The organism is Flavobacterium erciyesense (genome assembly GCF_018069925.1).
GTDB lineage: Bacteria > Bacteroidota > Bacteroidia > Flavobacteriales > Flavobacteriaceae > Flavobacterium > Flavobacterium erciyesense.
Genome location: NZ_JAGPXB010000001.1, coordinates 515,791 through 573,461, shown reverse-complemented (window position 1 = coordinate 573,461; position 57,671 = coordinate 515,791). Strand labels below are relative to the sequence as shown.

Here is a 57,671-nt window from a genome sequence, read left to right as displayed (position 1 = left end):
CAGTAATTACTTCAATTTTTAATTCTTCCAAATTAGCTTTCTTAACGTTGTGTTAACTTAATAAACTAAAAATGTTATAATTTTGCCAAATATTAATAAACTAATCAATATGAAAAAATTATTAAAGTTGTTTTTAGTGCTGGCGGTACTTTTTTGTGCTACTCCTAGCATTTATGCACAAGGAAACACTAATTCTTCTATTAGTGGTAGTGTTTATGATAAGGATAAGCAATCCTTGCCAGGCGCTTCTATTTTAGCGGTACACACTCCTTCAGGTACACGTTACTCTGCTTCTACTGACGGAACAGGTAATTTTAGTATCTCAAACATGAGAGTTGGTGGGCCATACACAATTACGGTAACCTTTGTTGGTTTCTCTGATTTTGTAAACAGCGATGTGTTTTTGCAATTAGGTGAAAACAAAGCTTTAAGAGTGGTTTTGGCGGAAGAGTCTAACGAGTTGAAAGAAGTAGTTGTAAAAGCAACAAGAGATAATACTTTTAACACGCAAAGAACTGGTGCTCAAACAGTAATCAACTCTGACAAAATTAAATCATTACCATCATTATCACGTAACATTGCTGATTTTGCTAGGTTGACACCTCAAGCACAATTAAGAGGAGATGATGTTTTGTCAATTGGTGGTCAAAACAACAGATTTAATGCCATTTATATTGATGGTGCGGTAAGTAATGACGTTTTTGGTTTAGCTGCAAATGGAACTAACGGAGGTCAAACAGGAGTAAGTCCTATCTCTGTTGATGCAATTGAGCAATTTCAAGTAAGTGTTGCGCCTTATGACGTTAAACTTTCTGGTTTTGCTGGTGGTGCAATTAGTGCAATTACTCGTTCAGGAACAAATAATTTTGAAGGATCGGCTTATTTCTTGAATAGAGATCAAAATCTAGCAGGAAAAACTCCGCCTTCTTTGGCAGGTACAAATGGAAGACAAAAGTTAGCTGATTTCTCAGCACAAACTTATGGTGTACGCGCTGGTGGAGCAATCGTTAAAGATAAAGTTTTCTTTTTCTTGAATTACGAAAGACAAGATAATGAAACTCCTCAGCCGTTCGATTTGTCAACTTACACAGGTTTATCAAGAAATAGATTAGATGAGTTACGTACAAAGCTTGCTACTTATGGTTATGATCCAGGGACTTTTGATAATAATGTACGTACATTGAAGAGTGATAAGTTGATTGGTAAGTTTGACTGGAATATAAATGATAACCATAAATTGTCTTTAAAACACAGTTATGTAAAGGCTGATCAGTTTTCTCCAAGCCGTTCATCAGCTACTGCAATTAGTTTTCAAAACGGTAGTCAATTGTTTAATTCTGTAACGAATTCAACATCGTTAGAGTTGAACTCTAGATTTGGAAATAAATTTTCAAATAATTTAGTTGTAGCTTATACAAACGTTGCTGACGATAGAGATGCGTCAGGAGATCCTTTTCCAACTGTTCAAATTTTTGACGGTGCAAATCAAAGTATCTTTTTTGGTGCTGAAGGTTTCTCAACAGCAAACTTGCTAGACCAAAAAGTATTGACTATTACGGATAACTTCGAAATTAATACTGGTAGAAATAAAATTACAATTGGAACTCACAATGAGTTTTCTCAATCTAAAAACGTTTTCTTCGGAAATAACTTTGGTTCTTACCGTTACTCAAATCTTGATGATTTCTTGTTAGATAGAAAACCAAACAGATATATCTTGAACTACTCTTTAATAGGAGGAAGTGGTGATGACTCACAAGGTGCTGCTGAGTTTGGTACTAAACAATTTGGTTTCTACGTTCAGAATGACATGAGAGTAACAGATAACTTTAAACTTTCATACGGAGTTAGAGTTGATGTTCCAGTTTGGGAAGACGGATTAGGAAATGCTGATTTCAACAATAGAACCGTAGGTTTGTTAGAAGCAGCAGGTAAAAATTTACAAGGTGCTAGAGTTGGAGAAGCAATCAACACCACTGCGCATTTTGCACCACGTTTAGGATTTAATTACGATGTAAACGGTAAGAAATCTACTCAGATTAGAGGTGGTGTGGGTGTATTCACATCTAGATTACCATTAGTTTGGCCAGGTGGTACATACAATAATAATGGTGTAACTCAAGGAGCAATTCAAATTACATCTGCTTCTCAAATGCCGGTATTTGACCCAAATCCTAGCGTTGATAGTCAAATTATGAATGGAACTACTGCTCTTGGTCCATTGCCAGGTTCAGGTGGAAGAGGTGGTAACATCGATTTGTTTGCTAAAGATTTCAAATTGCCTCAAGTTTTCAAAGCTAGTTTCGCTGTAGACCAAAAGTTACCTTTAGGTTTTGTGTTTACATCTGAGGTTACTTATAATGATAACATGAGCGCTGTAACTTATGAAAACTTAAATATCAGACCTGCTTCAAGTTTCTTAACAGGAGCAGATAACAGACCACGTTACAATGGTAACAACAGAGTTGATAATACATACTTAGGTGTTTATTTAGGTTCAAACACTAGCGAAGGTAAAGCTTACAACGTAGCTTTTACATTAGCTAAAAACTTTAGATCTGATTTCATTGATGCAAACATTTCAGGAACTCTATCTTATGGAGAATCTACAGTCTTGTTAGATGCAACTTCTTCTCAAAACAGTTCACAATGGAACAATACAGAAACTGTTAACGGAGCAAATGCTCTTCGTTTGTCAAGATCTGATTTTGATCCAGGAAGAAGAGTAGTTTCTAACGGTAATGCTACATTAAAATGGAGTGACTTTACTAAAACTAGAATTGGTTTCTTCTACGAAGGTGCTCAAGGTACTCCAATTAGTTATGTATACAATGATGCAGGACGTTTATTACAAGATACTTTCTCAAACTCTGCTTTGATTTATGTACCGGCTGCACAAAGTGAAATTAGATTGGTTTCTACTTCTTCTAATACTTTAACTCCGCAACAACAATGGGAAGCTTTAAGCGCTTTCATTGAAGGAAATGAGTACTTAAGAACTAGAAAAGGTACTTACGCAGAACGTAACGGTGATCGTTTGAAAACTACTCACGTAGTTGATTTAAAATTTGCTCAAGAATTTACTTTTACTATCGGTAAAAAGAAACATACATTTGAACTTACTGCTGATGTATTTAACTTTACTAATTTGTTGAATAAAAACTGGGGTAAAAGATATTTTACAAACAATGACCAAGTACAATTGTTAACTCAAGTTGGTTTTGTAACAGGAACAAATACTCCTACATTCAGTTACAACCCGACTGTTGGAAATAACATTAACCAAGTTGATGATGTTGGTTTAAACTCATCAAGATGGCAAATGCAAACTGGTGTTCGTTACACGTTCAACTAGTTTGATATTAAATAAAAAAAACCCTCATTTCATTAGGAATGAGGGTTTTTTTATGCCTTTTTTTATTATATTTGTTTTAAACAAAATCAATATTTATGTATCAATTCATTCAAAAATTTCATTCTGGTTGGGCTTATTTAGCACTTTTAATTTTAGTAGTGGCAGTGGTAAATGCTTTAATCGGTAAATTTTCAGGTAAAGAGTTCACGTCTAAAGATAGAAAAATTGCTTTATTTGCTTTAATTGCTATCCATATTCAACTTTTAGTAGGACTCGTTCTGTATTTTGTTTCACCTCTAGGTTTAGATTCTTTAGGGCAAATGTCAGATAAAGCATTACGCCTAACATCATTGGAGCATCCATTAATCAACATTATCGCAATCGCTCTTATTACAGTTGGTTGGTCTAAACATAAAAATTTGGCATCATCTGAAAGTAAATTCAAAACATTTTCAATATTTTACGGTATTGGTTTACTTCTTATTTTAAGCAGAATTCCTTGGAATTTATGGTTGTAATTAACCTATAGAAAGCTCTAGAAATAGAGCTTTTTTTTTCTAGGTACGGTTTTTGTAAAATAGAGTTGAACTAATAAAATACATATGAAAATAGCATTTACTTTATTATTTAGTATCGCAGTTTTGTTTCAGGTAAGTGGTCAAACTAACACCGCAGATAGACAGAGTAAAATAAGTCCGAAGACTAATTTAGAAAAGAATGTTACTTCAAAATTGGTTGCAGAAAAAGACACAATCAAAAAAAACAAAGTAGGCACAGTAATATCAGATAAAAGTGCTGATAGCACTCTTGTATACACGGGTGTTTTTAAACCATACAAAAAGCAAGTGCACGCTTCCTACTATGCCGACAAATTCAATGGCAGACGAACCACTAGCGGTAAAAAATTTGATAATAATAAGTACACGGCTGCGCACAAAAAACTTCCTTTTGGTACCAAAGTGCGTATTACTAATGAAAAAAACGGAAAGTCGGTAGTTGTTGAAATATTAGATCGTGGTCCATTTGTGCGTTCAAGAGAAATTGATCTTACCAAAAGAGCTTTTATGGAAATTGCTTCTAACAAAGCAAGTGGCGGTATGTTAGTGACCATTGAGGTGCTCAATGATTAATTACCAAGTACTAAAAGGTAGCTGACTCAAATAGGAATTGTAGTAGCGCTTATCTCCCGTAACTTCAATACCTAACCAATCTGGTATTTCAAATGTTTCGGTCTCTGTTTTTAGCTCGATTTCGGCAATAATCAATCCGTCGTTTAGGCCATGAAAAACATCTACTTCAAACGTATGTTTTTCTAAATAGATTTCATAGCGTGTTTTTTCTATAATTCCACTTTCGCAAAGTGACAGTAAGGCTTTAGCCTCATCAACTGCTATTTCTTTTTCCCATTCAAAACGCGACATTCCGCTAGCGCTACTTTGTCCCTTTATGGTCAAAAAAGCTTGATCGCCTTTGGTTCGCACACGCACAGTTCGCAGCGGATCTGAGTTCAAATATCCTTGTGCTATGTATTTTTTGGTAGTTGCTTGGTCAATAAAAGTATCGTTCTTCACCAAAAATTTTCTTTCAATTTCAATCATTTTTTTAGGAGCTTTTTCCAGCTATTCGTTTCAATTTACGACCGCTCAAATTCTTTTTCTATTACAAAAAAGGAGCTTCTTGCGTCGCTCTTTTTTGCTAGAAAAATGCAATTTGCGCCTTCGTAAATTTTCACTGCTATCTGGGCTAGGTTGAACTGCAAATATAGGAGTTTTGTTTTTGCAGTTGCAATCTTCATTTCCTGTCATTTACAAAGATGTTGTAATAAACATTGAAATAGTTGCTTTCAATAATCGAATAATAGTACCTTAAATTGGCCTTCGATTTGTATTTTTACAGAAACTGATTTGCACCATGAAATTATTTTCCAAAACAAATGCGCATCCAACCGTAGCAGGTATTTTGACCGAGTTCTTTGGTGTTGCACAATCATGGCGGGAAACAAATGATCCCTTACAACCTTTAGTAGAGCTCATAGGTTTAATTAGACCAAAATCCACCAAGAATATTCAAACGGTAGATATCACAGACGTCATTGTTTTTTTGCAAAACAATTTTGCTTGTCGGAAGCAGTTTTCCATCTATTTAGCCGAAATATTTGCAAATAAAAAATTCAATAAAATTTTAGCTGATGCTGCAATTTTGCAAGATGCCGATTTCTTTTTTGAAGTTAAAAAACGCATTTTTGCTAAGTTTTTGCCTTATCAACCTCAAAAGGATACACTTGAATATATTTTTAATCAAGTTTTTTATCTCGCTAACGATGGAATTTGGATTTCAAAAATCCCGATGCAACAATTGCAAGAATTGAGTGATTTGCTTAAATTTAAATCTATCTATGACGATGTTGAGTCCAATTCAGTTTTAAGTGAATTGCTAGTAGCCATGCATTTGCTGACCCAACGTATCAGTGGGCGAGCAATGGAAACCGATGTGATTAAAATGGTACCTGAATTCGAAAATTTAGAGAGTCCTTTTTCTGCTTTCGAAAAGGAGTTGTTCCTTATTGAAGATCGGATTAAAGAGTCGAAAAATCATTACATAACTACTGACGATTTATCATACGCGCAATTACTTGTTTTGTATAAGCAGTGCGAAGACTTTGTAGAAACCGCTTTTAACAATAGTTCCAAATATGGAATTTCGCTTCGTGTCAATCAAAATTTATTAAAAATCAGACAACAATTAGTTCGACTTAAATTTTTGATTTCCCTTTTGGTAGTTGACGATGAGAAACACAAAAAAGCCAACGGAATTAGTCTCGTACTTCAACTCATAAAGTACAATTGTTATAAAAACAACGTTCGAAAATTTATTGCCGAAAGTACGCAACTACTGTCCTATGAAATAACGCAGCATACTGCTAAAACAGGAGAACATTACATTACCGAAAGCCGAAAAGAATACTACAAAATGTTCCGAACTGCTGTTGGTGGTGGCTTTATTGTTGGTATATTATGTATTATAAAAGTGTTGTTGTCAAAAGTAGAAACTAGTTATTTTGGTCATGCGTTTTTATATAGCATGAACTATGCTTTTGGTTTTGTCACTATTTATTTATTAGGTTTTACCTTGGCCACGAAACAGCCCGCCATGACAGCGGCGGCACTTATCAAAGCGCTCGAAGACGGAGCCCTTAAAAAAGGTAAGGATACTGAAAAATACAAAGCGTTTGCGATATTGTTTGCTCGAGTATTTCGTTCCCAATTTATTGCCTTTGTTGGCAACGTGATTATGGCTTTTCCGGTTTCACTTTTAGGGATTTGGCTTATTGATTATTATTTAGATTACAATATTGCAGCAACTAAATGGAAAACTTTGGTTATCGATTTGAGTCCGATACATTCATTAGCAATTGTTCATGCTGCAATTGCAGGTGTGTTTCTGTTTTTATCAGGTATTATTTCAGGGAGTGTTGCCAATAGAGACAAACACAATCAAGTGTATTTTAGAATAAGTGAGCATCCCGTTTTAAAAAGGTATTTCGGGAAGAATAAAACCACTCGATTCGCGCACTTGTATGAAAAAAAATGGGCAGGAATTATATCTAATTTTTGGTTTGGCGTATTCATGGGTAGTACGGCCTCGATTGGTTTATTTTTGGGGCTTAATCTCGATATTAGACACATTACTTTTGGTAGCGGTAATTTGGCGCTAGCCATGTATGGAGCGAATTATAAAGTCCCAACCGATATGTTAATTTGGGGGATTTTTGGTATCGGTATTATTGGTTTGGTTAATTTTTTGGTTAGTTTTAGTTTGTCCCTCGGACTAGCATTTCGATCAAGAGCAATTTCAGTATTCGAATTGCGTTTTGTAACCATTTCCATTTGGAGACATTTTAAATCCAGTCCCTTTAGTTTTTTCTTTCCTACCGAAATTAAAGCTAAATCTGCCGTAATTGAAAATTACTTGGACACTGATGAATCTAAAAAACACTAATCTTTTCCTAGAACGCTAACGGGCAACACGTCAACAAATAGCCACTATGAGTGAAATTGTTTCATACCGAAAAATTATACATGTAGATATGGATGCTTTTTATGCCTCTGTAGAGCAAATGGATAATCCGGAGTTACAAGGAAAGCCTATTGCTGTTGGTGGTTCAGAAAATCGTGGAGTGGTTGCAGCTGCAAGTTATGAAGCAAGAAAGTTTGGTGTTCGAAGTGCTATTAGTGGCGTTTTGGCCAAAAAAAAGTGTCCTGATTTAGTGTTTGTACGCCCGCGATTTGATCGTTATCGAGAGATTTCGGGTAAGATTCAGAAAATATTTTATGAGTATACAGATTTGGTAGAGCCCTTGTCATTAGACGAAGCTTATCTTGATGTGACTCATAATAAAAAAGGCAATCCTAGTGCTAGTTTGCTAGCGCAGGAAATTCGAGAGCGAATTTTTAAAGAAGTTGGTCTTACAGCATCTGCGGGTATATCAATTAATAAATTTGTTGCGAAAATTGCCAGTGATTACAATAAGCCAAACGGCCAAAAAACGGTTAATCCTGACGAAGTAATTTTGTTTCTAGAAGAGCTTCCTATTCGTAAATTTTATGGGGTGGGCAAGGTAACCACTGAAAAGATGTATCAATTAGGGATCTTTACAGGACGGGAATTAAAAAGTAAATCATTAGAATTTTTAGAAAAACATTTCGGTAAAGCCGGTCACTTTTATTATGACGTAGTACGTGGTATTCACAATAGTGAGGTAAAATCACATCGCATTACAAAATCGGTTGCTGCAGAGCATACTTTCGATGTCAATCTTTCCTCGGAGGTTTTTATGATGGAGCAATTGGAAATCATCGCAAACTCTTTAGAAAAGAGACTCAGAAAACACAGTTTAGCAGGTAAAACAATTACTTTGAAAATAAAATACAGTGATTTTACACAGCAAACTCGCAGTAAAACTTTGCCTTACTTTATAGCAGACAAAGCATTGTTAATTGAAAATGTAAAAGAACTGCTGTATCAGGAACGACTCAAAGATTCGGTACGCTTGTTAGGTATTTCGTTGAGTAATTTAAATAACGAAGAGAAAAAATTTGTTGTAGTGCAATTAAAATTCAATTTTTGAGTGCCACATTGATCGTTCAACAATGGTTAAAGTTGAATTAATCCTATTGTATGTTTTTAAATAAATATACATTTGATCTTTCTAATGAAAATGATCATGAGCACTTTACATCAGTACGATTCAGCTATTGCCAACTATTACAATGCAATGCGCGTTAAAACGCTACCACTTTATTCCTTTGATTTTCACCATGAATACCGCAAAGATTTGCAAAATATCTTTGTGGATAGTGTAAAGTTGAGGGCCATTGCTCAAGATAATAAGTGGGTTTCAAATGAATGGGATTTACAAGAAAAGTTACAAGAAGAGGTTGTTATTGTTACTGATGCGCAGTTAAGAATCGTTTTTGCTTCGCAGAATATGGTTAAAATGAATGGCTATGAAGTGAGTGAAGTGCTAGGAAAAAGCCCTAAAATATTTCAAGGAGAGGCTACCAACCATATTATCTCAAAAGAAATTCGTTTGGCTATTCAATCCCAACAATCATTCGAAAAAGTAGTTATGAATTATAAAAAGGACGGCAGTATTTACGCTTGTACAATCAAAGGTTTTCCAGTTTTTAATATCAAAGGAGAATTGAGTCACTACATTGCATTTGAAAAAGCGGCATAAAAAAACCTCTCTAGGTAGAAAGGTTTAAATAAAATCCATCTTTAGGTTTAAAGATGGATTTTTTTATTGGTATTGTATTATTCAATTTCAGATACACGTAAGGTGTTTACCATACCTTTATCTTTAATTGGCATTGCTGCAAGATTAATCAAAAAGTCTCCTTTTTCAACAAAACCTTTTTCTCTTGCTATTTCATTCACATCAGTAACGGTGTCATCAGTGCTAACATCTTTTTCGTACATGAAAGATTTAACTCCCCACAGTAAATTAAGCTGCGTTAAGATGCGTCTGTTAGATGTAAAAACCAAAATATGTGCATTAGGTCTCCATGCCGAAATTTGAAAAGCAGTGTAACCACTATTTGTTAAGGTACAAATTGCTTTTGCTTTGATTACGTTAGCCATAGTCGCAGCGTGATGGCAAATAGTTTTTGTGATAAAACGCTTAGTCTTAATTTGTGGTGTATTTTGTGGTACTTGAATTAGCGGAGAATCTTCTACTGCTTCAATAATTTGCGTCATTTTTTGAATAACCTGCACTGGGTAATTTCCTGCAGCAGTTTCTCCAGAAAGCATCACAGCATCAGCACCATCCATTACAGAGTTGGCTACGTCATTCACTTCTGCACGTGTTGGCGTTAAGCTAGTGATCATAGTCTCCATCATTTGAGTAGCAACAATAACCGGAATACGTGCTGTTTTGGCTCTACGAATCAATTCTTTTTGAACTAACGGCACTTCATGCGCAGGTAATTCAACACCTAAATCACCACGTGCTACCATTAACGCATCACAAAAAGCAACAATTTTATCAATGTTTTCTAGCGCCTCAGGCATTTCGATTTTTGCAACAATCGGAATTTTATACTCAGAATGTTCTGCAATAAGTTCCTGTAAATCTTGTAAATCTCGTGGTGTTTTTACAAATGATAAAGCAATCCAGTCAACATTTTGACCAATTGCAAAAATAGCATCTGCAATATCTTTCTCTGTCATCGCAGGCAATGAAATCTTTGTATTAGGAAGGTTCACTCCTTTTTTAGATTTTAATTCACCACCTTGAATAACTTTTGCTAAAACTTCTGATTTTTTATCAGTCTCAACAATTTCAAAAATCAGTTTTCCATCATCTAATAATATACGCTCTCCAGGATTTACATCGTTTGGAAAGTTTTGGTATTTCATGAATACTTTTTTCGCAGTTCCTAAAATATCCTCTGCAGTAGTAAAAGTTATTAAATCACCATCATTTACCACAACGCCTTCTTCCATAACTCCTACGCGCAACTTAGGACCTTGTAAATCGGCTAAAATAGCAGTAGTGTACCCAAATTCTTCATTCAATCCACGAATAAGTTGTATTCTCTCTTTAACATCTTCGTAGTCTGCATGAGAAAAATTAATTCGAAACACGTTAACACCAGCGTCAATCATGTCTTTGATGATTTCTCTTGTACTACATGCAGGCCCTAGTGTGGCTACAATTTTCGTTTTTTTGTTTGTAAGCATTTTTATTAAAAAATTAAATTGTTTTTAGCTTTTATTTGATTCGTATCAATACTGTATACTGTTGATACGTTTTCAATTGTATTTAATGTGCTTTGTATATCGGCAATATTAACGCATTCATTATTTTCTATTTTTAAAAAATAATCGACTTTTTTAAATTCAGGGAGTAGGAATACTTTAGTTGATATTTCCATTGCCACGTTTGAAAATAAGTTTTGCGTCGTGATTTCTGCAATTTTTTTTACCTCATTTTTGTTTTGAACCAGCTCCCAATTGACTTCATTTTCAGTATCAAAATAAGAAAATCGTGAAAAATAAGTCTCTCCTTCCTTATTATTTACCGGGATATCAGTACTGCTTTTTTCTAAAATAATTGGCAGTTTTTGATTTATGAAGTAGGCCAAACGATAATCTTCAATTAGGGTGTGAATTGCAATTAGATAGTAATCTATTTCGTCAAATTCGCCGAGATTCAGTTTATGAATAGCCATTCCGTTAAAAAATAAGATGTAAATATACCATTTCTATTGAAGTGTATACGCCTCAATATAAGATGTTTTTGTTAATTTATGAACGAAAACGATATAGTTTTGTAGAAATTACTATTATTTTCTATCCATTTTTTCTTGAAATGCAAAATATGCACGTTGGGATGCTTTTTCTTCTGCTTTCTTTTTAGAGGTAGCTCTTGCTTTGGCAATTACTTTATCATCAATACTTAGTTTCACACCAAACAATCTTTGTCCATCCATCGCATTGTCTTCATAGATGTCATAGTGAAAGGTTTTCTTTTCTTTTTGGCACCATTCAATAATCAAACTTTTGTAACTTATTACTTTGCCTTCTAAGCGAGAAATATTAACGTAGGGTTCGATTACTCTTTTTTGAATGAATTTTTCGCATGCATCATACCCTTTATCTAAATAGATTGCTCCAATAAGCGACTCAAAGATATTACCGTGTATGTTTTCGCCAAAATGTTGAACGGGTACTTTACTTTCGATAAATTGTATCAAGTTCAAATCTTTGCCTAGTTCATTTAGATGTTCGCGACTAACAATTTTAGAACGCATTTTGGTGAGATAACCCTCGTCACCTGTTGGTACTTCGTTGAATAAATGAGCGGCAATAACCGCGCTAAGCATGGCATCGCCAAGGAATTCCAGTCTTTCATAACTTACAGGGTTTCCTGCGGTATCAATACGGTTGCTGGAACGATGTGTAAATGCTTTGGAATAATAATCCAGATTTATGGGGTCAAAGCCAAGTATTTTGGCAATTGAATTAAAAAAAATCCCGTTTTCTTTCGAACGGGATTTTGAAAATATTTTTCTGAGTATGCGCATACAATTAGATCTCTAATTTTTTAACCAAAACGCAAGCATTATGACCTCCAAAACCAAAGGTGTTGCTCATAAGTACTTTTACGTCTCTTTTTTGAGCAGTATTGAATGTGAAATTCAATCTTGGATCAATGTTTTCGTCACTTGTTGTATGGTTGATCGTTGGAGGGATTATTCCGTATTTTAATGATAAAATAGATGAAATTGTCTCAATTGCTCCAGCTGCTCCAAGTAAATGGCCTGTCATTGATTTGGTTGAATTCAGATTCATGGTATAAGCATGTTCTCCAAAAACGTGTAAAATTGCTTTTGATTCAGCAATATCTCCCAATGGAGTTGATGTTCCGTGCATGTTAACACCATCTACATCTGTTGGTTGCAAACCGGCATCTCTTAAACAATTCAACATTACATTTTTAGCACCTAAACCTTCTGGATGTGGCGCAGTAATATGATGTGCATCTGCTGACATTCCGCCTCCGCCAATTTCACAATAAATAGTGGCGCCACGAGCAATTGCATGTTCGTACTCTTCTAAAACTAACGCTCCAGCACCTTCACCAAGTACAAACCCATCACGGTCTTTGTCCATTGGTCTTGAAGCTGATTTTGGATCATCGTTTCTAGTCGATAAAGCGTGCATCGCATTAAATCCGCCCATTCCTGCAATTGTGACTGCGGCTTCAGATCCACCAGTAATCATCGCATCAGCATGACCTAAACGAATGTAGTTGAAAGCGTCAATGATAGCATTTGTTGATGAAGCACAGGCAGAAACCGTTGTAAAATTCGGGCCTCTGAATCCGTATTTAATAGAAATGTGTCCACCAGCAATATCAGCAATCATTTTTGGGATAAAAAACGGGTTGAATTTTGGTGTCCCATCTCCAGCTGAATAATTAAGAACTTCTATTTGAAATGTTTCTAAACCTCCAATTCCAGAGCCCCAAATCACGCCTACGCGGTCTTTGTCTAGGGTTTCCATATCAAAATTAGCATCTTTAACAGCTTCATCAGAGGCTACCATGGCATACTGAGCGTAACGGTCCATTTTTCTAGCTTCTTTGCGATCGATAAAGTCTTCAACATTAAAGTTCTTAACTTCACAGGCAAACTGTGTTTTAAATTTGGAAGCGTCAAAATAGGTTATAGGTGCAGCACCACTTACTCCATTTATCAAGCCATTCCAATATTCTTCAATAGTATTTCCAATAGGAGTTAGAGCGCCTAAACCTGTTACAACCACTCGTCTTAATTCCATAAACTCTTTATTTCGTTATCTTTAAACAAATAAAACCCATGCTGATACTGTATAAATACTACAAAATAGCTATGGGTATTACAATAAATATCTTTCGATTGAATGTCAATCTTGAATTTAATTTCTTAAAAAAAATAATAACACCCGTATACCAATAGTGTACGGGTGCATGTTTTATTATTTTTTAGCTTCCTCAATGTAAGAGATTGCTTGACCTACAGTAGCGATGTTTTCTGCTTGATCGTCTGGAATTTGAATGTCAAATTCTTTTTCGAACTCCATAATAAGCTCAACAGTGTCTAATGAGTCAGCTCCTAAATCATTAGTGAAGCTTGCTTCTGTTACAACTTCGTTTTCGTCAACGCCTAATTTGTCTACGATAATCGCTTTTACTCTTGATGCAATGTCTGACATAATCTTTAATTTTAGAATTTAATTTGTTGGCAAAAATAAAAAACTTTATTTTAAAACAACTATTTAGTTAATAAATGTGACATCTAATTTATGAAATATATTTAAACAAAGCCGAAGCATTGCTATTTAATTTCATTTATTATGCTTTTTTTTGTGCTCTTAAAACTGATGATTTTATGAAAAAGATAGTTGTTTTTGCTTCTGGATCGGGGACTAATGCCGAAAATATTATTCAATATTTCGAAAAATCAACGTCGGGCAGAGTAGTAGCTGTTTTTTGCAATAATGCGCAAGCTCTTGTGCTAGAAAAGGTAAAAAAGTATGCTATTTCGTCTGAAATTTTTTCTAAAAATGATTTAAATGAAGGTTTAGTTTTGCAAAAAATAAAAAATTTCGCTCCAGATTGGATTGTTTTAGCAGGTTTTCTTTTAAAATTTCCTTCCAATTTAATTGATGCTTATCCTGATAAAATAATTAATATTCATCCTGCATTATTACCAAAGTATGGAGGAAAAGGAATGTATGGCATGCACATTCATGAGGCGGTTGTAGCTAATAAAGAAGTTGAAACTGGTATCACTATTCATTATGTTAATGAAAATTATGATGAAGGAAATATCATTTTTCAGCAAAGCGTAATTCTCACACCAACAGACAATGCTCATGATGTTGCCGTTAAAATTCATAAACTAGAGCAAGAGTATTTTCCGAAAGTGATAGAAGATTTGCTTTTAACTACTGCTAGTGCAGAGAATAAAGAAGGTTAAAGATGACTACGCACGATGTACATATTTACACAGATGGCGCTGCCAAGGGAAATCCGGGCAATGGTGGTTATGGTGTTGTGATGGAATGGGTGGGTAAGCCTTATAAAAAAGAATTTTATGAAGGTTTTCGCAGGACGACCAATAATAGAATGGAACTTTTGGCAGTAATTGTAGGCTTAGAAAAACTTAAAAATCCTGGTACAAAGGTATTGGTTGTATCTGATTCTAAATATGTTGTCGACTCTGTTGAAAAAAAATGGGTGTTGGGTTGGGAAAAAAAAGGCTTTGCTGCTAGGAAAAATGCCGATTTGTGGAAACGTTTTTTAATAGTTTACCGCAAACATCAAGTCAATTTCAAATGGATAAAAGGTCACAACAATCATCCTCAAAACGAAAGGTGCGATGAGTTGGCAGTGATGGCATCCATGCAAAAACAACTTTCAATTGATGCTTTTTATGAGCAAGAAGATTCAAAATTGATCTGATTTTTTTTTCAAAAAGAACCACAATATTACAGTTTCAACACATTGCAACTTTACAACTTATAAACTATCTTTGCCCCTTAATTCGAAACGTATATAATGAATAAATTATTGATTGTTGGAACTGTAGCTTTCGACGCGATTGAAACTCCTTTTGGAAAAACAGATAAAATACTAGGTGGAGCAGGAACTTACATTGGTTTATCAGCTTCGTTTTTTAATGTGCAATCAGCCATTGTTTCTGTAGTTGGAGACGATTTTCCGCAAGAATATTTAGATTTATTAACTGCTAGAAACATTGATATTTCTGGTCTTGAAGTGGTGCCTGGTGGTAAAACTTTCTTTTGGAGCGGTCGTTACCATAATGATTTAAATTCAAGAGATACCCTTGATACACAGTTGAATGTCTTAGCTGATTTTCAGCCAAAAGTGCCTCAAGATTTTAAGAATGCTGAGATTGTGATGTTAGGAAACTTACATCCATTGGTACAAAGCAGTGTTTTAGATCAAATGGAAACGCAACCAAAATTAGTAGTTTTAGATACTATGAACTTTTGGATGGATTGTGCTCTTCCAGAATTACTTGACGTAATCAAACGCGTTGATGTTATCACTATTAATGATGAAGAGGCTAGACAACTTTCTGGAGAATATTCATTAGTAAAAGCTGCTGCAAAAATCCACACCATGGGTCCTAAATATGTGGTGATTAAAAAAGGAGAACACGGAGCGCTAATTTTTCACGATAAAGAAATTTTCTTTGCACCAGCATTACCACTTGAAGAAGTATTTGATCCAACAGGAGCAGGAGATACATTTGCAGGAGGATTTGCAGGTTATTTGACACAAAGCGAAAACATCTCTTTCGAGAACATGAAAAACGCAATCATTCACGGTTCAAACCTAGCTTCTTTCTGTGTAGAAAAATTTGGTACTGAAAGAATGCTTGCTTTGAATAAAGAAGAAGTGGTGTCTCGACTTCAACAGTTCAAATCATTGACACAATTTGATATCACACTATAATACAAGAAACCTCGGAAACGGGGTTTTTTTGTTCCGTAAATTCAGTGTAAATTTTATTTATTAAACTGAATTTATGCTGGTTAACTTATTATTACAACAACACAACAATACAAATTACTTACAATGAGCGATGCTTTAAAACACGAATGTGGAATAGCCTTAGTCAGATTACTTAAACCGCTTGAATATTACAAAGAAAAGTATGGTACTGCATTTTACGGTATCCAGAAAATGTATCTTTTAATGGAAAAGCAGCATAACCGCGGACAAGACGGTGCAGGGTTTGCCAGTATAAAACTAGATGTCGATCCGGGAGAAAGATACATTAGTAGAGTTCGCTCCAATCATGCGCAACCTATTCAAGATGTTTTTAAACAAATCAACGATCGTATTAACGAAGAAATGGAAGCCCATCCAGAGTACGCTGATGATGTGGCCTTGCAAAAACAAAAAATCCCATACATAGGAGAATTGTTTTTAGGACATGTTCGATACGGAACTTTTGGTAAAAACAGTATCGAGAGTGTACACCCATTTTTACGTCAGAACAATTGGATGCATCGCAACTTAATTCTTGCTGGAAATTTCAACATGACTAATGTGAAAGAGTTGTTTCAGAATCTTATTGATTTGGGGCAACATCCAAAAGAAATGGCTGATACGGTGACGGTGATGGAAAAAATTGGTCATTTTCTAGACGATGCTGTAACTGATTTATACCAAGATTGTAAAAACGAAGGATTAACTAAAAGAGAAGCTTCGCCAGTAATTGCAGAACGATTAGATGTAGCTAAAATTTTGGCACGTGCAGCTAAAAATTTAGATGGAGGCTATGCCATGGCTGGACTTCTAGGTCACGGTGATTCTTTTGTTTTTAGAGATCCTGCCGGAATTAGACCTGCTTACTTTTATCAAGATGACGAAATTGTGGTGGTAGCATCTGAGCGACCAGTGATTCAAACGGTATTCAATGTTCCTTTCGAGTCGGTTCACGAAATTGATCCTGGAAATGCATTGATTATCAAAAAGAATGGTACGATTTCTATGAAAGAAATTTTACCTCCAACGGTGAAAAAAGCGTGTTCTTTTGAGCGCATTTATTTCTCAAGAGGAAGTGACGCCGAAATTTATCAGGAAAGAAAAAATCTAGGGCGTTTAATTTTGCCTGCCGTTTTAGAGTCTATCGATGAAGATACGGACAATACTGTTTTTTCATACATACCCAACACAGCCGAAACTTCTTTTTACGGTTTGGTAGAAGCGGCACAGGATTTCTTGAACCAGCGAAAAAATAATTTTATCCTAGAAAACAGAAATACCTTGACCAAAGAGTCTTTGCAAGAGTTATTGTCTGTAAAAATTAGAACTGAAAAAGTAGCAATTAAAGATGCTAAGCTGCGAACCTTTATTACTGAGGACAGTAGCAGAGACGACTTGGTTGCGCACGTATATGATGTTACTTATGGCGTAATCAAACCAACTGACAATTTGGTTATTATTGATGACAGTATTGTACGTGGAACTACTCTTAAAATGAGTATTATCAAAATGATGGATCGTTTAAATCCAAAACGAATTGTAATTGTTTCATCAGCGCCACAAATACGTTATCCGGATTGTTATGGTATTGATATGGCCAAACTAGAAGGTTTGGTTGCTTTTAGAGCTGCGCTTGAACTATTGAAAGAACGTAATTTGTATCATATAGTTGATGAAGTATATGCTAAATGCAAAGCGCAGGAAAATTTCAAAGATAGCGAGGTAGTCAATTATGTTACTGCTATTTACGAACCATTTCATCCGCAGGAGATATCAGACAAGATTTCCGAGATGTTAAGTTCGCCTGAAATTAAGGCTGAAGTGAAAATCATTTTTCAAACAGTAGAGAATTTGCACATAGCTTGTCCTAAAAATTTAGGCGATTGGTATTTTACCGGAGACTATCCTACTCCAGGTGGTAATCGTGTGGTAAATAGAGCCTTTATGAATTTTTATGAAGGTAAAGACGCAAGAGCATATTAACAATTCGAGTCTAAATAGTTTTTAATCGGTTTTATGAGTTGTTAGTCTAAAATATTTGCAGTGATTGAAGTACTGTTCTACATTTGAATAACCATAATATTAGTAGGTTAAATTTATGGTAGATTTGGGGCAAAAAAGGTGGAAGAGATTCCACCTTTTTTATTGGAATAAAGTCAAGGAAGAAATAAGAATATAGAGGAGAGAATTAAGATAATAGAATAAAGTAGTAGAATAAAGATAGTAAAATTAAGAAAATAGAATAAAGAGAAGAGAGTAAAGAGAATAGAATAAAGAGAACAGAAAAAACAAAAAAGACGAATAAGCCAAGTGTTTATTCGTCTTTTTCAATTATGATTAGGAATACTTTCTAAGATAAAAAAATAGACAAACAACTTTTAAGTCATTTGTCTATTCTTTATGTTTTTTATTCTATTCTCTTAAAAAAATTATTTCTCTAAAGCATATCTTCTGGAAACTTCAGTCCAATTGATTACGTTGAAAAATGCTTCAATATAATCAGGTCTTCTGTTTTGGTAGTTTAAGTAATAAGCATGCTCCCAAACGTCCATAGCCAAAATAGGTGTTCCGCCACAACCTACTCCTGGCATTAATGGATTGTCTTGATTTGGCGTACCGCAAACCTCAAGTTTACCTCCTTTTTGTACACAAAGCCAAGCCCATCCTGAACCAAATTGTGTAGCACCCGCTTTACTAAAACTAGCTTTAAATTCTTCAAAAGTTCCAAAAGCGGCTTCAATTGCAGCAAGTAAATCTCCTGTTGGTAAGCCGCCACCGTTTGGTGTCATTACAGTCCAAAACAAGTTGTGGTTGTAAAAACCTCCACCGTTGTTACGTACAGCAGCGTTTTTTAAATCTAGGTTTATTAAAATATTTTCGATGGTTTTACCTTCCATATCTGTTCCTGCAATGGCAGCGTTCAAATTGGTTGTGTAAGCATTGTGGTGCTTAGAATGGTGGATTTCCATTGTACGAGCATCAATATGTGGTTCTAATGCATCGTATGCATAAGGTAATTGTGGTAATTCAAAAGCCATAATATGTTTGTTTTATAAGTGAATTAATTTAACAGTCAAATTTACTCATTAAAGTTTGGAAACGGAAATTCTATTTCGTTATAATTTCATTAAATTATGTGATAGTAGTTTATTTTTAGAATTAAAACATTGGTAATAAGTTATTAAAATTTTTTTAGGTTGGCGAAGTGAAACGGAGACCATTTGCAACCTATCAAATTTTTAGGAATGCGCCATAGCCATACAAACAATACTGATTTTTACCCCAGGAATTTTTAATAAAGCACGTGAGCAGGCTTCAAGTGTAGCGCCAGTTGTTAGTACATCATCAACCAACAAAAAATGTTTGTTGTGCTCTTTTTCAGAAAAAACAACATCAAAAATTGTCTCGTTTAGTTCTGACCTGCCCAGCAAGTTTTTTTTAGATTGTGTTTTCGAATAGACTTTTCGAATTAGTACTTTGTTATTATATGCGATATCTAGCTGTTCAGAAAGTGCTTTTCCAAATCCGCTTACTTGATTGTAGCCGCGTTCTTTATATTTTTTTGGATGCAAAGGAACCGGAATAATTTGGTCTACGTCTTGTAAAGCAACCACCGTTTTTAAATCTCCGGCATACCATTCACCTATTAATGGACCTAATTCTTCATGGCCTTTGTACTTTAGATTATGAATGAGCTCTTGCACGATTCCCTTTTTATGAAAATAAAATAAAGCTGAAGCATGCTGAACTAAAACCCTACCGTAAAATTTTTTGTAGGCATCATTTTCAGGGTTTAAATGATGATGTGTCAATGGCGCATCGTGACGGCATGTAGTGCAAATCATATTTTCGGTACCCAATAATAAGGTACTGCAGCCGGAACAAACTTTTGGAAAAAAGAGATTAATGAGGCTTTGAAACATATAATCAGGGTTTTAATGCTAAAATTAATCAAATCAGGACTTCAAACTCCAAGAAATTGCTTTTTTTTAAGTTCACTTTTTATATTTTTGCAATACTATGGCAAAACAAGAAGATTTATTTAAGAATGTAGTTTCGCACGCAAAAGAGTACGGATTTATTTTTCCGTCAAGCGAAATATACGATGGTTTAAGTGCAGTCTATGATTATGCACAAAACGGAGTAGAGTTAAAAAAGAATATACGCGAATATTGGTGGCGCGCTATGGTTCAGATGAATGAAAACATCGTGGGCCTTGACGCTTCCATATTAATGCATCCTACAACTTGGAAAGCATCCGGTCACGTAGATGCGTTTAACGATCCTTTAATAGACAATAAGGATTCTAAAAAAAGATACAGAGCCGATGTTTTGATTGAAGATTATGCTGAAAAACTCAATCAAAAGGCGCAAAAAGAAATAGAAAAAGCCCGAACTCGTTTTGGCGAAGCTTTTAATGAACAAGAATTTGTTACTACTAACACGCGCGTTATGGAGTACAAAGCCAAAGAGAGAGAAATTCTTGAACGGATGGCTCGCTCTCTTGGTAACGAGGACTTGGCCGATGTAAAAGCTTTAATCGAAGAGCTTGAAATTGCTTGTCCTGATTCAGGTTCAAGAAATTGGACTGAGGTAAAACAATTTAACCTCATGTTTGGTACCAAATTAGGAGCATCTGCTGATTCAGCAATGGATTTGTATTTGCGTCCAGAAACAGCTCAGGGAATTTTTGTTAACTTTTTAAACGTTCAAAAATCCGGACGTATGAAAGTTCCTTTTGGAATTGCTCAAACTGGTAAAGCGTTCAGAAACGAAATTGTGGCAAGACAATTTATTTTCCGTATGCGTGAGTTTGAACAAATGGAAATGCAATTTTTTGTGCGTCCAGGCGAAGAAATGAAACACTACGAATTCTGGAAAGAAGCCCGACTTAAATGGCACTTGTCACTTGGTTTAGGAAAAGAAAGATACCGTTTTCACGATCACGAGAAGTTAGCCCACTACGCTAATGCTGCTGCTGATATCGAATTTGATTTTCCATTTGGATTTAAAGAATTAGAAGGAATTCACTCCAGAACCGATTTCGATTTAAAAGCACACGAGCAATTTTCAGGTAGAAAATTACAGTATTTTGATGCCGAATTGAATCAAAATTATGTGCCGTACGTTGTAGAAACTTCAGTTGGTTTAGACAGAATGTTCTTGGCTGTTTTTGCTACTTCCTTAAAAGAAGAAACACTTGAGGACGGATCAACCCGAACAGTTTTGAAATTGCCATCAGTACTTGCTCCTACAAAAGCTGCCATTTTACCATTAGTAAAAAAAGACGGTTTACCAGAAATTGCCAGACAAATTATTGATGATTTGAAATGGGATTTCAGCGTATCTTACGATGAAAAAGATGCTGTGGGAAGACGTTACCGCAGACAAGATGCCTTGGGTACCCCATTTTGTATCACCGTAGATCATCAAACTGCAGAAGATCAAACCGTAACCATTCGTCATAGAGATACTATGAAACAAGATCGTGTAGCGATTGCTGATTTAAAAGCAATTATAGAAAACGAAGTTTCAATGAAAACTTGGTTGATGAAAATGTAGATTTTTTAAACTCAAATAAAACACCCAAATTCTTGAATAAGAGTTTGGGGTTTTTTTTGTAAAATTTTTCGGATCGAATAATGGATTTGTAAATATTTTTTTATATTTTTACTAAACTAATCATTAAAATAAAACTATGAAATGTAAGATTACCTCCTACCCCCCCCTAATAAGATTTATTTAAGCTGGGATTCTTTGTTCTGTAAATTGTGGGCTTTTGCACTTAATCTGTTTTGGCACAATAAAGAAGTTTTAAAGTCATTTTTTTGCCGCAAAAAGCTTGCTTCAAATTTTTTTGTTCTTTGTCTATTTTCTGTATTTGTATCTTGTCAAGTTGAAGAAGATTTAGAGGACAAGAAAGCTAGCGGGGAGCAATTCAAAACAGAAATACAGGATTATTTAAATAGTATTGTAATCAAAAAAATTGAAGGTAGTTTGTTTACTGCTAAAGACTTGATAGCAACAATAAATTATCAAAGTACAAGGGCTGTTGTACTAAACGATGTGCAAACTCTTTTGATAGCAGACTTGGGCAATGTGACTGATAACGATAAAGCAATTGCTACAAAATTAGTTTTGTACTTGCATAAAGACGGGATTCAAAAAGCAAAAATTATTACTTTTGAAAATTATTTTTCAGATTACAATAGTACTATAAAGTACATGCTAAATAATGAGAATGAGGAATTAGCGTATTCAGGAAAAGTCTTGATTCACTCTATTGAAGGGAGATTTGAATTTTCAGGTGAGTTAGATCAAGGACGATTGAAAGCGCACTCAAGAGCATTTCCTAATACTAAAGATATCATAGCTAAAACTACCCGTTATTGTACCTCCTGGTATAGGATTGACCGTATAGGCGAAGAAATTATATCAGTAACTTTCTTATTCAAAACATGCGAGGCTGAAAATGATTCATACGGAGGTGTTTCTGGTGATAGTGAGGGTACCGGTGAATGGGCGATTTTTCCAGTACAACCACAAGATAAGGATAAATTTACACATTTCGCACCAGATGGCATTATGACTGTCTATCAATATAATGCCGCGCGTAATTCTTGGAATATTATTGCTATTCCACTACCTGAACTTGCTATACCAAACCATGCTGCACATAATCAACATTTACAACACGTTCAATTTCCGCAACACCAACAAATAGTAATTGGAACTCAGTTTACCTATCAATACAACTCTTTTTCAGGGTCTTGGTTAGCCGAACCAAAGATAGAAACGGATCTTACTTGTCTAGGCTTAAAAAAGCTTGTAACAAGTATCTCTACAGATGCAGAATTTACCACTGCTGTTTCAAGTATTAAAGCTGCTGCAAATGCGGATGGCTTTGAGCATAGTATTACCTTGGGCAAAGACAGTAATGGGAAAATAACGCAAGCTCCCATGAATAATGGCACATCACAGTATTTAGTAAAAACAAACACAACTTGGGTGGGAGCTTTTGCAGCAATTCATAACCATCCTAATGGCACGCCAATGTCCGCAGGCGATATATATGCAGCTGTTAGTTTGAACACGCTACGCCCCAATTTCACCACTACTTTTTTAGTTTTACCTGACGGCTCAATGTATGCTTTAGTGGTAACAGACCTAGAAGCTGCCAAAGCCTTTGTCACTGATTATCCAGCGGATCAGCTTCCTGGCTACAGCCCTGAATTTCCAAACTTTATATTTGACCAGATAGAGGCAATTCAGACTTCAGACATGACCTATACTAGTATCGAAGGTAAAACTAAAGCAATTTCAATTATTTTGGACAAATACAATTCTGGAATAACGTTACTAAAACAAGATAGCAATGGAAATTTTAATCCAATTAAAATGGAAGAAACCGTGCAAAATGGCAACACAATTTATACTCCAAAACCTTGTAATTAATACTAAAATTGAAAAAAATGAAAAATATACTTAGAACTTTCGCTCTTTTATTTATTTTAATAAACAATAGCTGCAAAGCGCAACAAATGGTTCAAACAACAAATGATGTTTATCAATTAAAAACAAATGAACAGCAATTTATTAATAAACCTCTGAAAAATCTTCTCAAAGAAATAAAACCCGAAATAAAAACAGGATATGCAAGTAATGATAATCCATTCTTTTTCAGATTTAAATTTATAACTCATGACCAACAGAAAAAGAAAAAGAAAGAAGGAAGTTGGGAAGATCAAGTATCTCTATACGTTTATGTCAAAGATCCAATAGATTGGAAATGGGAAAAAAGACCTAAAGAAATTGGGCTGTCTTGGACAAAAGAAGATGCAGAAAAATATGGCAATCTTATCGTAATTAGGATTAAAGTAATCAGTGCAATTAAAGATTAAATCATGAAAAACACATTACATATTCTAGCCTCGTTTGTTCTTTTAATTAATTATGGCTGTAAAGCGCAACAAATGGTACAAACCACCGCTGATGTTCAAAAACTTAAAACAAATGAGCAACAATTTATTAATATAATATAGATTAATTTACCGAATAAATTACAATGAAAAATTTAGTCCTAATTTTATTTCTAATTATAGCCTATACAAGTGTAAGTTTTTCGCAACAAATTGTTCCTGTTGAGAATTTTTATGGTCTTCAAACAAATGGCACATTACCAAACGGTAAATTCTCAATTAAAGATGTCAATAATGTATTACTGCGTTTTACTGGCACATGGAAAGGAGAATACGGCAGCAAAAAATATGAAATTCGAATAGAGCGCGTTACCAAGCCCTTTTTTGGGGCATTAGCAGATGTTTTGGTCATGAGGTATAAAATTACAAATAGTGCAGGGCCGCTATTAGAAGAAACTCTGTCCGTACTTAACAATGATGATGTGAACATAAGTGGGGATTATTTGCAAAACAGAACCTATGTATTTACCTATCAAGGACCAGATTGGGAATGTGGTCAAAGTGGAGAGATATATATAGCCGCAGGTTACGATAATAATCCAAATAAAATGGGATTGTTTCTTAGTCCTCAACAAATTTTGTTAGACACCACTGAGTGCCCAAATGGTCGCGCTTTAATGCCTTTTCCTGAAGAAATGATGTGGTTATACAAACAGTAAACGAAGTTTCAATGAAAACTTGGTTGATAAAAATGTAGATTAATTTACTGAATAAAAAGATTAAGAAAAGCTTTCCATAACGGAAGGCTTTTTTTATGGTTTTAGCAAAAATAGCTAATGTTTACAGTAATTAGATAGGAATTTACAGGTTCAAAAGCGAATAAAATATGTATTTTATCGGATTTATTTGTAGTTCATCTTTATGTGTCAACATTTGTTAAGAACATATTAACAAGATCTTTAATAAAATTGTTATTTGCTTATTTTTAGACTGTTAAATAAGTGATTCTTGTTTAATAAGTTTCCCAAAATTACCCTATTTATCAAATTTTCGAAAGTCGAAATGGCTTTATAAATTAATTTGCAGGTCCTATTTGTTTTAGGAAAATCGTTAATGAGTTATTCGTACATTATTATTGATGATCATCACGAATGTGTTTTGGAAACAAAAGCTGCGCTTTCTCGTTTTCCAGAATTAAATTTTATAGCTGTTGCAAATAATTATGATGAAGGATTAAATTGTGTTTTAGAACTCCAACCTGATCTTGTTTTTTTAGAAATTGATCCAGCAAATAAAAAAAGTAATTTATCATTACAACTAATAAACGAGCTGCATCGGTATCTAAAAGTTATTCCAAAAATTATAATTACTACCAGAACCAAAAACTTTGCTTTTGATGCTATTAAGTTCGAGGTAGCTGATTACCTTATTAAGCCAGTTCAGCATATTGATTTGGTGAAATTGATTTTGAAATTGAATAAGTCAATTTTGGAAACGCCTACTTCTGTTGAAAAAGCGCTACCGAGGCAAGATATAGTCACAATAAATAATGAGGTGCAAACCCCAGCTGATCAGCCATTAATTTTATGTGTCAAATCATACGGTGATTACAGGTACATAGATACCAATGATATTTGTTACCTAAAAGCAGATAACAACTCAACGGATATACACCTTCACACGGGCGAAATGATTACGGCTTTCAAAACCTTAAAACATTTTGAAGCTGCCCTCAACAGTCCATTTATTAGAATTCATAATAGCTATATCATTAACCGAAATTATATTGCACGAATCCATATGGGTAATGCGCTTTGTTACATTAAAAATAGTGCGGTTAAACTTCCTTTTTCAAAATCTTATAAGTCCAACATTGATACAATTATCAATGATTTCTCAGATGGAAATTATTTAGAAATATAAAAAACATCCATTTACCGTAATTTGAGCATCATTCACTTTCATTTGGTGGCAATCTACTATATAGGGTGTTTTTACGGGCAAAAAGTAAAGTTGTCTGCTTAGTTTTACAAAAGAATCATCAAACAAACGGTTCGAAAACAAAAAAAAACTAACAAAAAACATAAAAACCCCAAGGTTATGAAAAAAGCACTTTTAGTATCAGGATTATTTTCTTTAGTAATGGTTTTAACCTCTTTTACTTCTAACGCAGAGGTTGCTAATACATCAGATGACAACAAAGTTGAGATTCTTAAAGTTGACAACATGACATTAGATATTTCAGGAAATGGTGGAACTGGTGGAAATAAGAAAATGGACTAATAATTAATAGTTTCTGTAAAGATAAAGAAAAAGCCGTCAAGTATTTGACGGCTTTTTCTTTGTTGAGAAGTTTATTTTTTTATTTTTGATAATAAATATTTTTCCATTTGAAACAGACACTATACAAAACTATTTTTTTGATAATGCTATTAAGCTCATGTGATCAAAAAAATCAAGAATTTCATTATACTACAAATTCCAGTGATAGTCTCAATTCTTATCTGTCTCTTGCAAACGATTTTGATTTAGCATATGAACAACGACAGAGATATATCAAGAAAGCTTTCAAGATTGTATCTACCCAAGAAAATGATTCCATATATCGCGTAAATCTTTTCAAAATTGCTAATCGTTATTATAATGTTGAAAATTGGAGAGCATATAAAAGCACTGTTGAATTAATTCTGGAAAAATCCGAATTAAAGAATGATGCTATTAGCATGGCAAAAGCAAATAATTATTTAGGAGATTACTTTGATTCTCAAGGGAAACCAGATAGTTCTTTTTTCTTTTACAACAAAGCACAAAAAATGTATTTGCAATTAAATGATAATTATAATTTAGCAGTAACAATTATAAAAAAAGCTAATATCCAATTTTATCAAAGTGATTTCCTAGGTTCGGAGAAATCGACATCTAAAGCATTAAAGATTAAACAAAATAGGTATCATAGTGATGTGATGTACGACGCATACAATTTATTAGGGTTAATTTATAATGAATTAGAAGACTATGATAATGCAATGGTCTATCATAATAAAGCACTTGCAAGTATAGATAGTGAGTTGATGTCATCATTTTATCAACCAAAAGCTACTTCGTACAACAACATTGGCTATTTATATTTGAAGAGAGAAAAATACAAACAGGCTAAAGATTATTTCCTAAAAGGTTTAAACCAAAAAAATATTTCAACTGACAAGCCATATATTTACGCAATGTTATTAAACAATTTGGCTTATTCAAAATTCAAACTTAAAGAAAAAGCACAGCTACCTAATTTGTTTTTTCAATCCTTAAAAATTAGAGATAGCTTGAAACTAACTAGTGGAGTAATAGCTAGTAAAATTAATTTGTCAGAGTATTTTATTTCAAAAAAAGATACAACTTTGGCTAGTTTGTACGCCAAACAAGCATTGGTATTGTCGCAAAAAACTAATAATTATCGAAATATTCTAAATTCTTTGAAACATTTGTCTCTAATTGATCCTAAAAATGCAATTCAATATGCCAATGAATATATTAAGGTAAGCGAACAACTTCAAAAATCAGAACGCAAAATGGGTAATAAATTTACCCGTATCGAATACGAAACAGACGAGATTAAAAGTGAAAACAATGAACTAGCGCAGCAAAATAGAAATTTAGTATATTTTTTTTCAGGACTCGGTATTTTAGGATTGTTAATTTTTAAAATTAAATCACAAAAAGCAAAAAATAGAGAACTCCTGTTTAAACAACAGCAACAAGTAGCAAATGAGGAGATTTATAATTTAATGATTTCGCAGCAAAATGCCATTGAAGTAAGCAGAGTTGAAGAGAAAAAAAGAGTTGCGCGCGAATTACATGATGGGGTATTGGGCAGAATGTTTGGGGTACGTATGAATCTGGATGGTTTGAATAAGCAGCAAGACGAATCAGCTATGTTGCAAAGAATCAATTATTTAGCTGAGTTGAAGAATATTGAGCAGGACATTCGTGAAATTTCACATGATTTGAATAGGGAAAAATCAGAATTAATTAATAACTTCGTTGCAATCGTTAATAATTTATTTGAAGAACAGAAGAAAACCTATAAGTCAAAATTTATAGTAAATATTGATGCTACTATTCGTTGGGAGTTGGTTAGTAACGCTTTAAAAATTAATTTGTACCGCATTATACAAGAAATTTTGCAAAATACGAATAAATACGCCGATGCTTTAAAGATTAATGTCGATCTTAAGAAAGAAGAAGATCATTTGGTATTGAAAATATCAGATGACGGCAAGGGTTTCAATGTGAAAACAGCTAAGAAAGGAATAGGTTTGCAAAATATCTTATTCCGAACTAACGAGTGTGAAGGTGTTGTCGATATTAAATCAGCAAAATTGCAAGGGACTACTGTTACGGTTACTTTGCCAATTGCTTAAATACAATAAAAACAAGAATGGGAAGCGAGATTGAATCGGTTGAAAAACAAAAGAAAATACAAAATATATTAATAGTTGATGATCATCGTTTTATAATTGAGGGTTATAAAAATGCCATAACACGATACAATCCAAACGAATACGATTTTTTAATTACTCAAGCTAAGGATTGCGAATCCGCATATGATATTATAACAAACCCAGACAGTCCTGTTTTTGATATAGCTTTTTTAGATATTAGTATGCCTGCATATGAGGAAAAACAAATCTACTCAGGCGAGGATGTGGCCAAACTAATCTTGGATACGATGCCAGATTGTAAAATAATTTTGTTGACCATGTACACGGAATTATTAAAAATAAAAACGATTATTAATACAATCAATCCTGCTGGACTAGTTATCAAAAATGATTTGACATTTGATGAATTAATTTTTGCTTTTGATAAAATTATAAACAACGATAATTACTACAGTGAATCAGTTGTTAAAATGCTTAACTTAGCAGAGGTTGATGCTATTGAAATTGATCAATTTGACGAACAAATTTTATTTCATCTCTCCAAGGGAACACCTATTACCAACATGGTGCAATATATTCCGATATCGGTAGGGGCTATTGAACGGCGTATTGTAAACTTAAAAGAACTTTTAAGTGTTGAATACAACGACTACAGCGCCTTAGTAGTGGAAGCTAAAAACAAAGGATTATTATTTTAAAATAAAAAAAACGACACTTTTGGTGTCGTTTTTTAGTTTTGTCTATTCGCTAATAGCATCCCAACCACGCGCTTTTAGTGGGATCTTTGTGTTTGCTCGAGTAATTAAATGAATCCCTTCACTTTCTTGGGTCATGTGACCGATAATTGTAAAGTTAGGATTGGCTTTTATTTTCTCAAAATCTTGAATCGAGATTGTAAATAGTAATTCGTAATCTTCGCCGCCGTTAATGGCAACAGTGGTGCTGTCAATATTAAACTCTTCACAAACATTGATAAACTGCGGATCAATAGGTAATTTGTCTTCGTATAAATTACAACCTACTTTTGACTGTTTACAAATGTGCATAATCTCAGAGGAAAGTCCGTCTGAAATATCAATCATAGCCGTAGGTTTTACTTCAAGTGCATGCAGTAATGTACGAACATCTTTGCGTGCTTCAGGCTTTAATTGACGTTCAATAAGATAAGTATAAGCGTCTAAATCAGGTTGTGAATTTGGGTTCACTTGAAAAACTTGTTTCTCACGTTCCAAAACTTGTAATCCCATGTAGGCAGCGCCAATATCTCCTGTAACAACTAGTAAATCGGTTTCTTTAGCACCATTACGATATACAATTTCATCTTCGTTTGCTTCTCCGATGGCAGTAATGCTAATTATTAATCCTTTTTGAGAGGATGTGGTATCTCCGCCAATCACATCAACTTTGTATTCTGCTGCGGCATGTGTAATACCAGCAAACAATTCTTCTAAAGCTTCTAGCGGGAATCTATTGGAAACGGCAACCGAAACAGTGATTTGTGTTGCCTTTGCATTCATAGCGCAAATGTCCGAAACATTGACTACAACAGCTTTATATCCTAAATGTTTTAAGGGCATGTAAGCCAAATCAAAATGTACGCCTTCAATCAATAAATCGGTGGAAACAACAACTTTTTTGTCCTTGAAGTCTAAAACGGCTGCATCATCTCCAATCCCTTTTAAGGTAGATGATTGGTTGATTTCAAAATTTTTAGTCAAATGATCAATTAGGCCAAATTCTCCTAATTGAGCTATGCTGGTGCGTTGTGGATTTTTATCTTCTATCATTTGGCAAAGGTACAAAGTTTTTTTACCACAGATTACACAGATTAGCACAGATTTTTTCGCATCTTAAGGATTGTAAAACATCTTTCATAAAAACAATCGCAACTCTTACCATAAATCCATATTTAGATAATTTGCCACAGATTACACAAATTAGCACAGATTTTTTCGCGTCGTTATGATTGTAGAATATCTTTCATTGAAACAATCGTAACTAGTACTATACATCCATCTTTAGATAATTTGCCACAGATTACTACAGATTTTTTCGCGTCGCTATGATTGTAAAATATCTTTCATGAAAACAATTTCAACTCTTACTATAAATCCAGCTTTAAATAATTTGCCACAGATTACACAGATTAACACAGATTTTTTAGCTTCTTTTTGATTGTAAAACATCTTTCATGAAAACAATTGCAACTCTTATTATAAATCCATGTTTAGATAATTTGCCACAGATTACACAGATTAGCACAGATTTTTTCGCATCTTTATGATTGTAAAATATCTTTCATGAAAACAATAACTACGCTAACCATAAATCCTTCCTTAGATAAATCAACTCATTTTGCAGGACTTATCGCTGAGCAAAAAATTAGATGCGGAAAACCGCGCTATGACGCTGGTGGCGGCGGTATAAATGTATCTAAAGCCATTGCAAAATTAGGAGGTACGTCCAAATGTATTTTTACTTCTGGTGGTTCTTCTGGCGAGTTGCTCGAAGAATTAATTACAAAAGAAGGTTTGCAACCTGAATTGATAAGAACGAAAAACTGGACACGAGAAAATTTTATTGCTTTTGATTCCGAAACACAATCGCAATACCGTTTTGGTTTTCCAGGAAACGAGTTGTCTCCAGCTGAACAAGATGAAATTTTGCAAAAAGTAAAAGATTTAAAAACAGATTATCTTGTCATCAGCGGAAGCTTAAACGAAGGATTGCATTCTGATTTTTACAAACAAATAGCTCAAATAGCTAAAGCTTCTAAAATCAAGGTTGTTGTTGATACATCTGGTGAACCGCTGAAAAAAGTCTTAGAAACAGGAGTTTATCTAATTAAACCCAACATTGGCGAATTAGCAAAATTAATTGGTATCGAACGATTAGAATTGCCAGAGGTTGAGAAAGCAGCCAAACAATTAATAGAAAATAAAAGTGCCGAAATTGTTGTGGTGTCACTAGGAGCTGATGGAGCAATTTTAGTCACTAAAGACGAAACTCATTTTGTCAAAGCACCAAAAGTAGAAAAGAAAAGCACCGTAGGAGCTGGTGACAGTATGGTAGGTGGCATGGTGTGGGCATTGTCTCAAAACAAAACTTTAAAAGAAGTTATTCAGTGGGGAGTTGCTTGTGGTTCTGCAGCAACTATGAACGAAGGAACTCAATTGTTTAATGTGGAAGATGTGATGCAACTACTAAAAGAAATCTAATAAAAAAACCTGACAATTTTCATCGTCAGGTTTTCTCTATCTTCTTTGTTCTATCTTCTTTGTTCTATATTCTTTTTTCTAAAAAAATTAGTCATTCAGTTTAAGAACCGCCATAAATGCTTCTTGAGGAATTTCAACATTCCCTACCAATCGCATTCTCTTTTTACCTTTTTTCTGTTTTTCTAATAATTTACGTTTACGAGAAATATCTCCTCCGTAACATTTTGCTGTAACGTCTTTACGCAATGCTTTGATCGTTTCACGCGCAATGATTTTAGCACCAATGGCCGCTTGAATTGGAATATCAAATTGCTGTCTCGGAATCAATTCGCGCAATTTTTCACACATTTTTTTACCAATGTTGTAGGCATTACTCTCGTGAATCAAAGCAGACAAAGCATCTACAGATTGTGAATTCAACAAGACATCAAGCCTAACTAATTTCGAAGTACGCATTCCTATTGGAGAGTAGTCAAATGAGGCATACCCTTTAGAAACCGTTTTCAATCTATCGTAAAAGTCAAATACAATCTCGGCTAGTGGCATGTCAAAATTCAATTCAACACGCTCTGTTGTCAAGTAAGTTTGATTGGTAATGACACCACGTTTTTCAATACACAAACTCATTACGTTACCCACAAAATCAGCTTTAGTGATGATCGTTGCCTTGATAAAAGGCTCCTCTACACGGTCTAAACGTGAAGGTTCTGGTAAATCAGATGGGTTGTTAATGATAAACGGTGTCTCCGGATCTTTTTTGGTATACGCCAAATACGAAACGTTAGGAACCGTCGTGATTACGGTCATGTCAAACTCGCGCTCCAATCGCTCTTGGATAATTTCCATGTGCAACATTCCTAAGAACCCGCATCGGAAACCAAAACCTAAAGCCGCTGAACTCTCAGGCAAAAATACAAGCGAAGCATCGTTCAATTGTAGTTTTTCCATCGAGGCACGCAAATCTTCATAATCCTCTGTATCAACAGGATAAATACCGGCAAAAACCATCGGTTTTACATCCTCAAAACCCGTAATCATATTCGTTGTTGGCGTTTTTGCATCCGTAAGTGTATCACCTACTTTTACTTCTTTCGCCTCTTTAATTCCAGAAATTAAGTATCCAACATCACCTGCTGAAATTACTTGTTTCGGCACTTGATTGAGTTTCAAAGTACCTATTTCGTCAGCAAAATATTCATTGCCAGTAGCCATGAATTTAATCTTTTGCCCTTTTCTAATTTCTCCATTTACTACTCTAAAAATAACCTCAATACCTCTAAACGGGTTGTAATGAGAGTCAAAAATCAAAGCTTGCAAAGGCTCGTCAACATTTCCTTTTGGAGCAGGAATTTTTTCAATAATTGCTGCTAATATATTTTCGACACCAAAACCAGTTTTACCAGAGGCGTGAATAATATCCTCTAGGTCGCAACCCAACAAGTCAATAATATCATCGCTTACCTCTTCAGGGTTGGCGCTTGGCAAATCTACTTTGTTCAAAACCGGAATGATTTCCAAGTCGTTTTCTAAAGCCAGATATAAATTTGAAATCGTTTGTGCCTGAATACTCTGCGCTGCATCCACTATCAAAAGCGCACCTTCGCAAGCCGCAATGGATCGAGAAACTTCATACGAAAAATCAACGTGTCCCGGAGTGTCAATTAAATTCAAGATGTATTCCTCACCCTTGTAGGTGTACTCCATCTGAATGGCGTGACTTTTAATTGTAATACCACGTTCACGCTCCAAGTCCATATTGTCAAGCAATTGCGCCTTTTCTTCACGAGCAGTTACAGTTTGTGTAGCACCTAGTAAACGGTCTGCAAGTGTACTTTTCCCGTGATCAATATGTGCAATAATGCAAAAATTCCTTATGTGTTTCATTTTCAGTAAATATCAATAAATTTGCTTGTCAACTTGTGGGCGTGCCGGCAGAAAAAGCCGTCGGGCTATGCGCTCTATCTTTTGTTCCGTTAGCACTTCACAAAAGGATGCCGCTGCTATCCCTCACGCAAAACCGCACTAAGAGTCAATTAATTTGCAAATATAGGCTAAAAGTTTTTTATGAGAGATTCAACAATGCCTAATGTTACTGCAATTGAAATTTAATTTTTTAGCAATTCTCTTTCAGGGTTTTTCTTATCGTATTTTTGCTCGTATTTACAAGAGCATCTTGCAGTTACATTTGAACTTTTATACCATCTAATTATGCCAACTTCAGCACAAGATTCTATCACAATAAACGACACTTCTTACAACTTACAAGAGCTAGAAAAACTAGCTTGGAAAAAATTAGTCAACGGTTCAGTTAAGAAAAAAAATGGTTTCCGAACCATGTGCGTTGGTACCCTAAATGAAAACAACACTACCGCTTTGCGAATTGTAGTAAACAGAAAAGTAGATGAGGTAAACAAAACCATATATTTCCACACGGACAATCGCTCCCGAAAATGTTATGATTTACAAAAAGACAATCGCATTTCACTCTTGTTTTACGATGCGCGTCAACGGGTTCAAATTGTTGTGAAAGCGCATGCCACTTTACACACTAACGATGCCTTATCAAATGATCGTTGGAAGGCAACCAGTCCGCAAGCTCGTCTAGGTTATATGACATTGGAACCACCCAACACAAAATCAGACCACCCAACATTGGGATATGAAGAACGTTTTTCGACCCTAAAGCCCACAGATATTGAAAGTGATCTTTTTCAAGAAAATTTCACGGTTGTTGCTTGTGCCGTCTATGAACTTGAATTTTTATACCTCGACTTTACTAGCAACAGCAAAGCTAATTTCTTTTATGAAAACAGTGTTTTACAAGATAGTTTTTGGGCAGTTCCGTAGTGTAAAAGTGTAGGGCAATTATCTTTTATTGAACTTCGCTTTGTAATGCGTAGTGTCTTTTTCTGAAAAAATCACTCTGCGGTTGTCTTCATTTTCGAATTCTAAACTGTCATTTACCACAAATTTTACTTCTGTAAATTTATAGCCGGTAACAAATGTGGTTGTTATTTGATAGGTGTTATTGGTAGCATTCAATTTCATTTCGGTAGCTTCACCCCAAGATAATGGTTTGTCTTTTCCACGAATGGCTACCTTTTTTACATTTTTTATTTCGGATGCATCCAAAGTAAAAACAACGGTTTTTTTATAGGTTTTTTGAACGCAATTTGTCAAGAATAAAGAAAGTACAAGTGCTAGAAATATCGTTTTAGTTTTCATAATTAAGCTTTGTTTTTAGTTAGTAAATAATCAATTCCAAATCGTCCTGAACCTAGTATTAAAAAGAACATCGCAACCCAAAGAAATCCCATGGCGGCAAGGCAATTCCACAATCCATTTTGTATTTGTTGCATAAAAATAGCAACTAGCATGGTGCAAATTACTAAGAAAGAAGCAACACGGGTTTGAAATCCAAATAACAATAGCAATCCGCCAACAGCTTCTGCAAAAGCGCCCATCCAAGCAAAAAAAGCTGGAGCAATGGCAAAAATCCCACCATAATTTGCCACATCACCAGGAAACCAAAAAGCGACTTCAAACAATCCTAAATTAGCATCAACAGGTGACCAAGGCATTCCAAATTTATCGGCTCCAAAGTTAAAAGCCAGCAAGTACCCACATACAATTCGCGGAATAGTAATAAATAGATCTTGTGACCAATGAGGTAACAAAACAGGTTTAGTGATTTTGGTAAGTAGTTTCATAGTGTTGTATTTTTTGATTTTGTTATTGCTATTTATATTGAATTTTTGCATTGCTATTGAATTTTTGCATTGCTATTGAACTTTGCCATTGCCATTAAAAGTGTTAATTTTTATACCCCATAGATAAGCCAGTATCTCCTGTCACATACAAATCGACAGATGCGACTTCATTGGATTTATTTTCAATTCGTAATGCGGTATTTCTTTCTGCTTTTACGATTACAGTTTCATTTGGTTTAACGGTAATCGGGGAATGTGTTCCTCCAGCAAGGGGAGCCAAAATAATTTTTAAATCGTGATTAGAAACGTTTTTAAGTTTTACTTTGAAGGTTCCGTGTTCATTATTTCCTAATACAAAACTTTCGTTTGGTTTAATAGTTGTGTTTGAAGTAAGCGAATCAAAAACACTACAAGAAGAAAGGAGTAAAACAGTTGCGAGTATTACGAGGATAGTTTTCATAATTAGTTTTTTAGTGATTAATAACAGGGCAAAGTTGCGCCATAAATCAGCACCAATCGCTTCAAATTATGATTTGAGACTAGTTTAATTCTGTTGTAAAGTATTGTAAATGCTGATAATATAATTTTCGACAGTTTTTATTCAAAAAACTTTGTTGTTATTCCTGATTTTGAAATACAGCTGACAAATGCACTTGATAGGTAGAAAGCAGCTTCAAATTTAACGCTTGTTGTAGGGAAACATTTTTGCAGACTATGTACTTTTATAATCATGAGAAGTTATATTTCGAAAACCAAACCAAGCAATAAATTCTTGAAATTTTTAAATCAATTGAATTATGAAAAGGAATTCCCTAAATGACATCAGTCACCTTGATGATTTAAACCGATTGAATGAAATAGTTTCTGATAAACGTCTCGCCAAGAGAGCCACAGAAAAAAAGAATAGACGCAACCGACATTACGAAAAACAATTTATAAAAAACACTATTGAACGGTTTGATGCCGAGTAAGTAGTTGCTTTTTATTGGCGGAAAACCTTATTCGTTGGTGTATTCTTTCGGAGTTTTACCAGTATTTTTCTTGAAAGCTCTGTTAAAAGTAGCCTTCGAATTAAAACCGCAATCATAAGCAATTCCTAGTAAGGTAGATTTCTTGTGTTCGCCATTTGATAAACTGATTTTAACCGCTTCAATTCTGAAATTATTGATGTAATCATTAAAGTTCATTTGAAACCCTTGATTGATCGTTTTGGAAATAACAGAGGCGTTGGTTTCTAATTTTTTTGCCAAATCGGTAAGCATTAATTCGGGATTTTGATAGAGTTTTTCTGTTTGAATTAAGGTTTCTATTTTAGATTTCCAATGTTCCGTTTCGGGCGAAACAGTGTCCTCTACCGTCTCGTATTGAATGTCAATACTCGTTTCCAAATTATCTGCACTGCTGTTGTCCAATAAAAGAACAGGACTTTTGTCAAAAAATGACATTTTAAACGGTATCGTAGCATTTGTAGGATTAGAATATCCCGTAATGGCAATGTAATACATCACAATCGAAAAGAAAAGATAAAACCACCAAGTGCCTTGATAGGATTTTATTTCAGGAAAAAAGTATCCTATACTATCAAAAACTACTGGTAAAAGTAACATTACTAAAAAGGCAATTAAATACGTTTGAATCCATTTAAACAAAACCGAATCGGCATAACTCACTACTTGAAACATGAGTCTTTTGTATACATTGTAATATCGTATACTTAAAATAAAATACACAATCATCGAGAGTAAACCTAATTTTTGATACCATTCCTCAAAGTCTTTGTCCATTCCGCTTTTGTAGAAATAGTAATCGCCAAAAATGAATTGGTCGTAAATCCAAATAGCAATGATGTAGATAAGATACAGCAATCCTGGCAGAATATGGAGTGCTTCTTTTTTCGAAAATTTGAATGAGGGATTCAGTAAACTTTGGGTGTAAAAAAAGATGATCGGACCTATCCATAAAAGGTGTTGAAAAGGAGTGTAAAATAAAATATCCCGATAGGGTTGATTGTCATACCAGCCCGCAAAACCAAGCATCCACGGTGCAATATAAAGGCTACACAGAAAAATGAAAAAACTCAACCAATAATTCGATTTATTGTCGGTTTTGATAGCTTTTGCAAGTAACAAAACGCTGTAAACAATTCCTTGAGTAAACGAAATAAGTAAAACGGAACTGTAAAAGCCAAATTGAAAAAGCATCTTGTAGTTTTCGTAAAAATAATTATTTTTTATAAACCAATGTCAAAATTTTGCAAGTACGACTTCTTGTGTCTTAATCTCTTGATACTTCCAAAATTATCGGTCTAATTTTTTTATCTTTGCAAAAAAAATAAAACAACTTGATTAAAATAGGCGACAATATTGTTTTACCGGATTTCCCTTTACTTCTTGCACCAATGGAAGATGTAAGCGATCCTCCGTTTCGTAGATTGTGCAAAATGCATGGTGCTGATATGATGTATTCTGAATTTATCTCATCAGAAGGTTTGATTCGTGACGCTATTAAAAGCCGAATGAAATTAGATATTTTTGATTATGAACGCCCTGTAGGAATCCAGATTTTTGGTGGCGACGAAGAGGCAATGGCACTTTCGTCAAAAATTGTTTCTACCGTAAATCCAGATCTTATTGATATCAACTTTGGTTGTCCTGTTAAAAAAGTCGTTTGCAAAGGCGCAGGCGCAGGTGTTTTAAAAGATGTTGACTTGATGATTCGGTTGACCAAAGCCGTTATTGATAGCACCCATTTACCAGTAACCGTAAAAACGCGTTTGGGTTGGGATGATAATTCTATCAATATCGATGAGGTTGCTGAGCGTTTGCAAGACATTGGTGTTGCTGCATTGAGCATACACGCTAGAACGCGTGCCCAAATGTACAAAGGCCACTCAGACTGGTCACACATTGCCCGAGTAAAGAATAATCCTAGAATTACGATGCCGATTTTTGGGAATGGCGACATTGATTCACCAGAGAAAGCATTACAATATAAAAACGAATACGGCATTGACGGAATCATGATTGGTCGTGCTGCCATTGGTTATCCTTGGATTTTTGACGAAATCAAACATTACTTCAAAACAGGAGAACATTTAGCAAAACCTACCGTTATTGATCGTGTAGAAGCAGTTCGCAATCACCTTACTTGGGCCATGGACTGGAAAGGCGAACGATTAGGAATTGTTGAAACACGTCCGCATTACACCAATTATTTCAAAGGAATCCATTCTTTTAAAACCCACAAACAAAAATTAGTAACGCTCGATCGCCCGGAAGAGTTATTTGCTGCCTTAGATGAAATTCAGGATGCTTATGCGGGGTATGAGGTAGTTTAGTAATTACTGTTAAAATAACCCGATCTATATTGAACATGCGAAGAAATTCCACTAATTTGCACCAATTAATTCGTGTAAATTAGTGGAATTCGTGTTTTATTTTAAAAGGGAAAACTATTCCAACAAAGATTTGCTCACGCGACTACTAGCAATAAGTGAGGCTAGAAAACCAAGAATTACAATAGTTGTCATCACAATAGCAACATTTTCAAATGAAAAAACAACAGGATAAGCCAAACTTTCAGTAAGCATAATCCATTGAAAATGCTCTTGAAGCAACACGATTACAATTCCCAAAAACAATCCTAAAACACCTCCAAATACACTCAGTAAAGTACCTTGTAGCAAAAATATTTTACGTAAATCTTGAATAGGAGTACCCAAATTGTACAAGGTTTTCAAGTTGGCTTTTTTATCCAAAATCATCATAATCAAGGCGCCAACCAAATTAAATAAAGCAACTACTATCACTAAAGTAAAAATCAAATACACCGCAATATTCTCCGTGTTAAGCATTTTGTATAGCGAGGCGTTCAGCTGCGCTCTGTTTTTTATAGTAACCTTATTTTTAAAAATGGTCTGCAACTGCTCGTTAATAACTGCTTCATCAGCGTTTGGGGTTAATTTGAGTTCTATCCCTGAAACTTTATTAATAGGATAACCCAATAATTCTTGTGCTAAACCTAAATCGGCAAAAACATATTTCGAGTCTAAATCTTCGTTGATTGCATAAATTCCAACCGGAATCAAATCCGATTTGTTAAAGGCTTGCTCCAAGTTGTCAATCGTTCCTCGACCAGGCTTTGGAACTAAAACCTCAAGCTGTCGGTTAAAGTCCAGCAAACCCATCGAAAATTTTTGAGCAATTCCATAACCCACCACTACTTGGTACGTATCAGGTTGCAGCCATTGTCCGTTATATAATTTTGATTCAATGGCGTTGACCTTGCTGTAGTTGGGGTCAACACCTTTTAAGTATGTAACTTCTTGCTTGCCATCAAAGGTAAACAACACGCGTTCTTCAATAATTTTGGTAAACGATACCACGCCAGCAACAGTCTTAATTTGCTGCTCTTGTTGCGGGCTCACCACAAACGATTTCCCTTTGGTACTGCTAATTTTTAAATCAGGGTCAATTTCATTCGTAAACGACAAACTAAAAACTTTTAAACCGCTAAATACTGAAAGTACTACAAACAAGGCCATAGCGCCCACAATAATACCCAAACTCGCAATGCGGTTTATAATATTGATGGCATTATTTTTACTGTTACTTTTAAGGTAACGCGTGGCTATGTACAGCGGAAAATTCAAGGATTATTGGAATCTGCGTTTGTCTAGTAAATCTCTGTTTTCAATAGGATTGTCTCTGTTGGCAAGCGCATTGTCAATTTTTTCAATGTAATCTAATGAGTCGTCAATAAAGAAAACCAAATTAGGCACCTTGCGCAATTGCAGGCGTACACGTTGTGATAAATCGTGTTTGATATTTTTTGAATTTGACTTTACAGCTTCTAAAATCTCTTGCGCTTTGTCCTGAGGAAAAACACTCAAATGCACTGTAGCAACTGATAAATCAGTAGTTACAGCAACTTTAGATACCGAGATCACCAAGTTAGAAACTCCGTTTTTTCTCACTTCACCTTGCAGGATATCCACCAAATCTTTTTGGATTACCCCGCCTATTTTTTTCTGTCTATTTGTTTCCATGCTGCAAAAATACTACTTTTAAGGTTTATCCCGAAGTTTCAACTCAAAATTAAAATGTAACCCTCTTACAGCGCAATTTTTAGGAGCTGTTTCCCGCTTTTCATTACAATCTTTCCTGCTCTGCTAGCGCACCGCAGTAAAGGATTTTCATTGCAATCGGGGCTAGGGAGTACGTAAATGAAATTGTTAATTTCAGGTAAAGACAGTATATAATCTAACAGCAAAATTCAAGATGCAAAGACCATCCTTTTCTATATACGACGCCTCAGCAGGTTCCGGAAAAACCTATGCACTTGTCAAAGAATACCTGAAAATCATTCTTACAGCACACAAAAACGATGCATACCGCCATATTTTAGCCATCACTTTTACCAATAAAGCCGTACACGAAATGAAGTCGCGTATTGTGGGTAGCTTGTCTGAATTTGCCAAAGACGAACCAAGCGACAAAGCATATGATTTAATGCTTGATTTAGCGGCAGCAACCCAATTATCAGTCATTCAAATAAAAGTAAAATCGCAACAAATCATTAAGCACATTATTCATAATTATGCAGCTTTTGATATTTCTACCATTGACAAATTCACTCATAAAGTAATTCGAGCTTTTGCGCACGATTTGAATTTGCCCATGACTTTTGAAGTTACTTTGGATACCGAAAACCTCTTGATTGAAGCGGTTGATGCTATTATTGCACAAGCCGGTGAAGATGAGACTTTGACCAAATTGCTCATCGATTTCACCATGGAAAAAACCGATGATGATAAATCTTGGGACATTTCACGAGAAATTCTCGATACAGGTAAATTAGTGCTGAATGAAAACAACCGAAATGAAATTACACATTTTCAAGACAAATCGATTGCTGAGTTTGTAGCTATAAAAAACAAATTAGATACAACCTGCAAGGTGCTTGAAAAGGAAACGGTTGTTTTTGCAGAAGAAATAGTAAGCTTAATTGATAAAAATGGTATTGATGTGAAGTCCTTTTCCAGACTCACTTTCCCCAATCATATTGCAAGTATTCAGCAAGGAAAATTCAATCCTAAAAATAAAATGTTTCGTGAGTTTGATGATATTGCCATCAATAAAACAGCCAAAGATCGTGATCTAATTGAAAGTTTGCTTCCGCAAATGCTGGCTCAATTAAAAACGATTTATGGAACTTTCGAGAAAATAAATTTTTACAAAGCCTTTCTCAAAAATATTACACCACTTTCCTTGCTGAATACCGTCAGTAACGAATTGGCCAAAATCCAAGAAGAGCAAAATGTGTTGTCTATTTCTGAGTTCAATGCCATCATTCACCGTGAAATTCAAAATCAACCTGCTCCTTTTATATATGAGCGATTGGGTGAGCGCTATCGTCACTTTTTTATCGATGAGTTTCAGGATACTTCCGAAATGCAATGGCAAAATTTAATTCCGTTAATTGACAATGCACTTGCGGGTCAAGATGATTATGGTGTAAAAGGAACATTAATGATTGTGGGTGATCCTAAGCAATCTATTTACCGCTGGCGCGGAGGAAAAGCAGAGCAGTTTATCGAACTGAGTAAGGACAATAATCCGTTTAGCAATCCGGACAAAGTTTTAGAACATTTAGATAAAAACTACCGTTCTTATTCGAAAATTATCGAGTTCAACAATGCCTTCTTCAAGTTAATTGCAAACCATTTTGATCAACCCGATTACCGCGACTTATACGAAAATCATAGCAGTCAAAAAACAAATGATAAAAAAGGAGGTTTTGTAAGCATCGCTTTTATACCCAATGTTGATAAAAAATCAGCAGACGCTGAGGTTAGTAGCGATGAAGAAGTTCTCGACAAAGCCGATTTGTATCTCGAAGCTACTTTAACAACTATTCAAAAAGTGTTGCAAGAAGGATTTGAGTACAAAGACATCGTGCTGCTTACCCGCAAACGTGACCAAGGTATTGCAATTGCTAATTATTTAACAGAGAAAAAAATACCGTTATTATCATCAGAAACCTTGATGATTCAAAATGCAACCGAGGTGCAACTCATTATTCACTTGTTGAAATACCTTAAGAATAGTGCTGACTTGGAGGCGAAAGCTCATTTTTTATATCACATAGGATTAAATAGTCAAACGGAATTACCAGTTCATGATTTCATCGCGCAAGGAATGGCGCTCAAGCAAGAAGCTGATTTTGAAAAATGGTTGTTGCAGTGCAATGTCGCGTTATCGTTTCAAAATATTCGTAAAAAATCGCTGTACGAAGCCGTAGAGGTAATTATTGCAAAGTTTTTACAGTCGCAAAAAAGCAATGCTTACGTACAATACTTTTTGGATATTGTTCTTGAACGCGACGTGCGCAATCAAGCCGGCATTGCTGATTTTGTGAGTTTTTGGGAAAAGAGCGGTCACAAGTTTAGCATTCCGTCGCCCGAAGGTACGAATGCGGTCCGTATCATGACGATTCACAAATCAAAAGGATTAGAGTTTCCGGTGGTAATTTTTCCTTTCGCAGAAGAAGATTACAGTCGAAAACCCAAAGATAAATTATGGCTAAATGCCGCTGAAGAAGATTTTGGAATTCCAAAAGTGCTGATTGATAATAGTAGTAGTGTAGAAGGTTTTGGAGACGAAGCCGCTGAAGTTTATCAGCAAAAGAAACAAGAAGAACTACTGGACAATGTTAACGTGCTTTATGTGGCGTTAACTAGGGCTGAGGAGCAGTTGTATGTGATTTCGAATATGAATTTAAGTTCGAAAGGCGAGTTGCCAAAAAATAATATGTGTACCTTTTTTATAGAGTACCTACAAGCAAATGACGGGTTTGATGAAAATCAATTTCTTTACGAATCTGGAAATTCAAAACGGCTATCAAAGGCCAAGCCACATGTGGATAGCTCGCGCGTGATTCCATTTGTGCAGGAAGTTTTAAATCCTAAAAATATAAAAATTGCCCAACGCGAAGCCCTGATGTGGGGTACGCAGCAACAAGAAGCTATTGAGTACGGGAACTTAATTCATGAGGTGCTTTCCTTTGTGAAAACCCACGATGAGGTTGACGTAGCGATCACCAAAGCAATCGAAAGCGGAATGATAGCCATAACTCAACAAGAAACCGTTCGTACAAGTTTGCAGGAAATTGTGAGCCATCAGGAACTAGCCGCTTGTTTTGCTAAAGGCAATACCGTGCTCAATGAGCAAACCATCATTCAAAAAGAAGGTGGCACGATAAAGCCTGACAGAATGGTAGTAAACTCAAATAACGAAGTGCACTTGTTGGATTATAAAACGGGCATGCATCAAAAAAAATACGAACAACAGTTAAATGATTACCAACAAGCTATTGAGGCTATGGGTTATAAAGTGACAAAAAAAGCGCTAATTTATATCGGAAAAGGAATTGAAGTAGTAAATTTGTAACTCAAAAATGAATAATTCGCAAAATAGAATTGTAAACTATAAATTATGTACGGAAAAATAAAGGAACATTTGCAAGCAGAATTGCAAACAATAGAAGAGAATGGGATTTTTAAAAGAGAAAGAATTATTACATCGCCACAAGCGGCTGAAATAACCATTTCAACTGGAGAAACTGTTTTGAATTTTTGTGCCAATAACTATCTTGGACTTTCATCTCATCCCGAAGTAGTGCAAGCAGCGAAAGATGCTTTGGATTCTCATGGTTTCGGAATGTCGTCTGTTCGTTTTATTTGCGGAACACAAGATATTCATAAAGAACTTGAAAAAAAGATTGCTGATTTTTACGGTTTAGAGGATACCATATTATACGCTGCAGCATTTGATGCAAATGGTGGTGTTTTTGAACCATTATTAGGAGAGCAAGATTGTATTATTTCAGATAGTTTGAACCATGCTTCTATTATTGACGGAGTGCGTTTGTGTAAGGCGGCACGCTACCGTTATGAAAATTCCAACATGGAAGATTTGGAACAACAATTAATAAAGGCCACAGAAGCAGGTTGTCGTTTTAAATTAATTGTAACTGATGGTGTGTTCTCTATGGACGGATTAGTTGCGCCTTTGGATAAAATTTGTGATTTGGCTGATAAATATGATGCCTTAGTAATGGTAGACGAATGTCACGCTGCTGGGTTTATTGGTGCAACTGGTAAAGGTACGCCTGAAGCAAAAGGGGTTATGGGTCGTGTAGACATCATAACAGGTACGCTTGGTAAAGCTTTGGGAGGCGCGATGGGCGGTTACACTACTGCAAAAAAAGAAATTATTGAAATTTTGCGTCAGCGTTCAAGACCATATTTGTTTTCAAACTCTCTAGCGCCAGCTATTGTTGGTGCATCATTAAAAGTATTTGAATTACTTGAAAAAGATACCACCTTACGCGATCAACTAGAGTGGAATACCAATTATTTCAAAGCAGGTATGAAAGCGGCTGGTTTTGAAATTATCGATGGAGACTCGGCAATAGTACCTGTTATGTTGTACGATGCTAAACTTTCTCAAATCATGGCTGATGAATTATTGAAAAAAGGAGTTTATGTTATTGGTTTCTTTTTTCCAGTAGTTCCAAAAGACAAGGCTAGAATTAGAGTTCAGCTTTCTGCAGCTCATACACAAGAGCATCTAGATAAGGCAATTAGTGCATTTACAGAGGTTGGAAAAGAGTTAAAAATTATATAATTCCCACATTGCAGAGGATAAGAAGGTTTTTTTTAACATTAAACTTTGTAGTTTAAAATTTACGTACTACTTTTGTCCATAATTAACTAAATTGTAATTAAAAAATTTAAGTATGAAACATCTTAACAAAATTTTTGTTGCTGCAATAATGGCGATGGGATTAAGCTCTCAAGCACAAGACAGGAACAATCCTTACGCTATCTCTTTTGGGGTTAACGCAGTTGACACTAAAGCAGGCGCAGAGGGTGGACATAATTGGCTAGATCGTCATTTTTCTCAACCTTTCGCAGTAAAAGATAATTGGAACATTTTACCATCTGTATCGTACATTAGTGTATCGAAGTATGTCGGTGATAATTTTTCTTTTGGTCTTTCAGGATCTGTAAACAAAATTAGCAAATTCGTTACTTTTGCTCCAGAGCCAGCTTCAGTTATGCACGATAGCCGTGGTTACATCGTGACTAATCCAGGTGATTTGATGTATTATGGAATTGATGCTACTGTTAAGTATAGCTTCATGAATATGATCAAATCTAAAGTTATCGACCCATCTTTATCTGTAGGTGGTGGATATACTTTCTTTGGTGATAGTAGTTTTGGAACTCTTAATCCAGGTGCAGGTTTAACTTTATGGTTTACTGATAATGTAGGTTTAGAGTTAACTACACGTTACAAAAAAGCTTTCGGAGATAGAACAGAAGGAGATGTTAATTTTGCTACACCAGATGCTCCATCATTATTTCAACACACTGCAGGTTTAATCTTCAAATTTGGAGGTAAAGATACTGACGGTGACGGAATCTACGATAAAGATGATGCTTGTCCAGAAGTTGCTGGTTTGAAAGAATTCAACGGTTGTCCTGATACTGACAAAGATGGTATTCAAGACAGTGCAGATGAGTGTCCAGAAGAATTTGGTTTAGCTGCATTAAATGGTTGTCCTGATACTGACGGAGACGGAATTGCTGATAAAAATGATGCATGTCCAGAAGTTGCTGGTTTAGCTTCTTTGAAAGGTTGTCCAGATGCTGACGGAGACGGAATCGCTGACAAAGATGACAAATGTCCTACTGTTGCTGGTCCTAAAGAAAATTCAGGTTGCCCTTGGCCAGATACTGACGGAGACGGAGTACTTGACAAAGATGACGCTTGTCCATCTGTAGCAGGTCCTGCAAGTAACAAAGGATGTCCTGAAGTTACAACTGAAGCTTTAGACAATTTAAAAATTCAAGCTAGAGCAATCTACTTTAATTCAGGAAAAGCTACTTTCAAAGTTGGTGATGTACCTGCTAGATTAGATGCAATGGCGGCAATTCTTAAAAACTATCCAAACGCTAAATTCAGTGTTGAAGGACATACAGATAGCGATGGATCTGACGAATTTAACCAAAAACTTTCTGAAGACAGAGCTAACGTAGTTAGAGATGCTTTATTAGAAAGAGGTATTAAAGCTGAAGATTTAAGAGCTGTAGGTTTTGGTGAGTCTGCTCCAGTTGAAACTAACAAAACTGCTGCTGGTAAAGCTAAAAACAGAAGAACAGAGATTTTATTACAAAAATAATTTCTTCTAAAATATTTATAAGAAACGCCTCGATTTATCGGGGCGTTTTTTTTATTTTTATAGAATGACAAATATTTCTTTTCTAGATAAAATAGCTTCAGTTTTATTGCAAAATCATGCAGCCACTTTACCCAAAACAATTGTTGTGCTGCCCAATAAGCGTGCTAAAATCTTTTTACTTGAAGCGCTTAAAAAGCAAGTTAGTACAAACATTCTTGCTCCTCAAATTATAAGTATCGAGGATTTTATACAAGACATAGCTGGAATCAGAACTATCGATCCAATAGAGCTATTGTTTGAATTTTACGAGGTTTATTTAAGTCAAACAGATGCATCTAAACAACAAAGCTTTGAATTGTTTGCCAATTGGGCAAAAACTTTATTACAAGACTTTAACGAAATTGATCGTTATTTACTCGATCCTGCTTATGTTTTATCGTACTTAAAGGATATTGAAGACATAAAAAAATGGGGTATTGAAGTAGAAAACAAAACTCCTTTACTTGAAAAATATATTGATTTTTGGAAGTTGCTTCCACAGTATTATCAAACCCTTTACAAGCATTTGCTTGAACTTGGAGTAGGCTATCAAGGTTTGATTTACAGAGAAGCAGTGAACAACCTGAATTCATTTTGCCAAAATCTTCAAGATAGTCGGTTTTTATTTGCTGGTTTCAATGCCTTAAATGCTGCCGAAGAAAAAATCATTCAACACCTATTAGCTGCCGATCGTGCTGAAATTTATTGGGACGCTGATCAAACTTTTTTAAACGATCCGTATCACGATGCGGGTTTGTTTTTGCGCAGATTTAAAGAAAGTTGGAAACATTATAAGTCAAATCCTTTTGAGTGGATTGTTGACGAATTTTCTCAAACAAAAAACATTCAAATTATTGGTACTCCCAAAACAATGGGTCAGGCTAAACTTGCCGGAAGTATAATTGAAAATACTATTGAGATGTCAAGTCAGCTAGGCCAGAAAGAATCGCTCGATAAAGTAGCGGTAGTCTTGGGCGAAGAGAGTCTTTTGGTGCCCTTGTTGTATTCTTTGCCTGCTACCGTGGGCGCTTTGAATATCACAATGGGTTATTCTAGTAAAAATAATCCGGCGCAAATTTTAATTGCCAAATTATTCAAAATGCATACCAACGCATTGGCTAGGAATGCGAAAAGTTATGTGTTCTATTATAAAGATGTTCTTGATATATTGACGCATCCTTTGGTGGAGCCGTATGCTGAAACTAAGGCTTTGGTGCAATTAATAAATCAAAATAATTACACTTTTATACCCCATCAAAAATTGGTGGAGTTGAATGTGATGCCAACAGATTTGTTTGTATTGCTCTTTCAAAAATGGGAGCGTGGAGCCATTCCCGTTTTAGAAACCATTTCTCGATTATTGTTGATTTTAAAAGAGAATCTAAACAACGATAACGAAGAAGAGAAAATAACAAAAGCTTTTGTGTATGCCATTTTTAAGGTGATTAATAAACTGATTAATTATTATTCAAAATCTGCACATATTGATAAAATTGAAACATTATATGCCATTTACAAACAGGTTATTGATCTCGCCGAGGTTTCGTTTGAAGGTGAGCCGCTAAATGGATTGCAAATAATGGGAGTTCTTGAAAGTAGGGTTTTAGATTTTGATACGGTCATTGTTACTTCTATGAATGAGGGCAAATTTCCAGCCGGAAAGTCTCAAAATTCTTTTATTCCTTATGATGTGAAAAGAGAGTTAGGATTGCCAACTTTTAAGGAGAAAGACGCCATCTATACGTATCATTTTTATCATTTGTTGCAGCGCGCTTCAAACATTTACTTGCTTTACAATACGGAAAGTGAAGGTTTGGATGCTGGTGAAAAAAGTCGATTTATTACCCAATTAGAAGTAGAAAAACAAAACAATCACACGCTTACACACGAGATTTATAATGCTACTTTACCTGAAATAGCTTATGAACCAATGGAAATTCCTAAGTCGGATAGCGTAATGCTTCGCCTTAAAGAAATTGCTGAAAAAGGATTTTCACCTTCTGCTTTGACCAGTTATATTCGGAATCCGATTCAGTTTTATTTCCAAAAGATTTTACGCATTAGCGAAGTAGAAGAGGTGGAAGAAAATATTGCCTTGAATACGCTGGGTACCATTATTCACGAAACTTTGCGTGTTTTATACGAGCCATTTATTGATAAGTTAATTTCTGAAAATGATATTATAAATTGTTTCAAACAAATAGACGATGAGGTGCTCAAGCAATTTAAACTTGTTTACAAAGAAGGCGAAATAAAAAAAGGACGAAATTTATTAGCTTTTGAAGTAGCCAAACGGAATGTTTCAAACTTCTTGAAAGTAGAATTAGAAAGTATCAAAAAGGGAGATGCGATCAAAATTATTGCTTTGGAACAAACTTTTGAGCGCATTTTACATCATCCGAATTTGCCTTTTCCAGTTTTAATTAGAGGAAATGTGGACCGAATTGAAGAGCGCGATGGAAAGATCCGAATTATCGATTACAAAACAGGAAAAGTGGATAAAGCGAATGTGACTTTGAAATCTTGGAACGGACTTATTGAAGATATAAAAAGTGATAAGATAATTCAAGTGCTTGCCTACGCTTTTATGTATGAAACAGAAGCAAAAGGAAAACCGATTGAAGCTGGAATTATCTCTTTCAAAAATTTAAAAGCAGGTTTTTTACCTTTTAATTTTAAAATAGATAAAGAGGTACAAACTACTATTTCGACTGAAATGCTCAATAATTATCTCGAGCAATTGGTTATACTATTAAGTGAAATTTTGGACGAGAAAATACCTTTCAAAGAAAAAATAATTTAATTCATATACTATCAGAAAATTAAATAACAGTTACGAGTTTTACAAAAGTACTTTAGCTATAAATATTGCTGTAAGTGCTGTCGCGGCTGTGTTTGGAGGCTTTGAAACCTTTAAATATGCGCTCTTGTTTTTTGGATTTTTCATCAGTCTTTTGATTAAAGAGGTGAATGCTAAAAACGAATACTTGTTTTATTACAACAACGGACTTTCAAAAATTCAGTTGATTGTTTATGGATTCTTCATTAATTTTTTCGTCTCGATGCTCTTTATTCTTGTTGTGAACCTTTTATTGAAGTTGCTATGACAACAAGTATTTTAGAAGTAGATAGCGTACAAAAACAATACAACGGAAAAATTATTCTTTCGGATGTGTATTTGAAATGTGAAACGGGAACTGTTCTCGGGCTTTTGGGTCGAAACGGTTCTGGTAAATCTACATTATTGAAGATTATTTTCGGAATTGAATCAGCTGATTTTAAATTTGTTCGGGTTGGTGGAAAAGTACTGTCAAAAACAAGTGAGCTGTTAAAAGAAATCAGCTATTTACCACAGGATTCGTTTATTCCAAATTCTTTTTCGGTTCAAAAAACTATTCAATTGTGCATTGCCAAAGCCAAAGTACAAGATTTTTATGCAGATGGCATGATACAGTCTATGTTGGGTAAAAAAATCAAACATTTATCTGGTGGAGAATTGCGGTATCTAGAAATTAAATTAATCCTGAACAATGATTCAAAATTTGTACTGCTTGATGAGCCTTACAACGGTTTGTCACCCATCATGATTGAAAACATAAATGCGTTAATCACAACAATGTCTTCTGTAAAAGGCATTTTGATCACCGATCATAATTATGAAAATGTGATTCAAATATCGACCAAACTGGCATTAATGAAAGATGGGAAAATGCACCATTTAAAAGATAAAAACGAACTGGTAGAAAAAGGATATTTAAAATTTGGTATGCTCTAAATACCTTTAAAGAAAGACAATAGAATAGCTAATAATTCGTCTTGATTTTCTAGATGACTCATGTGTCCATCAGGAAAAGTGATAAGTTGTACTGCCGTGTTTTCTATTTGTTCCTTGGTTTCGTCATAATTCAAAACAGGATCTTTTTCTCCTAAAATTAAAAGTTTAGGAAACGGAGTAAGGTGCAGCAATACTTCCCGATCTTGCCTGATTTTCATGCCTTCTAGTGAGGCAACAATTCCTTGCAAGGGTGTTTGTAGTGCCTCTTTTTTGACATTTTCAATCGTTGCAGCTAGTCGCTCTCTATTGTTTTCACTAAATAAATTAGCAATCGAAAGCGAAATGAAATTTACAAAAGATTGTTTCACGGCTTTAATAGCACGATCCCGATTTTTTTTGCGCTCTTCACTGTCGGCTCTTGCGGTTGAGTTGAGTAAAACCAATCCTTTTACAGTATCTGAATACAATTCGGCGAAAGCCAAAGCAACGTAACCTCCCATTGAATGCCCTACAAAAATAGCTTTGCGAATGCGCAATTCTGATAAAACGGCATGAACCACATCGGCATTGTCCTCCATGGTGTGCACATATCCCAAGCATTCTGTCGCGCCATGACCTAACAAATCTATAGTAATGACACGATTTCTTTGTGTTAACTCAGGAATAAAATGATTCCACATTTTTTTGTTTTCCAGAAAGCCGTGGAGTAAAACTATAGCGGTTCCTTTTCCAGTATCGGTATAGGAAATGGTGGTGTTTTTAAAGAGGATTTGTTTCAATTTTGTAATGTTTGTGCAAAGCTAAAGCTTTAATTTTTTCAAAACATATAAGCCATTTAAGTTTTAGTTTTTTTTGGCTGAATAATGATGGTAGTTGGCATAAAAAAAACAGTGTAGCTACTTAGGGTTTTAAACATATAAGAAATATAAGGTCATGTAAGTATTTTATATATTCACTTGTATTAAAAATAGTATATTTGAGAAAAGCAACCTAGAAAATGAATAGACTTGTTATAATTGGTAACGGATTTGATTTAGCTCATGGTTTACCGACTTCTTATAAAGATTTTATAGATGATTATTGGAAGAAAGTGGCCTGTACTAATCACGATGATGACTTTATTTCCTTTCAAAATTTAGAACAACATTTCAAATTTGAAAAAGTTGAGAATTTAAAAGGAATGGCAAATTGTATTTCACAATTAGATCAAAAGATTAAATTTTTGGATGGTGAAATATACAAAGAGCATGGTAATAATCACAGTGGTAAATATCCAAGATTACAGATACTCAACTATAAGAATCATTTTTTTAAGTTGATCAATCAAAAATCAGTGCAAAATTGGGTTGATATTGAAAATGAATATTATAAACAACTGAAAAGCATAGTTGATTTTAAGCAGGTCGGTATTTCACAAGATAAAGTTGAATTTGAATTATTACGTAAAAACAAAATATTGAGATTAAATAAGGAGTTTGATCAAGTAAAAAATGGATTAGTATCTTATCTCGAAAGTAGAGTCTTTATTAATGAAGAAATTTTAACATCATTTATTGAGTTGTTAAAAATTAATAGAGGAACAGATGAATATTTTGCTGAGTTTTCAAATCAAGATTATAAGTTGATAAAGGATTTTTATAAAGAAGATAGTCCAGACAAGAGAAAAGAAGTAATCACCTGTTGTCTGAATTTTAATTATACAAAAACACTTGATAAATATATTAATTACACAAAAGAATCTGGAAAAGATAGGAGTTTTGGACAAGTTTATAATTTGCAAATTCACGGAAGATTAAATGATTTTAGTAATCAGATTAATTTTGGTTTCGGAGATGAAATGGATGAAGATTATAAAATAATCGAAAATTTAGATGATAATGAATATTTAAAAAATTTTAAATCATTTCTCTACTCACAGAACTCTAATTATAAAAATCTACTTGATTTTATTAATGTCAATAAGTTTCAAGTTATAATTATGGGGCATTCTTGCGGATTATCAGATAGAACTCTTTTAAATACCATTTTTGAGCATTCTAATTGTAGATCAATAAAAGTGTTTTATCATGAAATTAAAGATGAGAATGGGAAAGTTATCAAAGATAATTACACTGAAATTATTCAAAATATATCTAGACACTTTAATAAGAAAAAATTAATGCGAGAGAAAATAGTCAATAAGACACTTTGTCAACCATTACCTCAAGTTAAACTACCATTAAAATAAAAAAAGCTCCCATTTCTGAGAGCCTTTGAGTTTTAAAATCTATTATCACCGTCTATTAATCGGCCTAAACCGCCTAATAAACTGCCTTCGTCACGGCCGCTTCCGCCTGCTCGTGGTGCCGATGCAATGATTCTGTCGGCAAGGCGACTGAAAGGTAAAGATTGAATAAATACGGTTCCTGGTCCGCGTAGTGTAGCGTAAAATAAACCTTCGCCACCAAAAAGAGAATTTTTGATTCCGCCCACAAACTCGATGTCGTAATCTACATCTTTTGTGAATCCTACTATACAACCGGTATCTACTTTTAGGACTTCGCCTGCCGCTAATTCTTTTTGAGCGAGCGTTCCTCCTGTGTGCACAAAGGCCATTCCGTCGCCTTCAATTTTTTGCATGATGAAACCTTCGCCACCAAATAAACCAGTTCCTAATTTTTTAGAGAATTCGATTCCTACTGATACGCCTTTGGCTGCACATAGGAAAGAATCTTTTTGGCAAATGAACTTACCGCCATATTGCATTAAATCGATTGGGATAATTTTTCCTGGATATGGCGATGCAAATGAAACTTTGCTTTTGGTATTGTTTTGATTGATGAAAGCGGTCATAAAAAGACTTTCGCCAGTTAGTACTCGTTTTCCTGCACTGAGTAGTTTGCCAAACAATCCCGTTTCTTGACCTGATCCGTCTCCGAAAATAGTTTGCATTTGAATATTGTTGTCCATCATCATGAAGCTGCCTGCTTCGGCAACTACAATTTCTTGAGGATCTAATTCTATTTCTACATACTGCATTTCTTCGCCGTAAATGTGGTAATCGATTTCGTGTGCTTGCATGATTTTATGTTTTTTAGTTTTTATTGGTTCGTTTTATAGACTGTTATTCCTAATAGTTTTAAAGTAAGTCTTTGACTGATTTGTAACGTTACAATTTTAAAATTGTTTTAACATTTTGACTACTGAAAATGATTTGTGAATGATAGCCCTGATGGCAGTGGCATCTCCCGATCGAAAAACAAGGCTTTTGGGCCGCAGTTTTTTGAGCGGGAATAAAACGAACAGCAGGACTGTACGACTTAAGTTGCAGGATGTGGTGCTCCTAAAAAAAAAAGCAGCCTAGAAAACTAGACTGCTTTTGGTTTGATTTTTTGCTATTTTAAGCGTTCATGAGGTCTTCAATTTCCTCGACTTCGATTGGAATGTTGCGCATCATGTTGAAAGGTTCGCCGCTTTCTTGAACGATAATGTTGTCCTCCAGACGAATTCCGAAACCTTCGGCAGGAATGTAAATTCCAGGCTCTACGGTAAATACCATGTTGGCTTGCATAGGCTCGGTCAAAATACCATAATCATGCGTGTCTAGCCCCATGTGGTGTGAGGTTCCGTGCATGAAATATTTTTTGTAAGCAGGCCAATCAGGGTTTTCGTTTTGCACATCGGCTTTGTCAATAAGTCCTAAACCTAGTAATTCTGAAGTCATTATTTTCCCCACTTCGATGTGGTATTGTTTCCAAAGTGTGCCAGTGGTTAACATTTTGGTAGCTTCGTTTTTTACACGAAGTACGGCGTTGTAAACCTCTTTTTGTCGAGTAGAATAGCGACCAGAAACGGGAATGGTACGCGTCATGTCACTAGAATAATTAGCATATTCAGCAGCTACATCAAGCAAAATCAAATCGCCTGCTTTGCATTGTTGGTTGTTTTCAATATAGTGCAAAACATTGGCATTGTTACCCGATGCGATGATAGGCGTGTACGCAAAACCACGAGAGCGGTTGCGGATGAATTCGTGAATTAATTCGGCTTCGATTTCGTATTCAGTAACGTTTGGTTTCACAAAAGGCAACAATCTTCTGAATCCAAGTTCGGTGATGTTGCAGGCTTTTTGGATTAAGTCCAATTCTTCACTTTCTTTTACAGAACGAAGGCGTTGCAGGATTGGGTTACTTTTGGCAACGGCGTGTGCAGGATATTTTTCTTTCCACCATTTTACAAAGCGGGCTTCACGCGTTTCGGTTTCTACGGTGGCGCGGTAATGCTCGTTGGTGTTGATGTAAATGGTTTCGGCGTGCGTCATCATTTCGAACAACACTTTTTCAAAATCCTGCAACCAATACACGGTTTTGATTCCGGTTACTTCGTAAGCACGTTCTTTGGTTAATTTTTCACCTTCCCAAATGGCAATGTGCTCGCTAGTTTCTTTCAAGAAAACCATCTCACGTTGGTGCTCATAAGGCGCGTCAGGGAACAACAGTAAAATACTTTCTTCTTGGTCAACGCCACTCAAATAAAAGATGTCACGGTGTTGTGCAAAAGGCAAGGTACTATCAGCCGAAACAGGATATATATCATTCGAATTAAAAACAGCTACACTTTTTGGCTTCATTTGAGCCATGAATTTCGCTCTGTTTTTTATAAATAAATTGCGGTCAATTTGATGGTATTTCATGTGTTGGGTTTTGTTTTTTTATTGGTGTAAAATGTAATCAGAACGACTTATCTGTCTCATTAATTTTAAACAATTGAGTGCTATTCTGGATTTTTTATTGATTATTCAAAAATACTAACTTTGATAGAAACGGGTGTTAATTAGAGTATAAAATTTTTTGGTACGTGTATTTATCCTTAAATTTCGGCATCAAAAATCAATCCTATGAAAAAAAGAATACTCCTAACCGCTTTTATTGTACAAACTGTCGCATCTGCACAGGTCTCTGCTGAGGCGGTTCAAAACAGTTTAGTGGCTAAGAAACAACTGCAAGAACAATCCCTTTTTCAGAGTCTAAATTTACAAAATGTAGGTCCAACCGTTATGAGCGGGCGTGTAGTTGACGTAGATGTAAATCCTGAAAATCCTACCGAATTTTATGTAGGTTACGCATCAGGCGGTTTGTGGTATAGCAATAATAACGGGATGAGTTTTGTGCCGGTTATGGATAGTGCGCCTACGCAAAATGTAGGTGATATTGCTATTGACTGGAAAAACGGAACGATTTGGGTAGGAACTGGAGAGGTGAATTCGTCGCGTTCCTCGTATGCGGGAATCGGAATTTTACGTTCTGATGATAAAGGAAAAACATGGAAGAACCTGGGTTTAACCGACAGTCACCACATTAGCCGTATCGTTATCAACCCAGCGAATCCGAACGAAGTAGTGGTTGGTGTCGTAGGTCATTTGTACACAAAAAATGAAGAACGCGGTATTTATAAAACTACTGATGGTGGTAAAACTTGGAGTAAAACCCTTTTTGTGAACGATCAGACGGGAATTATTGATGTGGCTGTTTCGCCAAAGAACTTTAAAATACAATACGCAGCTGCTTGGACTAAAGACAGAAAAGCATGGGATTTTGTTGGAAGCGGTGCAGCATCAGGAATTTATAAAAGTGAAGATGCTGGAGCGACTTGGAAATTATATTCTGCAGCAAACAGCGGTTTCCCTACCGGCGAAGGTGTGGGTAGAATCGGTCTCGCAGTATATGATGATGCTACTGTGTATGCTGTTCTTGACAATCAGTACAAACGACCTTTGGATAGTAAAAAAAGCACGGCTTTGCCAGCAGCATTTTCACTTCCTGGGGATGAATTTTTGAAATTACCCAACAAAAGTTTGAATTCGATTTTAAAAAATTACGGATTAACTGAAAAATATAGAGCTGAAAACATCAAACATTGGGTTGAAAATGGATACGTGCAGCCTAGTGAAGCTGGAAAAGTAGTTCTAGCATCTATCAATAGTTTAGCTGATGCCGAGGTAATTGGTGCCGAAGTTTATAAATCAACTAACGGAGGAACAAATTGGACAAAAACAAATCAAAACTTTATTGATGATTTATTTGCTTCTTACGGTTATTATTTTGCCGCAATATCGGTAGATCCTTCTAATTCAAATAAAATTTACTTATCTGGTGTTCCCGTAATCAAATCAGATGATGGCGGTAAAACCTTTACGAGTATTAGCGAAGAAAATGTACACTCTGATCATCACGTGGTTTGGGTGAATCCTGCTAAACCGGGCCATTTAATCAACGGAAATGATGGTGGATTGAATATTTCTTATGACGATGGTGCACATTGGTTTAAGGGAAATTCGCATGGCGTGAGTCAGTTTTATGCGGTAAATGTTGATGAGCAAGAGCCTTACAACATTTATGGCGGTATGCAAGACAATGGGGTTTGGGTAGGTCCAAGCAACTATACTTTTTCTTCGGAGTGGTTACAAACCGGGAAGTATCCTTATGAAAGTTTAATGGGTGGCGATGGAATGCAAGTTCAAATAGACAAACGCAATCCGAATATCGTTTTTACAGGTTTCCAATTTGGAAATTACTACCGTATCGATCGCGCTACTGGCAAAAGAGAATATGTTTCGCCTAAGCCAAAAAAGGACGAGAAGCCATTCCGTTTCAACTGGCAAACACCGATTTTGCTTTCGTCTCACAACCAAGATATCTTGTACATGGGGTCGAACTTTTTGCACCGTTCTATGAACCAAGGACAAACTTGGACTGCGATTTCACCTGACTTGACGCAAGGTTTTAAAGAAGGAAATGTAGCTTACGGAACGCTGGCTAGCATTAGCGAGAGTTCTCTGCAGTTTGGGTTGTTGTACACTGGTAGTGATGATGGCTTGATTCATGTTTCGAAAGATGGCGGTGTGAATTGGACAAAAATTTCAACCAACTTACCTCAAAATTTATGGGTAACTCGCGTTGTAGCTTCAACTCATAAAAAAGAACGTGTTTATGCTACCTTAAACGGCTATCGTAATGATGATTTCACTACTTATATTTATGTATCTGATGATTATGGTCAAAATTGGACTAGTATTGCCAGTAACATTCCTACGAGTCCCGTAAATGCAATTGCAGAAGACCCTACGAATGAAAATGTACTGTATCTAGGAACTGACAATGGATTGTATGTATCTTTAAATCGTGGCAAAAATTGGGATGATTTTTCAAACGGAATGCCAGCTGTGGCGGTACATGATTTAGTTATTCAAAAGAAAGTAAAAGATTTGGTTGTTGGTACACACGGTCGTTCTATTTACAAAGTAAATGTAGATGCAGTTGGTCAACTAACTGATGAAGTATTAGCAAAAAACATCCATGTTTTGGAGCCAAAAAAGATCAGAAAATCAAGAGAATGGGGCAATAGCTGGAGCGT

At 35.1% G+C, this 57,671-nt stretch carries 49 protein-coding genes (1 of these 49 running past the window's edge); 30 read left to right on the top strand and 19 right to left on the bottom strand.

Annotated features, from left to right (window positions below; genetic code table 11):
* The first annotated feature begins 109 nt into the window (after positions 1 to 109).
* The 3 genes from KBJ98_RS02635 to KBJ98_RS02625 all read left to right on the top strand — a co-directional run bounded on the left by KBJ98_RS02635 (position 110) and on the right by KBJ98_RS02625 (position 4,485).
* Positions 110 to 3,355: a TonB-dependent receptor gene (locus KBJ98_RS02635; RefSeq protein WP_210788128.1), complete on the top strand. Its 3,246-nt coding sequence runs from the start codon at positions 110 to 112 to the stop codon at positions 3,353 to 3,355.
* Between the two features lie 95 nt (positions 3,356 to 3,450).
* Positions 3,451 to 3,873, top strand: a complete 423-nt coding sequence (locus KBJ98_RS02630) for a hypothetical protein (RefSeq protein WP_210788127.1) — start codon at positions 3,451 to 3,453, stop codon at positions 3,871 to 3,873.
* An 84-nt stretch (positions 3,874 to 3,957) separates the two neighbouring features.
* Positions 3,958 to 4,485, top strand: a complete 528-nt coding sequence (locus tag KBJ98_RS02625) for a septal ring lytic transglycosylase RlpA family protein (RefSeq protein WP_210788126.1) — start codon at positions 3,958 to 3,960, stop codon at positions 4,483 to 4,485.
* On the opposite strand, the gene KBJ98_RS02620 is transcribed toward KBJ98_RS02625, so the two are convergent.
* Positions 4,486 to 4,953, bottom strand: a complete 468-nt coding sequence (locus tag KBJ98_RS02620) for a CYTH domain-containing protein (protein WP_210788125.1) — start codon at positions 4,951 to 4,953, stop codon at positions 4,486 to 4,488.
* A gap of 313 nt (positions 4,954 to 5,266) precedes the next feature.
* Between KBJ98_RS02620 and KBJ98_RS02615 the strand changes: the two genes are divergently transcribed.
* From KBJ98_RS02615 to KBJ98_RS02605, 3 genes are all read left to right on the top strand, one after another.
* Complete coding sequence (locus tag KBJ98_RS02615; protein WP_210788124.1) at positions 5,267 to 7,354, top strand: recombinase; 2,088 nt, start codon at positions 5,267 to 5,269, stop codon at positions 7,352 to 7,354.
* A 46-nt stretch (positions 7,355 to 7,400) separates the two neighbouring features.
* Entirely contained in the window at positions 7,401 to 8,483 is a 1,083-nt protein-coding gene (dinB, locus tag KBJ98_RS02610; protein ID WP_210788123.1) for a DNA polymerase IV, read from the top strand.
* 96 nt (positions 8,484 to 8,579) lie between these two features.
* Positions 8,580 to 9,095 carry a PAS domain-containing protein gene (locus tag KBJ98_RS02605; RefSeq protein ID WP_210788122.1) on the top strand — a complete coding sequence of 172 codons (516 nt, stop codon included), beginning with the start codon at positions 8,580 to 8,582 and terminating at the stop codon, positions 9,093 to 9,095.
* 77 nt (positions 9,096 to 9,172) lie between these two features.
* Here the strand turns inward: KBJ98_RS02605 and pyk are convergent, their stop codons facing one another.
* The 5 genes from pyk to KBJ98_RS02580 all read right to left on the bottom strand — a co-directional run bounded on the left by pyk (position 9,173) and on the right by KBJ98_RS02580 (position 13,621).
* Entirely contained in the window at positions 9,173 to 10,603 is a 1,431-nt protein-coding gene (gene pyk / locus KBJ98_RS02600) for a pyruvate kinase (RefSeq protein ID WP_210788121.1), read from the bottom strand.
* Positions 10,604 to 10,608: 5 nt separating this feature from the next.
* A complete protein-coding gene (locus tag KBJ98_RS02595; RefSeq protein ID WP_210788120.1) occupies positions 10,609 to 11,094 on the bottom strand; it encodes an IPExxxVDY family protein in 486 nt (161 codons plus the stop codon).
* Between the two features lie 114 nt (positions 11,095 to 11,208).
* Positions 11,209 to 11,949 carry a ribonuclease III gene (rnc, locus tag KBJ98_RS02590; protein ID WP_210788119.1) on the bottom strand — a complete coding sequence of 247 codons (741 nt, stop codon included), beginning with the start codon at positions 11,947 to 11,949 and terminating at the stop codon, positions 11,209 to 11,211.
* A gap of 4 nt (positions 11,950 to 11,953) precedes the next feature.
* Positions 11,954 to 13,207: a beta-ketoacyl-ACP synthase II gene (gene fabF / locus KBJ98_RS02585; RefSeq protein ID WP_210788118.1), complete on the bottom strand. Its 1,254-nt coding sequence runs from the start codon at positions 13,205 to 13,207 to the stop codon at positions 11,954 to 11,956.
* A 177-nt stretch (positions 13,208 to 13,384) separates the two neighbouring features.
* Positions 13,385 to 13,621 carry an acyl carrier protein gene (locus tag KBJ98_RS02580; RefSeq protein WP_007137004.1) on the bottom strand — a complete coding sequence of 79 codons (237 nt, stop codon included), beginning with the start codon at positions 13,619 to 13,621 and terminating at the stop codon, positions 13,385 to 13,387.
* A 176-nt stretch (positions 13,622 to 13,797) separates the two neighbouring features.
* Here KBJ98_RS02580 and purN point away from each other — a divergent pair, with 176 nt between their 5' ends.
* The 4 genes from purN (at position 13,798) to KBJ98_RS02560 (ending at position 17,915) form a co-directional block, all read left to right on the top strand.
* Positions 13,798 to 14,388 (top strand): phosphoribosylglycinamide formyltransferase, encoded by a 591-nt coding sequence (gene purN / locus KBJ98_RS02575; RefSeq protein ID WP_210788117.1) that lies wholly within the window; start codon positions 13,798 to 13,800, stop codon positions 14,386 to 14,388.
* A gap of 2 nt (positions 14,389 to 14,390) precedes the next feature.
* A complete protein-coding gene (rnhA, locus tag KBJ98_RS02570) occupies positions 14,391 to 14,873 on the top strand; it encodes a ribonuclease HI (protein WP_166132796.1) in 483 nt (160 codons plus the stop codon).
* Positions 14,874 to 14,969: 96 nt separating this feature from the next.
* Positions 14,970 to 15,893 carry a PfkB family carbohydrate kinase gene (locus tag KBJ98_RS02565; RefSeq protein WP_210788116.1) on the top strand — a complete coding sequence of 308 codons (924 nt, stop codon included), beginning with the start codon at positions 14,970 to 14,972 and terminating at the stop codon, positions 15,891 to 15,893.
* Between the two features lie 123 nt (positions 15,894 to 16,016).
* Complete coding sequence (locus tag KBJ98_RS02560) at positions 16,017 to 17,915, top strand: amidophosphoribosyltransferase (protein WP_210788115.1); 1,899 nt, start codon at positions 16,017 to 16,019, stop codon at positions 17,913 to 17,915.
* Between the two features lie 446 nt (positions 17,916 to 18,361).
* Here KBJ98_RS02560 and KBJ98_RS02555 read toward each other — a convergent pair whose 3' ends face one another.
* Positions 18,362 to 18,970 carry a superoxide dismutase gene (locus KBJ98_RS02555; RefSeq protein ID WP_210788114.1) on the bottom strand — a complete coding sequence of 203 codons (609 nt, stop codon included), beginning with the start codon at positions 18,968 to 18,970 and terminating at the stop codon, positions 18,362 to 18,364.
* A gap of 201 nt (positions 18,971 to 19,171) precedes the next feature.
* On the bottom strand, positions 19,172 to 19,855 hold the full coding sequence (locus tag KBJ98_RS02550; RefSeq protein ID WP_210788113.1) for a ComF family protein: 684 nt from the start codon (positions 19,853 to 19,855) through the stop codon (positions 19,172 to 19,174).
* 97 nt (positions 19,856 to 19,952) lie between these two features.
* Between KBJ98_RS02550 and KBJ98_RS02545 the strand changes: the two genes are divergently transcribed.
* From KBJ98_RS02545 to KBJ98_RS02505, 9 genes are all read left to right on the top strand, one after another.
* A complete protein-coding gene (locus KBJ98_RS02545; protein ID WP_210788112.1) occupies positions 19,953 to 21,494 on the top strand; it encodes a glycine--tRNA ligase in 1,542 nt (513 codons plus the stop codon).
* A 453-nt stretch (positions 21,495 to 21,947) separates the two neighbouring features.
* Entirely contained in the window at positions 21,948 to 23,387 is a 1,440-nt protein-coding gene (locus tag KBJ98_RS02540; RefSeq protein ID WP_210788111.1) for a hypothetical protein, read from the top strand.
* 17 nt (positions 23,388 to 23,404) lie between these two features.
* The gene (locus KBJ98_RS02535) at positions 23,405 to 23,833 is read left to right on the top strand and encodes a hypothetical protein (RefSeq protein WP_210788110.1); all 429 of its coding nucleotides are present in this window, start codon (positions 23,405 to 23,407) and stop codon (positions 23,831 to 23,833) included.
* 3 nt (positions 23,834 to 23,836) lie between these two features.
* Complete coding sequence (locus KBJ98_RS02530; protein ID WP_210788109.1) at positions 23,837 to 23,974, top strand: hypothetical protein; 138 nt, start codon at positions 23,837 to 23,839, stop codon at positions 23,972 to 23,974.
* A 23-nt stretch (positions 23,975 to 23,997) separates the two neighbouring features.
* Positions 23,998 to 24,570 (top strand): DUF6705 family protein, encoded by a 573-nt coding sequence (locus tag KBJ98_RS02525; protein WP_210788108.1) that lies wholly within the window; start codon positions 23,998 to 24,000, stop codon positions 24,568 to 24,570.
* Between the two features lie 394 nt (positions 24,571 to 24,964).
* A complete protein-coding gene (locus tag KBJ98_RS02520; protein ID WP_210788107.1) occupies positions 24,965 to 25,774 on the top strand; it encodes a LytR/AlgR family response regulator transcription factor in 810 nt (269 codons plus the stop codon).
* A 177-nt stretch (positions 25,775 to 25,951) separates the two neighbouring features.
* Complete coding sequence (locus KBJ98_RS02515; RefSeq protein WP_210788106.1) at positions 25,952 to 26,134, top strand: hypothetical protein; 183 nt, start codon at positions 25,952 to 25,954, stop codon at positions 26,132 to 26,134.
* Between the two features lie 143 nt (positions 26,135 to 26,277).
* The gene (locus KBJ98_RS02510) at positions 26,278 to 28,266 is read left to right on the top strand and encodes a tetratricopeptide repeat-containing sensor histidine kinase (RefSeq protein WP_210788212.1); all 1,989 of its coding nucleotides are present in this window, start codon (positions 26,278 to 26,280) and stop codon (positions 28,264 to 28,266) included.
* A 17-nt stretch (positions 28,267 to 28,283) separates the two neighbouring features.
* Positions 28,284 to 28,985: a response regulator gene (locus tag KBJ98_RS02505; protein WP_210788105.1), complete on the top strand. Its 702-nt coding sequence runs from the start codon at positions 28,284 to 28,286 to the stop codon at positions 28,983 to 28,985.
* Between the two features lie 42 nt (positions 28,986 to 29,027).
* Here KBJ98_RS02505 and thiL read toward each other — a convergent pair whose 3' ends face one another.
* Positions 29,028 to 30,074, bottom strand: coding sequence for a thiamine-phosphate kinase (gene thiL / locus KBJ98_RS02500; protein WP_210788104.1), 1,047 nt, complete (start codon positions 30,072 to 30,074; stop codon positions 29,028 to 29,030).
* Positions 30,075 to 30,587: 513 nt separating this feature from the next.
* Here thiL and KBJ98_RS02495 point away from each other — a divergent pair.
* The gene (locus tag KBJ98_RS02495; RefSeq protein ID WP_210788103.1) at positions 30,588 to 31,505 is read left to right on the top strand and encodes a 1-phosphofructokinase family hexose kinase; all 918 of its coding nucleotides are present in this window, start codon (positions 30,588 to 30,590) and stop codon (positions 31,503 to 31,505) included.
* A gap of 87 nt (positions 31,506 to 31,592) precedes the next feature.
* Here the strand turns inward: KBJ98_RS02495 and lepA are convergent, their stop codons facing one another.
* The gene (lepA, locus tag KBJ98_RS02490; protein WP_158730304.1) at positions 31,593 to 33,389 is read right to left on the bottom strand and encodes a translation elongation factor 4; all 1,797 of its coding nucleotides are present in this window, start codon (positions 33,387 to 33,389) and stop codon (positions 31,593 to 31,595) included.
* A 324-nt stretch (positions 33,390 to 33,713) separates the two neighbouring features.
* Here lepA and KBJ98_RS02485 point away from each other — a divergent pair, with 324 nt between their 5' ends.
* Positions 33,714 to 34,352: a pyridoxamine 5'-phosphate oxidase family protein gene (locus KBJ98_RS02485; protein WP_210788102.1), complete on the top strand. Its 639-nt coding sequence runs from the start codon at positions 33,714 to 33,716 to the stop codon at positions 34,350 to 34,352.
* 18 nt (positions 34,353 to 34,370) lie between these two features.
* Here KBJ98_RS02485 and KBJ98_RS02480 read toward each other — a convergent pair whose 3' ends face one another.
* The 3 genes from KBJ98_RS02480 to KBJ98_RS02470 form a co-directional block, all read right to left on the bottom strand.
* Complete coding sequence (locus tag KBJ98_RS02480) at positions 34,371 to 34,730, bottom strand: hypothetical protein (RefSeq protein WP_210788101.1); 360 nt, start codon at positions 34,728 to 34,730, stop codon at positions 34,371 to 34,373.
* A gap of 2 nt (positions 34,731 to 34,732) precedes the next feature.
* Entirely contained in the window at positions 34,733 to 35,215 is a 483-nt protein-coding gene (locus KBJ98_RS02475) for a DoxX family protein (RefSeq protein ID WP_166132812.1), read from the bottom strand.
* 103 nt (positions 35,216 to 35,318) lie between these two features.
* On the bottom strand, positions 35,319 to 35,675 hold the full coding sequence (locus tag KBJ98_RS02470; RefSeq protein WP_210788100.1) for a putative periplasmic lipoprotein: 357 nt from the start codon (positions 35,673 to 35,675) through the stop codon (positions 35,319 to 35,321).
* A gap of 337 nt (positions 35,676 to 36,012) precedes the next feature.
* Between KBJ98_RS02470 and KBJ98_RS02465 the strand changes: the two genes are divergently transcribed.
* A complete protein-coding gene (locus KBJ98_RS02465; RefSeq protein WP_166132814.1) occupies positions 36,013 to 36,186 on the top strand; it encodes a hypothetical protein in 174 nt (57 codons plus the stop codon).
* Positions 36,187 to 36,213: 27 nt separating this feature from the next.
* Here the strand turns inward: KBJ98_RS02465 and KBJ98_RS02460 are convergent, their stop codons facing one another.
* Positions 36,214 to 37,416, bottom strand: a complete 1,203-nt coding sequence (locus KBJ98_RS02460; RefSeq protein WP_210788099.1) for a helix-turn-helix domain-containing protein — start codon at positions 37,414 to 37,416, stop codon at positions 36,214 to 36,216.
* A gap of 140 nt (positions 37,417 to 37,556) precedes the next feature.
* On the opposite strand from KBJ98_RS02460, the gene dusB reads away from it, so the two are divergent.
* Positions 37,557 to 38,552 carry a tRNA dihydrouridine synthase DusB gene (gene dusB / locus KBJ98_RS02455; protein ID WP_210788098.1) on the top strand — a complete coding sequence of 332 codons (996 nt, stop codon included), beginning with the start codon at positions 37,557 to 37,559 and terminating at the stop codon, positions 38,550 to 38,552.
* 114 nt (positions 38,553 to 38,666) lie between these two features.
* Here dusB and KBJ98_RS02450 read toward each other — a convergent pair whose 3' ends face one another.
* A complete protein-coding gene (locus KBJ98_RS02450; RefSeq protein WP_210788097.1) occupies positions 38,667 to 39,866 on the bottom strand; it encodes an ABC transporter permease in 1,200 nt (399 codons plus the stop codon).
* 3 nt (positions 39,867 to 39,869) lie between these two features.
* Entirely contained in the window at positions 39,870 to 40,262 is a 393-nt protein-coding gene (gene rbfA / locus KBJ98_RS02445) for a 30S ribosome-binding factor RbfA (protein ID WP_166132818.1), read from the bottom strand.
* Positions 40,263 to 40,494: 232 nt separating this feature from the next.
* On the opposite strand from rbfA, the gene KBJ98_RS02440 reads away from it, so the two are divergent.
* The 5 genes from KBJ98_RS02440 (at position 40,495) to KBJ98_RS02420 (ending at position 50,279) form a co-directional block, all read left to right on the top strand.
* The gene (locus KBJ98_RS02440) at positions 40,495 to 43,665 is read left to right on the top strand and encodes a UvrD-helicase domain-containing protein (RefSeq protein WP_210788096.1); all 3,171 of its coding nucleotides are present in this window, start codon (positions 40,495 to 40,497) and stop codon (positions 43,663 to 43,665) included.
* Positions 43,666 to 43,710: 45 nt separating this feature from the next.
* Positions 43,711 to 44,904, top strand: coding sequence for a glycine C-acetyltransferase (gene kbl, locus KBJ98_RS02435; RefSeq protein ID WP_210788095.1), 1,194 nt, complete (start codon positions 43,711 to 43,713; stop codon positions 44,902 to 44,904).
* 112 nt (positions 44,905 to 45,016) lie between these two features.
* Positions 45,017 to 46,465 (top strand): OmpA family protein, encoded by a 1,449-nt coding sequence (locus KBJ98_RS02430; RefSeq protein WP_210788094.1) that lies wholly within the window; start codon positions 45,017 to 45,019, stop codon positions 46,463 to 46,465.
* Between the two features lie 64 nt (positions 46,466 to 46,529).
* Positions 46,530 to 49,307, top strand: coding sequence for a PD-(D/E)XK nuclease family protein (locus tag KBJ98_RS02425; protein WP_210788093.1), 2,778 nt, complete (start codon positions 46,530 to 46,532; stop codon positions 49,305 to 49,307).
* A gap of 300 nt (positions 49,308 to 49,607) precedes the next feature.
* Positions 49,608 to 50,279, top strand: a complete 672-nt coding sequence (locus KBJ98_RS02420; RefSeq protein ID WP_210788092.1) for an ATP-binding cassette domain-containing protein — start codon at positions 49,608 to 49,610, stop codon at positions 50,277 to 50,279.
* Here KBJ98_RS02420 and KBJ98_RS02415 read toward each other — a convergent pair.
* Positions 50,276 to 51,058, bottom strand: a complete 783-nt coding sequence (locus KBJ98_RS02415; protein ID WP_210788091.1) for an alpha/beta fold hydrolase — start codon at positions 51,056 to 51,058, stop codon at positions 50,276 to 50,278. The genes KBJ98_RS02420 and KBJ98_RS02415 overlap by 4 nt on opposite strands.
* A 218-nt stretch (positions 51,059 to 51,276) precedes the next feature.
* On the opposite strand from KBJ98_RS02415, the gene KBJ98_RS02410 reads away from it, so the two are divergent.
* On the top strand, positions 51,277 to 52,506 hold the full coding sequence (locus KBJ98_RS02410; RefSeq protein ID WP_210788090.1) for an AbiH family protein: 1,230 nt from the start codon (positions 51,277 to 51,279) through the stop codon (positions 52,504 to 52,506).
* Positions 52,507 to 52,538: 32 nt separating this feature from the next.
* Here KBJ98_RS02410 and KBJ98_RS02405 read toward each other — a convergent pair whose 3' ends face one another.
* Positions 52,539 to 53,339, bottom strand: a complete 801-nt coding sequence (locus KBJ98_RS02405) for a TIGR00266 family protein (RefSeq protein ID WP_166132825.1) — start codon at positions 53,337 to 53,339, stop codon at positions 52,539 to 52,541.
* Positions 53,340 to 53,658: 319 nt separating this feature from the next.
* Positions 53,659 to 54,951, bottom strand: a complete 1,293-nt coding sequence (locus tag KBJ98_RS02400) for an aminopeptidase P family protein (protein WP_210788089.1) — start codon at positions 54,949 to 54,951, stop codon at positions 53,659 to 53,661.
* A gap of 204 nt (positions 54,952 to 55,155) precedes the next feature.
* Between KBJ98_RS02400 and KBJ98_RS02395 the strand changes: the two genes are divergently transcribed.
* On the top strand, positions 55,156 to 57,671 hold the 5' portion of the coding sequence (locus KBJ98_RS02395; protein ID WP_210788088.1) for a WD40/YVTN/BNR-like repeat-containing protein. The gene runs 322 nt beyond the window's last position; the window shows 2,516 of its 2,838 coding nt (coding positions 1-2,516); its start codon is at positions 55,156 to 55,158; the stop codon falls past the right edge of the window.

What these genes read in the sequence shown, in the direction of transcription:
- KBJ98_RS02635 (WP_210788128.1), top strand. Translation starts at nt 110, where the DNA reads ATGAAAAAATTATTAAAGTTGTTTTTAGTGCTGGCGGTACTTTTTTGT.
- KBJ98_RS02630 (WP_210788127.1), top strand. Translation starts at nt 3,451, where the DNA reads ATGTATCAATTCATTCAAAAATTTCATTCTGGTTGGGCTTATTTAGCA.
- KBJ98_RS02625 (WP_210788126.1), top strand. Translation starts at nt 3,958, where the DNA reads ATGAAAATAGCATTTACTTTATTATTTAGTATCGCAGTTTTGTTTCAG.
- KBJ98_RS02620 (WP_210788125.1), bottom strand. Translation starts at nt 4,953, where the DNA reads ATGATTGAAATTGAAAGAAAATTTTTGGTGAAGAACGATACTTTTATT.
- KBJ98_RS02615 (WP_210788124.1), top strand. Translation starts at nt 5,267, where the DNA reads ATGAAATTATTTTCCAAAACAAATGCGCATCCAACCGTAGCAGGTATT.
- dinB (WP_210788123.1), top strand. Translation starts at nt 7,401, where the DNA reads ATGAGTGAAATTGTTTCATACCGAAAAATTATACATGTAGATATGGAT.
- KBJ98_RS02605 (WP_210788122.1), top strand. Translation starts at nt 8,580, where the DNA reads ATGAGCACTTTACATCAGTACGATTCAGCTATTGCCAACTATTACAAT.
- pyk (WP_210788121.1), bottom strand. Translation starts at nt 10,603, where the DNA reads ATGCTTACAAACAAAAAAACGAAAATTGTAGCCACACTAGGGCCTGCA.
- KBJ98_RS02595 (WP_210788120.1), bottom strand. Translation starts at nt 11,094, where the DNA reads ATGGCTATTCATAAACTGAATCTCGGCGAATTTGACGAAATAGATTAC.
- rnc (WP_210788119.1), bottom strand. Translation starts at nt 11,949, where the DNA reads ATGCGCATACTCAGAAAAATATTTTCAAAATCCCGTTCGAAAGAAAAC.
- fabF (WP_210788118.1), bottom strand. Translation starts at nt 13,207, where the DNA reads ATGGAATTAAGACGAGTGGTTGTAACAGGTTTAGGCGCTCTAACTCCT.
- KBJ98_RS02580 (WP_007137004.1), bottom strand. Translation starts at nt 13,621, where the DNA reads ATGTCAGACATTGCATCAAGAGTAAAAGCGATTATCGTAGACAAATTA.
- purN (WP_210788117.1), top strand. Translation starts at nt 13,798, where the DNA reads ATGAAAAAGATAGTTGTTTTTGCTTCTGGATCGGGGACTAATGCCGAA.
- rnhA (WP_166132796.1), top strand. Translation starts at nt 14,391, where the DNA reads ATGACTACGCACGATGTACATATTTACACAGATGGCGCTGCCAAGGGA.
- KBJ98_RS02565 (WP_210788116.1), top strand. Translation starts at nt 14,970, where the DNA reads ATGAATAAATTATTGATTGTTGGAACTGTAGCTTTCGACGCGATTGAA.
- KBJ98_RS02560 (WP_210788115.1), top strand. Translation starts at nt 16,017, where the DNA reads ATGAGCGATGCTTTAAAACACGAATGTGGAATAGCCTTAGTCAGATTA.
- KBJ98_RS02555 (WP_210788114.1), bottom strand. Translation starts at nt 18,970, where the DNA reads ATGGCTTTTGAATTACCACAATTACCTTATGCATACGATGCATTAGAA.
- KBJ98_RS02550 (WP_210788113.1), bottom strand. Translation starts at nt 19,855, where the DNA reads ATGTTTCAAAGCCTCATTAATCTCTTTTTTCCAAAAGTTTGTTCCGGC.
- KBJ98_RS02545 (WP_210788112.1), top strand. Translation starts at nt 19,953, where the DNA reads ATGGCAAAACAAGAAGATTTATTTAAGAATGTAGTTTCGCACGCAAAA.
- KBJ98_RS02535 (WP_210788110.1), top strand. Translation starts at nt 23,405, where the DNA reads ATGAAAAATATACTTAGAACTTTCGCTCTTTTATTTATTTTAATAAAC.
- KBJ98_RS02530 (WP_210788109.1), top strand. Translation starts at nt 23,837, where the DNA reads ATGAAAAACACATTACATATTCTAGCCTCGTTTGTTCTTTTAATTAAT.
- KBJ98_RS02525 (WP_210788108.1), top strand. Translation starts at nt 23,998, where the DNA reads ATGAAAAATTTAGTCCTAATTTTATTTCTAATTATAGCCTATACAAGT.
- KBJ98_RS02520 (WP_210788107.1), top strand. Translation starts at nt 24,965, where the DNA reads ATGAGTTATTCGTACATTATTATTGATGATCATCACGAATGTGTTTTG.
- KBJ98_RS02515 (WP_210788106.1), top strand. Translation starts at nt 25,952, where the DNA reads ATGAAAAAAGCACTTTTAGTATCAGGATTATTTTCTTTAGTAATGGTT.
- KBJ98_RS02510 (WP_210788212.1), top strand. Translation starts at nt 26,278, where the DNA reads ATGCTATTAAGCTCATGTGATCAAAAAAATCAAGAATTTCATTATACT.
- KBJ98_RS02505 (WP_210788105.1), top strand. Translation starts at nt 28,284, where the DNA reads ATGGGAAGCGAGATTGAATCGGTTGAAAAACAAAAGAAAATACAAAAT.
- thiL (WP_210788104.1), bottom strand. Translation starts at nt 30,074, where the DNA reads ATGATAGAAGATAAAAATCCACAACGCACCAGCATAGCTCAATTAGGA.
- KBJ98_RS02495 (WP_210788103.1), top strand. Translation starts at nt 30,588, where the DNA reads ATGAAAACAATAACTACGCTAACCATAAATCCTTCCTTAGATAAATCA.
- lepA (WP_158730304.1), bottom strand. Translation starts at nt 33,389, where the DNA reads ATGAAACACATAAGGAATTTTTGCATTATTGCACATATTGATCACGGG.
- KBJ98_RS02485 (WP_210788102.1), top strand. Translation starts at nt 33,714, where the DNA reads ATGCCAACTTCAGCACAAGATTCTATCACAATAAACGACACTTCTTAC.
- KBJ98_RS02480 (WP_210788101.1), bottom strand. Translation starts at nt 34,730, where the DNA reads ATGAAAACTAAAACGATATTTCTAGCACTTGTACTTTCTTTATTCTTG.
- KBJ98_RS02475 (WP_166132812.1), bottom strand. Translation starts at nt 35,215, where the DNA reads ATGAAACTACTTACCAAAATCACTAAACCTGTTTTGTTACCTCATTGG.
- KBJ98_RS02470 (WP_210788100.1), bottom strand. Translation starts at nt 35,675, where the DNA reads ATGAAAACTATCCTCGTAATACTCGCAACTGTTTTACTCCTTTCTTCT.
- KBJ98_RS02465 (WP_166132814.1), top strand. Translation starts at nt 36,013, where the DNA reads ATGAAAAGGAATTCCCTAAATGACATCAGTCACCTTGATGATTTAAAC.
- KBJ98_RS02460 (WP_210788099.1), bottom strand. Translation starts at nt 37,416, where the DNA reads ATGCTTTTTCAATTTGGCTTTTACAGTTCCGTTTTACTTATTTCGTTT.
- rbfA (WP_166132818.1), bottom strand. Translation starts at nt 40,262, where the DNA reads ATGGAAACAAATAGACAGAAAAAAATAGGCGGGGTAATCCAAAAAGAT.
- KBJ98_RS02440 (WP_210788096.1), top strand. Translation starts at nt 40,495, where the DNA reads ATGCAAAGACCATCCTTTTCTATATACGACGCCTCAGCAGGTTCCGGA.
- kbl (WP_210788095.1), top strand. Translation starts at nt 43,711, where the DNA reads ATGTACGGAAAAATAAAGGAACATTTGCAAGCAGAATTGCAAACAATA.
- KBJ98_RS02430 (WP_210788094.1), top strand. Translation starts at nt 45,017, where the DNA reads ATGAAACATCTTAACAAAATTTTTGTTGCTGCAATAATGGCGATGGGA.
- KBJ98_RS02425 (WP_210788093.1), top strand. Translation starts at nt 46,530, where the DNA reads ATGACAAATATTTCTTTTCTAGATAAAATAGCTTCAGTTTTATTGCAA.
- KBJ98_RS02420 (WP_210788092.1), top strand. Translation starts at nt 49,608, where the DNA reads ATGACAACAAGTATTTTAGAAGTAGATAGCGTACAAAAACAATACAAC.
- KBJ98_RS02410 (WP_210788090.1), top strand. Translation starts at nt 51,277, where the DNA reads ATGAATAGACTTGTTATAATTGGTAACGGATTTGATTTAGCTCATGGT.
- KBJ98_RS02405 (WP_166132825.1), bottom strand. Translation starts at nt 53,339, where the DNA reads ATGCAAGCACACGAAATCGATTACCACATTTACGGCGAAGAAATGCAG.
- KBJ98_RS02400 (WP_210788089.1), bottom strand. Translation starts at nt 54,951, where the DNA reads ATGAAATACCATCAAATTGACCGCAATTTATTTATAAAAAACAGAGCG.